This window comes from Streptomyces sp. NPDC041713, assembly GCF_055591085.1.
Genome location: NZ_JBVIZY010000002.1, coordinates 793165 through 848719, shown reverse-complemented (window position 1 = coordinate 848719; position 55555 = coordinate 793165). Strand labels below are relative to the sequence as shown.

57 protein-coding genes and 4 tRNA genes (1 of these 61 cut by a window edge) are annotated in these 55555 nt (G+C 70.9%); 41 read left to right on the top strand and 20 right to left on the bottom strand.

Translation table 11 applies throughout. The features are described 5' to 3' along the window. A protein-coding gene (gene recQ, locus ACZ6CV_RS08735; RefSeq protein ID WP_469250315.1) for a DNA helicase RecQ crosses the window boundary here: on the top strand, positions 1 to 702 show its 3' end. Its footprint begins 1407 nt before the window's first position; only the last 702 of its 2109 coding nucleotides appear in the window; its start codon lies off the left edge, out of view; its stop codon occupies positions 700 to 702. Positions 703 to 753: 51 nt separating this feature from the next. Here the strand turns inward: recQ and fahA are convergent, their stop codons facing one another. Next, positions 754 to 2067, bottom strand: coding sequence for a fumarylacetoacetase (gene fahA, locus ACZ6CV_RS08730; RefSeq protein ID WP_469250146.1), 1314 nt, complete (start codon positions 2065 to 2067; stop codon positions 754 to 756). A 289-nt stretch (positions 2068 to 2356) separates the two neighbouring features. On the opposite strand from fahA, the gene ACZ6CV_RS08725 reads away from it, so the two are divergent. Beyond that, positions 2357 to 3169 (top strand): HAD family hydrolase, encoded by an 813-nt coding sequence (locus ACZ6CV_RS08725; RefSeq protein ID WP_469250145.1) that lies wholly within the window; start codon positions 2357 to 2359, stop codon positions 3167 to 3169. 18 nt (positions 3170 to 3187) lie between these two features. Here ACZ6CV_RS08725 and ACZ6CV_RS08720 read toward each other — a convergent pair whose 3' ends face one another. Together ACZ6CV_RS08720 and ACZ6CV_RS08715 are read right to left on the bottom strand one after the other, a co-directional pair. Continuing rightward, the gene (locus ACZ6CV_RS08720; protein WP_469250144.1) at positions 3188 to 5176 is read right to left on the bottom strand and encodes a CocE/NonD family hydrolase; all 1989 of its coding nucleotides are present in this window, start codon (positions 5174 to 5176) and stop codon (positions 3188 to 3190) included. Between the two features lie 74 nt (positions 5177 to 5250). Continuing rightward, on the bottom strand, positions 5251 to 6765 hold the full coding sequence (locus ACZ6CV_RS08715; RefSeq protein ID WP_469250143.1) for a peptide MFS transporter: 1515 nt from the start codon (positions 6763 to 6765) through the stop codon (positions 5251 to 5253). Positions 6766 to 7157: 392 nt separating this feature from the next. Between ACZ6CV_RS08715 and ACZ6CV_RS08710 the strand changes: the two genes are divergently transcribed. From ACZ6CV_RS08710 to ACZ6CV_RS08695, 4 genes are all read left to right on the top strand, one after another. After that, positions 7158 to 8168: a polyprenyl synthetase family protein gene (locus tag ACZ6CV_RS08710; RefSeq protein WP_469250142.1), complete on the top strand. Its 1011-nt coding sequence runs from the start codon at positions 7158 to 7160 to the stop codon at positions 8166 to 8168. A 293-nt stretch (positions 8169 to 8461) separates the two neighbouring features. Continuing rightward, positions 8462 to 9736: a LolA family protein gene (locus tag ACZ6CV_RS08705; RefSeq protein WP_469250141.1), complete on the top strand. Its 1275-nt coding sequence runs from the start codon at positions 8462 to 8464 to the stop codon at positions 9734 to 9736. 139 nt (positions 9737 to 9875) lie between these two features. After that, on the top strand, positions 9876 to 10895 hold the full coding sequence (locus tag ACZ6CV_RS08700; RefSeq protein WP_469250140.1) for an ABC transporter ATP-binding protein: 1020 nt from the start codon (positions 9876 to 9878) through the stop codon (positions 10893 to 10895). Beyond that, positions 10882 to 11778: an ABC transporter permease gene (locus tag ACZ6CV_RS08695; protein WP_469250139.1), complete on the top strand. Its 897-nt coding sequence runs from the start codon at positions 10882 to 10884 to the stop codon at positions 11776 to 11778. Before ACZ6CV_RS08700 ends, ACZ6CV_RS08695 begins: the two co-directional genes overlap by 14 nt. A gap of 43 nt (positions 11779 to 11821) precedes the next feature. On the opposite strand, the gene ACZ6CV_RS08690 is transcribed toward ACZ6CV_RS08695, so the two are convergent. From ACZ6CV_RS08690 to ACZ6CV_RS08680, 3 genes are all read right to left on the bottom strand, one after another. After that, complete coding sequence (locus ACZ6CV_RS08690; RefSeq protein ID WP_469250138.1) at positions 11822 to 12418, bottom strand: flavodoxin family protein; 597 nt, start codon at positions 12416 to 12418, stop codon at positions 11822 to 11824. A gap of 187 nt (positions 12419 to 12605) precedes the next feature. After that, complete coding sequence (locus tag ACZ6CV_RS08685; protein WP_469250137.1) at positions 12606 to 12815, bottom strand: DUF397 domain-containing protein; 210 nt, start codon at positions 12813 to 12815, stop codon at positions 12606 to 12608. Next, positions 12812 to 13639, bottom strand: a complete 828-nt coding sequence (locus tag ACZ6CV_RS08680; protein WP_469250136.1) for a helix-turn-helix domain-containing protein — start codon at positions 13637 to 13639, stop codon at positions 12812 to 12814. The genes ACZ6CV_RS08685 and ACZ6CV_RS08680 overlap by 4 nt, the downstream gene beginning before the upstream one ends. A gap of 376 nt (positions 13640 to 14015) precedes the next feature. Between ACZ6CV_RS08680 and ACZ6CV_RS08675 the strand changes: the two genes are divergently transcribed. Beyond that, a complete protein-coding gene (locus tag ACZ6CV_RS08675) occupies positions 14016 to 14282 on the top strand; it encodes a DUF7848 domain-containing protein (protein WP_469250135.1) in 267 nt (88 codons plus the stop codon). 35 nt (positions 14283 to 14317) lie between these two features. After that, complete coding sequence (locus tag ACZ6CV_RS08670) at positions 14318 to 14653, top strand: hypothetical protein (protein ID WP_469250134.1); 336 nt, start codon at positions 14318 to 14320, stop codon at positions 14651 to 14653. A 20-nt stretch (positions 14654 to 14673) separates the two neighbouring features. On the opposite strand, the gene ACZ6CV_RS08665 is transcribed toward ACZ6CV_RS08670, so the two are convergent. The 3 genes from ACZ6CV_RS08665 to ACZ6CV_RS08655 form a co-directional block, all read right to left on the bottom strand. Next, on the bottom strand, positions 14674 to 15126 hold the full coding sequence (locus ACZ6CV_RS08665; RefSeq protein WP_469250133.1) for a VOC family protein: 453 nt from the start codon (positions 15124 to 15126) through the stop codon (positions 14674 to 14676). A 74-nt stretch (positions 15127 to 15200) separates the two neighbouring features. Continuing rightward, positions 15201 to 16193 (bottom strand): EamA family transporter RarD, encoded by a 993-nt coding sequence (gene rarD, locus ACZ6CV_RS08660; RefSeq protein WP_469250132.1) that lies wholly within the window; start codon positions 16191 to 16193, stop codon positions 15201 to 15203. 106 nt (positions 16194 to 16299) lie between these two features. Further along, positions 16300 to 17172, bottom strand: a complete 873-nt coding sequence (locus tag ACZ6CV_RS08655) for an SDR family oxidoreductase (protein WP_469250131.1) — start codon at positions 17170 to 17172, stop codon at positions 16300 to 16302. Positions 17173 to 17273: 101 nt separating this feature from the next. On the opposite strand from ACZ6CV_RS08655, the gene ACZ6CV_RS08650 reads away from it, so the two are divergent. Beyond that, the gene (locus tag ACZ6CV_RS08650; RefSeq protein ID WP_469250130.1) at positions 17274 to 17654 is read left to right on the top strand and encodes a winged helix-turn-helix transcriptional regulator; all 381 of its coding nucleotides are present in this window, start codon (positions 17274 to 17276) and stop codon (positions 17652 to 17654) included. A gap of 37 nt (positions 17655 to 17691) precedes the next feature. Here ACZ6CV_RS08650 and ACZ6CV_RS08645 read toward each other — a convergent pair whose 3' ends face one another. The 5 genes from ACZ6CV_RS08645 to ACZ6CV_RS08625 all read right to left on the bottom strand — a co-directional run bounded on the left by ACZ6CV_RS08645 (position 17692) and on the right by ACZ6CV_RS08625 (position 24784). Beyond that, complete coding sequence (locus ACZ6CV_RS08645; protein ID WP_469250129.1) at positions 17692 to 18783, bottom strand: 2-oxoacid:ferredoxin oxidoreductase subunit beta; 1092 nt, start codon at positions 18781 to 18783, stop codon at positions 17692 to 17694. Further along, positions 18776 to 20707 carry a 2-oxoacid:acceptor oxidoreductase subunit alpha gene (locus ACZ6CV_RS08640; RefSeq protein ID WP_469250128.1) on the bottom strand — a complete coding sequence of 644 codons (1932 nt, stop codon included), beginning with the start codon at positions 20705 to 20707 and terminating at the stop codon, positions 18776 to 18778. The genes ACZ6CV_RS08645 and ACZ6CV_RS08640 overlap by 8 nt, the downstream gene beginning before the upstream one ends. A gap of 312 nt (positions 20708 to 21019) precedes the next feature. Beyond that, positions 21020 to 21679, bottom strand: a complete 660-nt coding sequence (locus ACZ6CV_RS08635) for a response regulator transcription factor (protein WP_355804240.1) — start codon at positions 21677 to 21679, stop codon at positions 21020 to 21022. A gap of 292 nt (positions 21680 to 21971) precedes the next feature. After that, complete coding sequence (locus ACZ6CV_RS08630) at positions 21972 to 23354, bottom strand: sensor histidine kinase (RefSeq protein ID WP_469250127.1); 1383 nt, start codon at positions 23352 to 23354, stop codon at positions 21972 to 21974. A gap of 212 nt (positions 23355 to 23566) precedes the next feature. Beyond that, positions 23567 to 24784 (bottom strand): sensor histidine kinase, encoded by a 1218-nt coding sequence (locus tag ACZ6CV_RS08625; RefSeq protein ID WP_469250126.1) that lies wholly within the window; start codon positions 24782 to 24784, stop codon positions 23567 to 23569. Positions 24785 to 25067: 283 nt separating this feature from the next. Between ACZ6CV_RS08625 and ACZ6CV_RS08620 the strand changes: the two genes are divergently transcribed. The 14 genes from ACZ6CV_RS08620 to ACZ6CV_RS08555 all read left to right on the top strand — a co-directional run bounded on the left by ACZ6CV_RS08620 (position 25068) and on the right by ACZ6CV_RS08555 (position 37765). Further along, on the top strand, positions 25068 to 25457 hold the full coding sequence (locus tag ACZ6CV_RS08620) for an NADH-quinone oxidoreductase subunit A (protein ID WP_355803921.1): 390 nt from the start codon (positions 25068 to 25070) through the stop codon (positions 25455 to 25457). Further along, positions 25448 to 26113: an NADH-quinone oxidoreductase subunit B gene (locus ACZ6CV_RS08615; RefSeq protein WP_469250125.1), complete on the top strand. Its 666-nt coding sequence runs from the start codon at positions 25448 to 25450 to the stop codon at positions 26111 to 26113. Before ACZ6CV_RS08620 ends, ACZ6CV_RS08615 begins: the two co-directional genes overlap by 10 nt. Continuing rightward, complete coding sequence (locus tag ACZ6CV_RS08610; RefSeq protein ID WP_469250124.1) at positions 26110 to 27342, top strand: NADH-quinone oxidoreductase subunit C; 1233 nt, start codon at positions 26110 to 26112, stop codon at positions 27340 to 27342. Before ACZ6CV_RS08615 ends, ACZ6CV_RS08610 begins: the two co-directional genes overlap by 4 nt. Next, positions 27339 to 28307 (top strand): complex I subunit 1/NuoH family protein, encoded by a 969-nt coding sequence (locus ACZ6CV_RS08605; RefSeq protein ID WP_469250123.1) that lies wholly within the window; start codon positions 27339 to 27341, stop codon positions 28305 to 28307. The genes ACZ6CV_RS08610 and ACZ6CV_RS08605 overlap by 4 nt, the downstream gene beginning before the upstream one ends. Continuing rightward, entirely contained in the window at positions 28307 to 28912 is a 606-nt protein-coding gene (locus ACZ6CV_RS08600) for a NuoI/complex I 23 kDa subunit family protein (protein WP_469250122.1), read from the top strand. Before ACZ6CV_RS08605 ends, ACZ6CV_RS08600 begins: the two co-directional genes overlap by 1 nt. Continuing rightward, entirely contained in the window at positions 28909 to 29586 is a 678-nt protein-coding gene (locus ACZ6CV_RS08595) for an NADH-quinone oxidoreductase subunit J family protein (RefSeq protein WP_469250121.1), read from the top strand. Before ACZ6CV_RS08600 ends, ACZ6CV_RS08595 begins: the two co-directional genes overlap by 4 nt. Beyond that, positions 29586 to 29990 carry an NADH-quinone oxidoreductase subunit NuoK gene (nuoK, locus tag ACZ6CV_RS08590; protein WP_469250120.1) on the top strand — a complete coding sequence of 135 codons (405 nt, stop codon included), beginning with the start codon at positions 29586 to 29588 and terminating at the stop codon, positions 29988 to 29990. The genes ACZ6CV_RS08595 and nuoK overlap by 1 nt, the downstream gene beginning before the upstream one ends. After that, complete coding sequence (locus ACZ6CV_RS08585; protein WP_469250119.1) at positions 29987 to 31996, top strand: NADH-quinone oxidoreductase subunit 5 family protein; 2010 nt, start codon at positions 29987 to 29989, stop codon at positions 31994 to 31996. The genes nuoK and ACZ6CV_RS08585 overlap by 4 nt, the downstream gene beginning before the upstream one ends. 6 nt (positions 31997 to 32002) lie before the next feature. Further along, positions 32003 to 33697 carry an NADH-quinone oxidoreductase subunit M gene (locus tag ACZ6CV_RS08580; protein ID WP_469250118.1) on the top strand — a complete coding sequence of 565 codons (1695 nt, stop codon included), beginning with the start codon at positions 32003 to 32005 and terminating at the stop codon, positions 33695 to 33697. Further along, positions 33694 to 35235: an NADH-quinone oxidoreductase subunit N gene (locus tag ACZ6CV_RS08575; protein WP_469250117.1), complete on the top strand. Its 1542-nt coding sequence runs from the start codon at positions 33694 to 33696 to the stop codon at positions 35233 to 35235. Before ACZ6CV_RS08580 ends, ACZ6CV_RS08575 begins: the two co-directional genes overlap by 4 nt. Positions 35236 to 35457: 222 nt before the next feature. Next, entirely contained in the window at positions 35458 to 36321 is an 864-nt protein-coding gene (htpX, locus tag ACZ6CV_RS08570) for a zinc metalloprotease HtpX (protein WP_355803904.1), read from the top strand. Continuing rightward, a complete protein-coding gene (locus ACZ6CV_RS08565) occupies positions 36318 to 36713 on the top strand; it encodes a YccF domain-containing protein (RefSeq protein ID WP_362363367.1) in 396 nt (131 codons plus the stop codon). The genes htpX and ACZ6CV_RS08565 overlap by 4 nt, the downstream gene beginning before the upstream one ends. Positions 36714 to 36823: 110 nt before the next feature. Then, a complete protein-coding gene (locus ACZ6CV_RS08560; RefSeq protein ID WP_469250314.1) occupies positions 36824 to 37360 on the top strand; it encodes an SMI1/KNR4 family protein in 537 nt (178 codons plus the stop codon). A 138-nt stretch (positions 37361 to 37498) separates the two neighbouring features. Continuing rightward, positions 37499 to 37765, top strand: a complete 267-nt coding sequence (locus ACZ6CV_RS08555; RefSeq protein WP_355803898.1) for a GlsB/YeaQ/YmgE family stress response membrane protein — start codon at positions 37499 to 37501, stop codon at positions 37763 to 37765. A 130-nt stretch (positions 37766 to 37895) separates the two neighbouring features. Here the strand turns inward: ACZ6CV_RS08555 and ACZ6CV_RS08550 are convergent, their stop codons facing one another. Further along, entirely contained in the window at positions 37896 to 38384 is a 489-nt protein-coding gene (locus ACZ6CV_RS08550; RefSeq protein WP_469250116.1) for a YajQ family cyclic di-GMP-binding protein, read from the bottom strand. Between the two features lie 196 nt (positions 38385 to 38580). Between ACZ6CV_RS08550 and ACZ6CV_RS08545 the strand changes: the two genes are divergently transcribed. Continuing rightward, positions 38581 to 38662, top strand: a tRNA-Tyr gene (locus ACZ6CV_RS08545). A 240-nt stretch (positions 38663 to 38902) separates the two neighbouring features. Here ACZ6CV_RS08545 and ACZ6CV_RS08540 read toward each other — a convergent pair. Next, positions 38903 to 39181 carry a DUF4190 domain-containing protein gene (locus tag ACZ6CV_RS08540; protein ID WP_469250115.1) on the bottom strand — a complete coding sequence of 93 codons (279 nt, stop codon included), beginning with the start codon at positions 39179 to 39181 and terminating at the stop codon, positions 38903 to 38905. A gap of 267 nt (positions 39182 to 39448) precedes the next feature. Between ACZ6CV_RS08540 and ACZ6CV_RS08535 the strand changes: the two genes are divergently transcribed. Further along, complete coding sequence (locus tag ACZ6CV_RS08535) at positions 39449 to 39661, top strand: hypothetical protein (protein ID WP_355803892.1); 213 nt, start codon at positions 39449 to 39451, stop codon at positions 39659 to 39661. 192 nt (positions 39662 to 39853) lie between these two features. On the opposite strand, the gene ACZ6CV_RS08530 is transcribed toward ACZ6CV_RS08535, so the two are convergent. Next, entirely contained in the window at positions 39854 to 40510 is a 657-nt protein-coding gene (locus tag ACZ6CV_RS08530) for an SDR family oxidoreductase (RefSeq protein ID WP_469250114.1), read from the bottom strand. A gap of 250 nt (positions 40511 to 40760) precedes the next feature. Further along, on the bottom strand, positions 40761 to 42056 hold the full coding sequence (locus ACZ6CV_RS08525) for an amidohydrolase family protein (RefSeq protein WP_469250113.1): 1296 nt from the start codon (positions 42054 to 42056) through the stop codon (positions 40761 to 40763). A gap of 254 nt (positions 42057 to 42310) precedes the next feature. Between ACZ6CV_RS08525 and ACZ6CV_RS08520 the strand changes: the two genes are divergently transcribed. The 8 genes from ACZ6CV_RS08520 (at position 42311) to ACZ6CV_RS08485 (ending at position 47156) form a co-directional block, all read left to right on the top strand. Then, a tRNA-Thr gene (locus tag ACZ6CV_RS08520) sits at positions 42311 to 42383 on the top strand. 47 nt (positions 42384 to 42430) lie between these two features. Continuing rightward, positions 42431 to 42503 (top strand) — tRNA-Met (locus ACZ6CV_RS08515). Between the two features lie 89 nt (positions 42504 to 42592). Further along, the gene (rpmG, locus tag ACZ6CV_RS08510) at positions 42593 to 42757 is read left to right on the top strand and encodes a 50S ribosomal protein L33 (protein ID WP_004571794.1); all 165 of its coding nucleotides are present in this window, start codon (positions 42593 to 42595) and stop codon (positions 42755 to 42757) included. 93 nt (positions 42758 to 42850) lie between these two features. Next, the gene (locus tag ACZ6CV_RS08505) at positions 42851 to 43315 is read left to right on the top strand and encodes a MaoC family dehydratase N-terminal domain-containing protein (protein ID WP_362363386.1); all 465 of its coding nucleotides are present in this window, start codon (positions 42851 to 42853) and stop codon (positions 43313 to 43315) included. A 4-nt stretch (positions 43316 to 43319) separates the two neighbouring features. Then, positions 43320 to 43748 (top strand): MaoC family dehydratase, encoded by a 429-nt coding sequence (locus ACZ6CV_RS08500; RefSeq protein ID WP_469250112.1) that lies wholly within the window; start codon positions 43320 to 43322, stop codon positions 43746 to 43748. A 133-nt stretch (positions 43749 to 43881) separates the two neighbouring features. Further along, positions 43882 to 44430, top strand: a complete 549-nt coding sequence (locus ACZ6CV_RS08495; protein WP_469250313.1) for a TetR/AcrR family transcriptional regulator — start codon at positions 43882 to 43884, stop codon at positions 44428 to 44430. A 132-nt stretch (positions 44431 to 44562) separates the two neighbouring features. Continuing rightward, the gene (locus ACZ6CV_RS08490) at positions 44563 to 46023 is read left to right on the top strand and encodes a DHA2 family efflux MFS transporter permease subunit (protein WP_469250111.1); all 1461 of its coding nucleotides are present in this window, start codon (positions 44563 to 44565) and stop codon (positions 46021 to 46023) included. Next, complete coding sequence (locus ACZ6CV_RS08485) at positions 46020 to 47156, top strand: UDP-N-acetylmuramate dehydrogenase (RefSeq protein ID WP_469250312.1); 1137 nt, start codon at positions 46020 to 46022, stop codon at positions 47154 to 47156. The genes ACZ6CV_RS08490 and ACZ6CV_RS08485 overlap by 4 nt, the downstream gene beginning before the upstream one ends. Before the next feature lie 48 nt (positions 47157 to 47204). Here the strand turns inward: ACZ6CV_RS08485 and ACZ6CV_RS08480 are convergent, their stop codons facing one another. Beyond that, on the bottom strand, positions 47205 to 48224 hold the full coding sequence (locus ACZ6CV_RS08480; protein ID WP_469250110.1) for an adenosine deaminase: 1020 nt from the start codon (positions 48222 to 48224) through the stop codon (positions 47205 to 47207). 158 nt (positions 48225 to 48382) lie between these two features. Continuing rightward, positions 48383 to 49609 (bottom strand): pyridoxal phosphate-dependent aminotransferase, encoded by a 1227-nt coding sequence (locus tag ACZ6CV_RS08475; protein WP_469250109.1) that lies wholly within the window; start codon positions 49607 to 49609, stop codon positions 48383 to 48385. Between the two features lie 192 nt (positions 49610 to 49801). Between ACZ6CV_RS08475 and ACZ6CV_RS08470 the strand changes: the two genes are divergently transcribed. The 8 genes from ACZ6CV_RS08470 to rplJ all read left to right on the top strand — a co-directional run bounded on the left by ACZ6CV_RS08470 (position 49802) and on the right by rplJ (position 55547). Next, positions 49802 to 49874, top strand: a tRNA-Trp gene (locus tag ACZ6CV_RS08470). Between the two features lie 107 nt (positions 49875 to 49981). Further along, positions 49982 to 50260: a preprotein translocase subunit SecE gene (gene secE, locus ACZ6CV_RS08465; RefSeq protein ID WP_362363401.1), complete on the top strand. Its 279-nt coding sequence runs from the start codon at positions 49982 to 49984 to the stop codon at positions 50258 to 50260. 77 nt (positions 50261 to 50337) lie between these two features. After that, on the top strand, positions 50338 to 51291 hold the full coding sequence (gene nusG, locus ACZ6CV_RS08460) for a transcription termination/antitermination protein NusG (RefSeq protein ID WP_469250108.1): 954 nt from the start codon (positions 50338 to 50340) through the stop codon (positions 51289 to 51291). A gap of 177 nt (positions 51292 to 51468) precedes the next feature. Further along, on the top strand, positions 51469 to 51903 hold the full coding sequence (gene rplK / locus ACZ6CV_RS08455) for a 50S ribosomal protein L11 (protein WP_030782612.1): 435 nt from the start codon (positions 51469 to 51471) through the stop codon (positions 51901 to 51903). Between the two features lie 87 nt (positions 51904 to 51990). Beyond that, positions 51991 to 52713: a 50S ribosomal protein L1 gene (gene rplA, locus ACZ6CV_RS08450; RefSeq protein WP_150216780.1), complete on the top strand. Its 723-nt coding sequence runs from the start codon at positions 51991 to 51993 to the stop codon at positions 52711 to 52713. Between the two features lie 157 nt (positions 52714 to 52870). Further along, positions 52871 to 53767, top strand: a complete 897-nt coding sequence (locus ACZ6CV_RS08445; RefSeq protein ID WP_469250107.1) for an SCO4651 family lipoprotein — start codon at positions 52871 to 52873, stop codon at positions 53765 to 53767. Between the two features lie 109 nt (positions 53768 to 53876). After that, entirely contained in the window at positions 53877 to 54737 is an 861-nt protein-coding gene (locus tag ACZ6CV_RS08440; protein ID WP_469250106.1) for an SCO4651 family lipoprotein, read from the top strand. A 279-nt stretch (positions 54738 to 55016) separates the two neighbouring features. Then, complete coding sequence (rplJ, locus tag ACZ6CV_RS08435; RefSeq protein ID WP_150216777.1) at positions 55017 to 55547, top strand: 50S ribosomal protein L10; 531 nt, start codon at positions 55017 to 55019, stop codon at positions 55545 to 55547. Positions 55548 to 55555 lie beyond the last annotated feature (8 nt).

Here is a 55555-nt window from a genome sequence, read left to right as displayed (position 1 = left end):
GTCTTCGGCATCGGCGAGGAGCTGGCGGAGGGCGAATGGCGGGGCGTGGTGCGGCAGTTGCTGGCCCAGGGCCTGATCGCGGTCGAGGGGGAGTACGGCACGCTGGTGCTCACCGAGGAGAGCGGTTCCGTCCTGGCGCGGGAGCGTGAGGTGCGGCTGCGCAAGGAGCCGAAGCGGGCTTCGGCGGCGCGTGCCTCGAAGGGGGAGCGCAAGGCGAAGTCGGCGGCGGCGGTCGCCGAGCTGCCCCAGGACGCGGTGCCGCTCTTCGAGGCGCTGCGGGCCTGGCGCGCGGCGCAGGCGAAGGAGCAGGGCGTCCCGGCGTACGTGATCTTCCACGACGCGACGCTGCGCGAGATCGCGACGCTGCGGCCCACGTCCGTGGCGGACCTGGCGGGCATCAGCGGCGTGGGCGAGAAGAAGCGGGCGACGTACGGCGAGGGCGTGGTCGGGGTCGTGGCGGAGCTGGCGGGGACGGGGCCGGCGGGGCCGGCATCGGGCGCCGGGGGTGACGCGGCGCCGGGCACCACGGACGAGTCCGCCACCTCGGCTTCGACCCCGCCCCCGCCTCCGACCTCGACCCCGGCCCGCCCCGACCTCACTGCTGCTGCCGCAGCTGCCGCCGCCGCTCCCGCTCCCGTCCCCGCCCAGGCCCCGGTGGACGACGGGGGCTTGGACTGGGACATGGAGGAGCCCGACTGGTGAGCGCCGGAGGGGCAGTGGCTCGGGCACCCGCCGTGCCGCCGCCTCCTCCCGCTAGCGGGCCGCCACGACCCGTCCCGTCACCTCGCCGAGGCCCACCCTCGTGCCGTGCGGGCCGGGGGCCCAGGCCGAGAGGGTGACCTCGTCGCCGTCCTCGAGGAACGTCCGCTTGCCGTCGGGGAGTTCGAGGGGGTCGCGGCCGTTCCAGGTGATCTCGATCAGGGAGCCGTACTGGCCGGCCTCGGGGCCGCTGACCGTGCCCGAGCCGTAGAGGTCCCCCGTGCGCAGGGAGGCGCCGTTGACCGTCATGTGGGCGAGCTGCTGCGCTGCCGTCCAGTACACGGTGGAGAAGGGCGGCTCGGAGATGACCTTGCCGTTGAGGGTGACCGTGATGCGCAGGTCGTAGCCGCCGGGCTCGTCGGCCGCGGACTCCGCGGAGTCGTCCAGGTAGGGCAGGAGGGGGTGGGTGCGCTCCGGAGGGGCGATCCGCGCCGCGTCCAGCGCCTCGAGGGGGGTGATCCACGCGGAGACCGAGGTGGCGAAGGACTTGCCGAGGAACGGGCCGAGCGGCACGTACTCCCAGGCCTGGATGTCGCGCGCCGACCAGTCGTTGAGGAGGGTGAGCCCGAAGACGTGCTCGCGGAAGTCCGCGAGGGGGACGGGGGTTCCGTGCGTCGAGGGGGCGCCGACCACGAAGCCGACCTCCGCCTCGATGTCGAGCCGGACCGAGGGGCCGAAGACGGGGGCCGTGTCGGCGGGCGCCTTGCGCTGGCCCGACGGGCGGACGACGTCGGTCCCGGAGACGACGACCGTGCCGGAGCGGCCGTGGTAACCGATGGGCAGGTGCTTCCAGTTGGGCGTCAGCGGAGACGGTGCGTCCGGCCGGAAGATCTGTCCGAGGTGGGTGGCGTGGTGCTCGGAGGCGTAGAAGTCGACGTAGTCCGCGACCTCGAAGGGCAGGTGCAGGGTCACCTCGGAGAGGTGGTGCAGCAGGGGGCGGACGGCCTCGCGGTGGGCGGGCACCGTCACCCACGCGGTGAGCGCGCGCCGTACGTCGGACCAGGCGCGGCGGCCCGCGGAGAGCAGGGGGTTGAGCGTGGGCCGGGCGAGCAGCGAGACGTAGGGGGAGCCGAGCGCGGCGGCCGCGGCGCCGGCGTCCAGGACGTGACTGCCGAGCCGTACCCCGACCCTGCGCCGGTTGTCCGCCTCGCCGGCCAGGGAGAACACGCCGTAGGGAAGGTTGTGCGGACCGAAGGGGTCGCCCTCGGGCAGGCCGAAGGGATCGCCCTCGGGGTGACCGGTGGAGTCGCCTCGGGGGAGGTCGGTGGAGTCACCGGCGGCCGGGTCGAGCGGGGTCTGCTCGGACATGCGTACCTGCCTCGCTTTCCATAGGGGTGTGCCACACGTTACGTGGACGGGCCCCTGTTGCGGCAGTGTCCAAAGGGTGCGCAATGTCCGAATGGGCTTGCTGCGGCGGCCCATTCGGACGGCACACCGTGACGGCGCGTACCGCGTAGTCGGAATGAGGCATGCCGGAATCTAATCTTCCACTTTCCGGTGAACCGGCGGGCCCGCTGTCCCGTCCGGTCTCACCCGCCCGTATACGCACCTTGCCAAGCAGCTTCCCGCCGGGCCCAGGATCCGTATTCTCTGGATCATGTCCGCTCCCCTCGCATATGCACTCATCGCCACTGACCTGGACGGGACGCTGCTGCGCGGCGACGACACGGTCTCGGACCGGTCGCGGCGGGCGCTGGCCGCCGTGGGGGAGCAGGGCGCCCGGCACCTCGTGGTGACCGGCAGGCCCGCGCCGCGGGTGCGGCCCCTCTTCGACGCGCTCGGCTACGACGGCCTGGCCGTGTGCGGGCAGGGGGCGCAGCTGTACGACGCCGGGGCGGACCGGATGGTGTGGTCGGTGACGCTCGACCGTGAGCTCGGCGAGACCGCGCTCGGGAAGATCGAGGCCGAGGTCGGCGAGGTCTACGCGGCCGTCGACCAGGACGGCGTGGACGGCCTCACGCTCATCGAGCCGGGGTACGAGATGCCGCACCCCACCCTGCCCGCGGTGCGGGTGCCCCGCCGCGACGTGCTGTGGGAGGAGCCCATCAGCAAGGTGCTGCTGCGCCATCCGACGCTGGCGGACGACGAGTTGGCGGCCGTGGCGCGGGACGCGGTCGACTCGCTCGCCACGGTGACCATGTCGGGGCCCGGCACGGTGGAGCTCCAGCCGTGCGGGGTGACCAAGGCGACCGGGCTCGCGCTTGCCGCTGAACGGCTCGGTCTGACGGCCGCGGACACCCTCGCCTTCGGGGACATGCCGAATGACATCCCCATGTTCCTGTGGGCGGCGCACGGGGTGGCCATGGCCAACGCCCACGGTGAACTGAAGGCGGTGTCCGACGAGTTGGCCCTCTCGAACGAGGACGACGGCGTGGCCGTCGTCCTCGAACGCCTCCTGGGCCAGACCTAGGGCGGGCCCAGGCCCGCCCTAGCCCGCCGTCCGCCGGATCCGCTTCTCCCAGGTCCGGTGGAAGACGACCTCGCCGCCGTCCCGGCACACCACCTCGTTCGCGGTGATGAAGTCCGCCGCGTCGCAGGTGATCTCCGAGCGGGTCTCGACCGTGACGTCCCAGCCCAGTTCGGGCCGGTGCAGCCGGATCCGCCAGTCCGAGCGGGTGCGGGCGCTGAGCGGGTCGTCCTCCTGGATCGTGTACGTCTCCACGGCGTCCTCGGTGAATTCGAGGCCGTCCGGGTACACGCGCGTGCCGCCGTAGCGCGGGTCGACCTCCAGGCGCCACTCGCCCTTGGCGACGTCCCGTACCACCAGGCGTTCGGGCCGTTGCTCGTCCAGGGTGGCCGGGTACACGACGCCGAGCGGCGCCGACTGCTCGGCCGGCTCGAAGGTGATCGTCGGGTCCAGGTCGCCCTCGCGCACCGGCAGTTCCAGCGTGCTGCCCACCGGGTCGAGCGTGAAGCCCACCGAGTCGGCCTGCGGCCAGATCCACGGCCAGTACGCGGAGGAGACCGCGAGCCGGATGCGGTGGCCCGGCGGGAAGGTGTGGCCGATGCCGTTGAGCTGGAAGGTCACGTCCTCGGTGGCGCCGAGCGGCCAGGCGTCGGCGCGGTCCCGGCCGCCCCGGGACGAGAGGTTGAGCACGCCCCGGGTGACGAGGGTGGAGGAGCCGTCCGGCGCGACGTCGCAGACGCGGGCGATCGCCTGCCCGTACGGCACGTCCATGCGCAGCCGCAGCGTCACCTTGGGGCGCCCGAGGACCCGTACCTGTGCGGGGACCTCGAACTCGAAGCACGCCGACTTCGCGTCCTCGTCTCGCTGGTCGGGCGGCAGGTCCGCGTCGTTGCCGAAGGGGAAGTAGCGGCCCGCGTCCAGGCCGGTGTGCTGCGGGGAGTCGACGACGACCGGGGTGCCCTGGAGGGCGTACGCGACGGGGGTGACGTTCGGGGAGGGCCAGGACGGGTCGCCCACCCAGCCGCCGCTCAGCTCCGGGTAGACCGTGGCCGGCGGGTGCGAGTCGCTGATCCAGGAGCGCAGCTTCGGCTCGGCCATCACCCCGGTGTCGACGCCCTTGAGGTGCTGGTCCCACCAGCGCAGGGTCTCCTGGAGGAAGCCGATCGCGGGTCCGGGCGGCAGGCCGCGGTCCGGGTACTGGTGCGACCAGGGGCCGATCAACCCCCGTACGTCGCCCGGGAGATGCTCCACCAGGCGGAGCACCGTGTCGCGGTACGGGTCGTGCCAGCCGCCCACCGCGAGGACCGCCGCGCCGATCGCGGAGTAGTCCTCGCAGACGCTGCCGTGCCGCCAGTAGTCGTCGCGGGTCTGGTGGTCCAGCCAGGTGTGGATGAAGGGCTCGACGGCCTCCAGGCGGGTGAGCCACATGTCGCGCCACGCGTCGCCGACGAAGTACGGGTCCGGCGGCCGCGAGACGAACGCGAGCATGGTCGCCGCCCACGCGTGCATGTCGACGGCGAGCACGGAGCCGCCCATGTAGTGCACGTCGTTGTCGTAGCGGTCGTCCGCCGAGCAGACCGTGACGACCGCCTTGAGCGGCTCGGGGGCGAGCGCCGCGAGCTGCAGGGAGTTGAAGCCGCCCCAGGAGATGCCGAACATGCCGACCTTGCCGCTCGACCACTCCTGCGCGGCCAGCCAGTTCACCACCTCGACGCCGTCGGCGAGCTCCTGCGCGGAGTACTCGTCGGTGGGCAGCCCCTCGCTGTTGCCGTGCCCGCGCACGTCGACGCGGACGGAGGCGTAGCCGTGGCCCGCGTACCAGGGGTGGCGCTGCCAGTCGCGCGGCGCCGTCCAGTCGCTGAGGCGGTAGGGCAGGTATTCGAGGAGCACGGGGACGGGTTCGTCGGTGACCGGGCGCCACACGCGCGCGTAGAGCCTGGTCCCGTCGGCGAGGGGCACGTGGATGTCCTCGCGGGTCGTCTCGTACGGGAAGGAGTCTCGGATCTGCATGAGTGGAACCTCGGTGGACGGGGTGTCCCGGTGGTGGTCGGGTGGTCTCAGTGGTCGGTCGGGGTCGGGTGGTCTCAGTGGACGGGATGCATGGTGCGGCGCAGCCAGGGCGCGAGGATGATCACGGCGATGCCCGCGAGGACGGCGATGCCGCCGTTCACGCCGAAGTACGCCGGGTTGGAGACCTCCCCGTACACCTTCACGACCTGCGCCTGGACGCCGTTGGCCAGCGCGAGGGAGAGGAACCAGAGGGCCATGGTCTGGCTGGCGAAGGCCTTCGGGGCGAGCTTGGTCGTCGCCGACATGCCCGAGGTCTCCACGAGGATGTCGCCGAGGCCGAGGAGCAGGTACGAGCCGACGATCCACCAGACCGCCATCTTGTACGTGTCGTCGCCGTGCCCCGAGGTGGGCAGGACCATCAGCAGGAACGACAGGCCGCCCAGGATCACGCCGAACGCGATCTTGTTGGAGGCGTGCGGCTGGCGGTGGCCCATCCGGGCCCAGACCGCGGCGACGACGGGCGCGAGGGCGACCTCGAAGGCGCCGAGCGCGGAGGCGTACCAGCTGGCAGGAAAGTGGTAGCCGAAGATCGAGGTCTCGGCGTTGGTCGAGGCCAGCAGGATCATCGTCGAGTAGGCCTGGAAGAGGATGAAGTTGAAGACGACCGAGGCGAGGAAGAGCACCACGTACGGCTTCAGGCGCCCGCGCTCCTCGGCGCTCACGCGCGGGCTGCGGAACATCACCGCGAAGTAGACGACCGGGGCGATCACCGAGACGAGGGTGAGCAGGTCGACGAAGCGGTCCATGGTCAGCCAGCCGACCCCGGCGAGCAGCCCCGCGAGGGCGGCGAACACGACCAGGCCGACGACGATCAGGACGACCGCGCGGCGCATCGCCTCCCGCGGCAGCGCGAACTCGGCGGAGGCCTTGCGCCCGGCGAGGTGCCGGCGGCCGAGCACGTACTGGACCAGGCCGAACGTCATGCCGATCGCGGCGGCCGAGAAGCCCCAGTGCCAGCCCTTGTGGTCGCCGAGCCAGCCGGTGATCAGCGGGCCGGCGAAGGCGCCGATGTTGATGCCCATGTAGTAGAGCGCGAAGCCGGCGTCGCGGCGGTCGTCGTCGGTGCGGTAGAGCTTGCCGACCATCGAGGCGACGTTCGGCTTGAGCAGGCCGGTGCCGGCGCTGATCAGGCCGAGGCCCACCCAGGTCATCGTCGCCGTCGGCACGGCCATCGAGTAGTGGCCGCAGGCGATGAGGATGCCGCCCCAGAGGACCGCACGGTAGGAGCCGAGGATACGGTCGGCGAGCCAGCCGCCGGCCACGGAGACCAGATAGACCAGCGTGCCGTAGGCGGCCGAGACCGACGCGGCCGTCCCGGCGTCCATCCCCATCCCGTCGTGGGCGACGGAGTCGGCGAAGTAGAGGACCAGGATGGCCTGCATGCCGAGGAACGAGAACCGCTCCCAGACCTCCAGGCCCGACAGGGTGAGCAGGCCGCGGGGCTGCCCGAGGAAGGCGTGGTCGTCGCCCGGCGGTGGCTCGCCTTCCGGCTCGGCGGGCGGCTCGTGCGCGGCCGTGGTGCGGGACAAAAGGGCTTCTCCCGGTCGTTACGGTTCCTGTGGTTACAGGACGGTCTTCTCCCGGTCGTTACGGTTTCCGTGGGTACAGGACGGTCTTCTCGGTCTTATGGGTCGATCACGCCTTATGGGTCGATCACGTCTTATGGGCTGATCAAGAACATACCGGTGAGCCTCGTCCGCCGCGCGGCCTGGTCCGCCCGAGCGGTCGGCAGGTCTCGCGCGCCGCGCCGACCAGGGCGGTGGCGAGCGACGGGCGGGCAGGTGCTCGCCGTGATCGAAAGTCGACCGGATACGCTGACTTGAGTGATGGCAGCGACACATCGACAAACCCGTGTCATCGACGGAGATCCAATGATCGACCGAGTTGGCCATGTGATCGTCAGCAGACAGGAGAACCTCTCGTGACCGTCGTCGGGCCTTTCGGGCTGAGCGTGCGGGACCAGGCTCTCGAAGCCGATGTCCAGGTCGGGTTGGCGGCCGTCGAGGAGGGACTGCTCGAAGCCACCAAGAGCGAGGTCCCCTTCATCACCGAGGCCGCCCAGCACCTCGTCCGCGCCGGGGGCAAGCGTTTCCGTCCGCTGCTCGTGATGCTCGCCGCCCAGTTCGGCGACCCGGACGCGCCGGGCATCGTCCCCTCCGCCGTGGTCGTCGAGCTGACGCACCTCGCGACGCTGTACCACGACGACGTGATGGACGACGCCGAGGTGCGCCGCGGGGTCGAGAGCGCCAACCAGCGCTGGGGCAACTCCGTCGCCGTGCTGACCGGCGACTTCCTCTTCGCCCGTGCCTCGTACATCCTGGCCGACCTCGGCCCGGAGGCCGTCCGGATCCAGGCCGAGGCCTTCGAACGGCTGGTCACCGGCCAGATCCTGGAGACCGCGGGGCCCGCCGAGGGGCGCGACCCGGTCGACCACTACCTCGACGTGCTGCGCGGCAAGACCGGCTCGCTGGTCGCCGTGGCCTGCCGGTTCGGCGCGATGATGTCGGGCGCCGACGAGTCCGCGGTCAACGTCCTGACGCAGTACGGCGAGCGGCTCGGTGTCGCCTTCCAGCTCGCCGACGACGTCCTGGACATCGCCTCCGACTCGCACGAGTCGGGCAAGACGCCGGGCACCGACCTGCGCGAGGGCATCCCCACGCTGCCCGTGCTGCGGCTGCGCGAGCGGGCGGCGCGGCTCGGGCTCGCCGAGGACATCGCCCTGTGCGAGCTGCTCGACTCCGACCTCACGGACGACGCCCGGCACGCCGAGGCGCTCTCCCGGCTGCGCGAGCACCCCGCCCTGGAGCACGCCCGCCGGGACACCGTCTCCTACGCGGAGAGCGCGCGGGCCGCGCTGGGTCCGCTGCCGGAGGGCGACGCGAAGGCGTCCCTGATCGAGCTCTGCGACCTGGTGGTGCACCGGGCGGGCTGATTTGTCCCGCAGTGCGGACGCCGCGGCCATGTGACTCGTGTCACATGGCCGTCTTCTTTTGCGCTCCTCCTCCCGGCCCCCTACGGGACGGGGGGAGAGAACGCCGCCCCGTGTCATCCCAGAGCAGTACGTGGAGTTGCTCCCGGGGTCTGACGCTTCTCGGCGCCCGATTTGGTCGGATGGAGTCCACAGAGAACCCCCACTCCTGACCTGTTCGGGTGAGAATGGCGGCACGGGGTGGACGTAGGCACGTACAGGGAAGGCCGCCGCCGACCACGGAGGTAAGGCAGACAATGGCACCGTACGAACCGGAGAAGGACACCAGCGAGGCCGCGGACCTGCGCGTCGGCCGCCGCAAGGCGGCCCGCTACGCGGTCCCGATCGCTGTGGCGGGGGTGGCCGCGGCGACGATCGGGCTCGTACCGGCCCTGGCCACCTCGGGCGACCCGGACCTGCCGAAGGTCACCGCACAGGAACTCATCGAGAAGATCGCCGCGTCGGACACGCAGCAGCTGTCCGGCAACGTCAAGATCAGCACCGACCTCGGCCTGCCGTCGATCGGCGGCATGGCGGGCGGCTTCGGCGGCGGTGGCGGCGGGGCGGACCGGGGCGAGGACGGCGAGGGCAAGGGCTCCGCCGCCGACCCCAAGGGCAAGCTCATGGAGCTGGCGTCCGGCACCCACACGCTGCGGGTGGCGGCCGACGGCCCCGACCGGCAGAAGGTCTCCGTCCTGGAGGACGCCGCCGAGTACAGCGTGATCCACAACGGTGACGACATGTGGGCGTACGACAGTGCGTCGAACGAGGCGTACCACGCGAAGGGGGCGGGCAAGGGTGGCGCCGCCGAGCGGCACGGCAAGGGCGGCCGGGACGTCCCCGAGGGGATGCCGGCCACGCCCAAGGAGTTCGCCGAACAGGCCCTGAAGGCGGCCGACGGCACTACGTCCGTGACGGTCGACGGCACCGCGCAGGTCGCGGGCCGGGACGCGTACCGCCTGGTGATCAAGCCGAAGCAGGCCGGTTCGACGGTCGGCCGGATCACCGTCGCGGTGGACGAGAAGACCGGCACGCCGCTCAAGTTCACCCTCACCCCGGCCTCCGGCGGCGCGGCCGTCGTCGACGCGGGCTTCACGAAGGTCGACTTCGGCAAGCCGTCCGCGTCCACGTTCGACTTCACGCCGCCCAAGGGCGCGAAGGTCACCGAGGCCGACGAGCACGCCGCGCAGGGCCGCGACTTCAAGGAGAAGGCCGGCAAGGGCGGCACGGGCGGCAAGGAGTTCGGCGAGGGCGACCTCAACGGCATGAACGTCATCGGCAAGGGCTGGGGCTCCATCGCGGAGCTGAAGCTGCCGGGCGGCAAGGGCCTGCCGAAGGCCGGTTCGGGCGACGTCCCGCAGGACGCGCAGAAGCTGCTCGACTCGCTGGGCGACCAGGTCGAGGGCCACTTCGGCTCGGGCACGATCTTCTCGACCCGCCTGGTCAACGCCCTGATCACCGACGACGGCACGGTGTACGTCGGCGCGGTCACCAAGGACGCGCTGGTGAAGGCGGCCGACGCGGCGCACTAGCGGGCGCCGGACGACTCAGGGGTACGGCGGATGGAAGGTGCCGGCGCGGCACCTTCCATCCGTCTCGTGGGACGACTCGTGGGGTGACTCGTGGGACGAGGCGTGGAACGACTCGTGGGAACGACGGAGGGCGGGCAACGTGCCGGGCAGCAGCGGCGGTTCGACGGCGGTGAACGTCATCGAGACGCACGCGCTCACCAAGCGCTACGGAAAGCACCTCGCCGTCGACCGGCTCGACCTCGCCGTCCCACAGGGCAGCGTCTTCGGCTTCCTCGGGCCGAACGGCTCGGGCAAGACGACCACGATCCGCATGCTGATGGGCCTCATCGCGCCGACCTCCGGCCACGCGCAGGTCCTCGGCCACCCCATGCCGCGCGCCACCCGCACCGTGCTCCCGCACGTGGGCGCGCTGATCGAGGGCCCCGCCCTCTACGGCTTCCTCTCCGGCCGCGACAACCTGCTGCGGTACGACTCCGCGGACCCGGACGCCGACCCGCGCACCCGGCGGGCGCGGGCCGAGGCGGCCCTCGACCGGGTCGGGCTCACCGCGGCCGCCGGCAAGAAGGCGAAGGCGTACTCCCTCGGCATGAAGCAGCGGCTCGGCCTCGCCGCGGCGCTGCTCCAGCCGCGCAGGCTGCTCGTCCTGGACGAGCCGACGAACGGCCTCGACCCGCAGGGCATGCGTGAGATCCGCACCCTGGTACGGGAGTTGGCGGCGGAGGGTACGACGGTCTGCCTCTCCTCGCACCTGCTCGACGAGATCGAGCAGGTCTGCACGCACGTGGCCGTGATGACCCGGGGCCGGCTGATCACCCAGGGCCCGGTCGCCGACCTCGCGGCGGGAGCGCGCGGCCGGCTCGTCGTGACGACACCGGACACGGGCGACGCCGCCCGTGTCCTCAAGGAGCAGGGCGTGACGGATCTCGTGGTGACGGAGGACCGGGTGACGGGCGAACCGCCGGGCCGGGGCGCGGGCGACGCGGGCGGTGCGGGTGCGGGGGACGCAGGGGACGCGGACAGTCAGGCCGTGGACCTGGCCGACCTGAACGCCGCGCTGGTCGGGGCGGGCGTCCGCGTCCGCGGCTTCGGGCTCGAACGGGCCTCGCTGGAGGACGCGTTCGTGGCGCTGACGGGGGAGGGCTTCGATGTCGCGGGCTGACGTGGCGCAACCGGCCGGGCAGGGCGGCGTACGGGGGCCGCGGCGGATCTGGACCCTCGGCCTCTTCCGCAGCGAGCTCACCATCACCTTCCGCCGCTGGCGGACCCTCGCGCTGCTCGCGGTGCTCGCCGCCGTGCCGGTCCTCGTCGGCATCGCCGTCAAGATCGAGACCAGCGACGGCTCCACGATCGGCGGGGGCGGTGACGGGGGCGGGCCCGCCTTCATCGCACAGATCACCAACAACGGCCTGTTCCTGGTCTTCACCGCGCTCGCCGCGACGCTGCCGTTCTTCCTGCCGATGGCGATCGGCGTCGTCGCCGGTGACGCGGTCGCGGGCGAGGCGAGCGCGGGCACCCTGCGCTATCTCCTGGTCGCGCCCGCGGGTCGGACTCGGCTGCTCCTCGTCAAGTACGCGACCACGCTGACGTTCTGCCTGGTCGCGACCCTGGTCGTGGCCGTCTCCGCGCTCGCGACCGGCGCGCTGCTCTTCCCGCTGGGCGAGGTCACCACGATCTCGGGCACCCGGATGGGCTTCGGCGAAGGGCTGGTGCGGGCCCTGCTGATCGCGCTCGTCGTCGCCGTGTCACTGGTCGGTGTGGCGGCGCTCGGCCTGTTCGTCTCGACGCTCACCAGCAGCGGCATCGCGGCGATGGCGACGACGGTCGGCCTGCTGATCACGGTGCAGATCCTCGACCAGATCCCGCAGCTGCACGGCCTGCACCCGTACTTCTTCTCGCACTACTGGCTGTCCTTCGCCGACCTGATGCGCGAGCCGGTCTACTGGACCGACATCGTCAAGAACCTGCAGATGCAGGGGTTGTACGCGGCGGTGTTCGGCTCGGCGGCGTGGGCGCGGTTCGGGGCGAAGGACATCATGGCGTAGCCGCCGGGACCGTACGACCGGCCCACGCCCCGTCGTACGGGAACTACGCCTCGTCGTACGGGAAGCGGGCGACCGGCGCCTCCCGCGCGAAGAACGTCTTGGCGCGCGCCATGGCCTCGGTGTCCTCCAAGACCTGGCCCGGCCGGGTGCCGTTGCCGAGCAGGACGCCGCCGAAGCGCATCGGGAAGAACGCGGCCGTGTTGCGCAGCGTGCCGATGAGCGGCTCCGCCACCACCTCCTCGCGGTGCGCGAGCGCGGTGACGCCCCACAGGGTGCGGCCCGCGAGGGTCTCCTTGAAGGAGATCTCCGGCGTCTCCAGCCAGGCGTCCCAGTAGTCGAGGTAGCGCTTGACGGTGGCCGAGAGCGAGTACCAGTACAGCGGCGACGCGATGACGATGTCCGTCGCGCCGAGCGTGGCGTCCAGGAGGACCGCCTCATCGGTGCCGACGGGCCGCGCCCGCTCCCGCGGCCCCTCGCCCCCGTGCCGCCGGTCCTCGAAGTCGGGCAGCGACAGATCGGCGAGGTCCAGCCAGCGCTGCTCGACGTCCGGGGCCAGCTGCTCGGCGGCCTCGCGGGCCAGGATCTCGGTGTTGCCCTCCGGCCGGGCACTGCCGAGGACGAAGAGGAACGAGCGGGTCATGGGATCCCCCCTGGGAACGCGGACGTGCGTGGACGTACGTAGACAGGTGAGCGCCCACGTACGGGCAAGTGCTTGCACATGCACTATATGCACGCGCAACCACTTGCGTCCAGGGTGGCCCCACAGCAATGCCCCACCATGCCGGGCACGGTGGGGCAGTCTTGAAAGGGCGGGGCGGACCGGCTTGTCAGGCGGCCCCGAACGTCCCCACCTTGACGCCCGCCACGAAGGAAGCGAACGAGTCGGCGGGGAGGTCCAGGACCGGGCCGGCCGGGTTCTTGGAGTCACGGACGGGGACCACGCCGCGCGACGCGGCAAGGTTCGTGGCGACCTCGATGCACTGGCCGCCGTTGTCGCTGTACGAGGACGTGAACCACTGCGGGTCTTCGGTCGTCACTGGGTGCCCTTTCGTAACGTGGTGATCATGGCCACCGTCTCCGCCTGGGAGCGGGATTCTGCCTGTAGCTGATGGTAGGCCGTCAGTATGGGCAGTACGAACGTACTTTCCCGTTCCAGATGACCCCGCTGCGCCGACTCCGCGTAGGACATCAGGGAGCGATCCGGCAGTGTGAGGACGGTCACGGGCAGGTTGAACGGACGGCGGGCGCCCATGTCGAACGGGGCGACCTGGAGCACGGTGTTGGGAAGGTCGGCGAACTCCGTCAGCCTGTCCAACTGGGCGTTCATCACGGCGGGTTCGCCGATCGGGCGCCTGAGGCAGCTTTCGTCGAGCACGACGAACACCAGGGGTGAGGGTGTGCGGTCGAGCGTTGCTTGGCGCTCGGCGATCAGGGTGACGCGTTCCTCTGCTTGCTCGTCCGTGATCGCACGACGTTTGACGGCGCTCTGCGCGAGTACCGCTGCGTACTCCGGTGTCTGCAGCAGACCAGGGATCACGCCCACCTCGTAGAGCCGGATCTCGGCGGCCTGCGCCTCATGCTCGACGAACTGCGGGAACCCCTCAAGAAGGCCCGCGTTCCGCACCTTCCGGAAGGCGCGTTCGAACCGGTCGCCTCCGCCGAACGCGTTGTCCGCACTTCGCGCGAGACGCAGAGTTGGAAGTTTGCGACCAGTTTCGACCGCGGAAATGTGCGTACTGGAGTACCCCATCCGGTCGGCAAGCTCGTCCTGCGTCCACTCTCGTTCCTCCCGTGAGCTGCGCAGACGCGCGCCGAAGGCGGCCTGGGGTGAGCTGCCCGGGTCCAACTCCTTGCGGTTCAAAGGTGGTTCACCAACCTTTCGTTCACGCCTGACAAGTTGAAGGGTTCCCAATCGGTGGCCACGCTGAACGCAAGGTAGTGAAAGCGCTACGGAGAGGAGTGGCCGTGCCCGGCAGTGACGCTTCAGCGGAGCGGCAGGAAGCCCCGCCCCCGCCCGCCCCGCCCGCCCCGCCGGCCCTGTACGCACTCGTGCTGGACACCAGGTTGGACAGGCTCGGGGTGTTCTGCGGAGAGTGGGCCGGGTTCTGGTTCCTGCGTCCGGTGCGCGGGGGCAAGGAGTGGCGAACCGACCCCGTCGACGTGCGGCCGGCGAGTCAGCAACAACGACTTGCCGCCGGTACCGCGCATGCCAACGCCCGGAGTCGGGGTGAGTGCCTGTGAGCGCCGCGGTACGCCGTTTCGGGTTCGTCACCAAGACGTTCCGGCCTGATCTGGACGACGACGCGCCCCCGACCACCTACGGGCTTCGCTGCCTGACCCTCATGGAAGACGACACCGAGTGCGGCGCCGAGTCGAGCCGCAGCGAAGACGCCACCGATCCGCAGACGTGGGTGTTCGAGCACGTCCGCGACAACCCCGCACACACCAGCTTCGCCGAGATCATCGAACGCCCCTGGATCATGGTTCCGGGTGAGCGCGCATGACCGACGCGCGTCATGCCCGATGATCGGGCCCATGGATGCTGTCGTTCAGCCGCGAGGCCGACGGTCTGCTGCGGGTGGACCCGCTGGAAGTGACCATGCTTGGCATGCCCCGACGGAACCGGCGCCCGCCTGCCATCCGTCTCGCTCCCGGCCAGTGGCTGCAATGGCAGATCAATTTCCGGTTCGGCTGCTGTGACGGGTCCTGGTCCTACCAACTGGAGACGTTCAATATCAGCTATGGCTCCGCGCCACTCGAGGTGTTCCTGAGCTCCCCAAAACGCCGTGGACGAGCGTGGCGCGCTGCGCTGAACCCGGCGATGCCGCTCTGCGAGGCGTGCAGGAAGGGGCTTTGCCTCAGCTCGGCGCGCTGAAGCCGGCCCGCGTCCCCGCCTCAGTGGACGCAGAACTCGTTCCCCTCAGGGTCCGTCATGATCACCCACTCGCCGCCGGGCTCCTTGACGTGCCGCTGCACCGCCGCGCCCAGCGTGCCGAGACGGGCCACCTCGTCCTCGCGGTGGCCCGGTGCGCTGTGTACGTCGAGGTGCAGCCGGTTCTTGCCGGTCTTGGGTTCCGGGACGCGCTGGAAGAGGATGCGGCGGCCGAGCCCCGTGCCGCTCTGCTCGTCGTACGGGTCGTCGGGGTGCCGGACTGCGATGAGGTCGCGCCAGGCGCGGCGGCCGCGGAACTCGACGGTCGCGTCCTCCGGCGCCGCGCCGACGGCCAAGAGGCGCTCGATGAGCATGCTGTTGTCCTCGACCTCGTACCCCAACGTCTCGGCCCAGAAGGCGGCTTGGGCGTGCGGATCGGCGGCGTCGACGACGAGCTTCCAGTGCAGGGCGGTCATGGTAACCAGTTATAGCGGTTACCCGGTGCGGAGGTGCGGATTCGGCCCGGACTGAACGAAAGAGCCCGGCCCGCTCAGACCACCGGCTCCTGCGCCTCCCCGACCGCGGGCGCCGCCGCGGGCGCCTTCGCGGCCGCCTCCCGTGCCGCCGCGAGCCGCGCCGCGTTCCGCCGTGCCGTGCGCAGCGCGTCCCAGGTCAGCAGCGTGAGCGCCAGCCACACCAGGCCGAAGCCCGCCCACCGCTCGGGCGGCATCGCCTCGTGGAAGTAGAGGATCCCGAGCCCGAACTGGAAGACCGGCGCGAGGTACTGCAGCAGCCCCAGCGTGGACAGCGGCACCCGGATCGCCGCAGCCCCGAAGCAGACCAGGGGAGCGGCGGTCACCACGCCGGTGGCCGCGAGCAGCGCCGCGTGGCCGGCGCCGCGGGTGCCGAAGACGATGTCGCCCTGCGTGGTGAGCCACACCAGATAGCCGAGGGCGGGCAGGAACTGCACGGCGGTCTCCGCGGCGAGCGACTCCAGGCCGCCGAGGTTGACCTTCTTCTTGACCAGGCCGTACGTGGCGAAGGAGAAGGCGAGGGTGAGCGAGATCCACGGCGGCCTGCCGTACCCGAACGCGAGCACGAGGACGGCCGCGGCCCCGATGCCGACCGCCGCCCACTGCACGGGACGCAGCCGCTCGCCGAGGAGCAGGACGCCCATGGCGATGGTGACCAGCGGGTTGATGAAGTAGCCGAGGGAGGCCTCGACGACGTGCCCGGAGTTCACCGACCAGATGTAGACGCCCCAGTTGACGGTGATGACCGCCGCGGCGACCGCGACCAGGCCGAGCCGGCGCGGCTGCCGCAGCAGCTCGCGGGCCCAGTCCCAGCGCCGTACGAACAGCAGCGCGACGCCGACCACGACGAGGGACCAGACCATCCGGTGCGCGAGGATCTCGACGGCGCCGGCCGGCTTGAGGAGCGGCCAGAAGAGGGGGACGAGGCCCCACAGCCCGTAGGCGGCGAAGCCGTTCAGCAGTCCGACGCGCTGCTCGTTCCCCGACTTCTCGGCTGCTGAGCTCTCCACGGCCCCTCCAAGGTGCACGGCAGCCCCATGCTGCTCCCCCGAAGGTAGCGCCGGTGGCCGGGACCTGTCATGCCTGTTCCCCGGAGACGCTCATGACGGGCGGGGGTCAGCCCTTCGGCGCCGCCGAAACCGCCGCCGCCACCGCCTCCGCGATCCCCGTGGTGGGCCGCCCGATCAGCCGCGTCAGGTCCCCGCTCGTCCCCGCGAGGCGCCCCCGCGCGATGGCCGCGTCGACGTCGACGAGCACCGCCGCCAGTGCCTCCGGCAGCCCCGCACCGGTCAGCACCGCCAGGTGCTGCTCGGCCGGGACGTTCGCGTACGAGATCTCCTTGCCGCTCCGCGCCGCCACCACGGCGGCGTACTCGGCGAAGCTCCACGCGACGTCGCCGCTCAGCTCGTAGACCTTGCCCTCGTGGCCCGAGCCGGTCAGCACGGCGACGGCGGCCGCGGCGTAGTCGGCGCGCGCGGCGGAGGCGACCCGGCCCTCGCCCGCGGAGCCGACCACGGCGCCGTGCTCCAGGACCGGGGCGAGGTGCTCGGTGTAGTTCTCGTGGTACCAGCCGTTGCGCAGGAAGGTGTACGGCAGACCGGAGTCGAGGATCAGCTGCTCGGTCACCTTGTGCTCGGCCGCCAGGTCGAAGTCGGCGTCGGGGCCGCCGAGGACGCCGGTGTACGCGAGGAGCGCGACGCCCGCCTCGCGCGCCGCGTCGACGACCGCGCGGTGCTGCGGCACGCGCCGCCCGATCTCGCTGCCGGAGATCAGCAGGACGCGGTCGCCCGCGGCGAAGACGCCGCGCAGCGTGTCGGGCGCGTCGTAGTCGGCGATCCGCAGCTCGACGCCGCGCTCGGCGAGGTCCGCGGCCTTCTCCTTGTCGCGGACGACGGCCGCGATCTCCCCGGCCGGGACGCGGGCCGCGAGCAGCCCCTCGATGACGAGACGGCCGAGGTGTCCGGTGGCTCCGGTGACGACGATGCTCATGGCTGGGTGCTCCTGCTGGTGGGGGCGGAATGCGGTACGCCCACCACCGTAGGAACAACGCTAACTTTTCGTAAGTACCCACTTTCAAGTAAGGTACTTGCATGGCCGTAAGTACCCACCGCACCCGCGTCGAGGCGATGTGCCCCTACCGCCTCGTCCTCGAACACGTCACCAGCCGGTGGGGCGTCCTCGTCCTGATCGCGCTGGAACAGCGCTCGTACCGCTTCAGCGAGCTGCGGCGCGCGATCGACGAGACCAGCCGCGTCAGCGAGAAGTCGCTCACCCAGACCCTGCAGACCCTGGAGCGCGACGGCCTGGTGCACCGCGACGCCAAGCCGGTCATCCCGCCCCGCGTCGACTACTCCCTCACGGAGCTGGGCCGCGAGGCCGCCGAGCAGGTCAGGACCCTCGCGACGTGGACGGAGCGGCGCATGGCCGACGTGGAGCAGGCGCGCACGGCGTACGACGAAGCCCGGTCCTGAGAGGTCGGGACCGGGCTTCGAAGAGGCGTGGGCCGAACTAGCCGACGACCGTCCAGGTGTCCTTGCCCGCGAGCAGCGCGGCGAGGTCGCCCTTGCCGTCCCGTTCGATGGCGCTGTCGAGCTGGTCGGCCATGAGCGTGTCGTACACCGGGCGCTCGACGTCGCGCAGGACGCCGATCGGGGTGTGGTGCAGGGTGTCGGGGTCGGCGAGCCGGGAGAGCGCGAAGGCCGTGGTCGGCGACGTGGAGTGCGCGTCGTGGACCAGGATGTCCGCCTCGTTCTCCGGCGTGACCGCGACGACCGACAGGTCACCGGTCACCGCGTCACGCACGACGCCCTTCGACCCTTCGGCGCCGAAGCGGATCGGCTGCCCGTGCTCCAGGCGGATCACCGCCTCCTCGGCCTGCTGCTTGTCCTTGAGGACCTCGAAGGCGCCGTCGTTGAAGATGTTGCAGTTCTGGTAGATCTCCACCAGGGCGGTGCCGGGGTGCTCGGCCGCCGCGCGCAGCACCGAGGTGAGGTGCTTGCGGTCGGAGTCCACGGTCCGCGCCACGAACGACGCCTCCGCGCCGATGGCCAGCGACACCGGGTTGAAGGGGGCGTCCAGGGAACCCATCGGCGTCGACTTGGTGATCTTGCCGACCTCCGACGTGGGGCTGTACTGGCCCTTGGTGAGGCCGTAGATCCGGTTGTTGAACAGCAGGATCTTCAGGTTGACGTTGCGGCGCAGGGCGTGGATGAGGTGGTTGCCGCCGATGGACAGCGCGTCGCCGTCGCCGGTCACCACCCACACGCTCAGGTCGCGGCGCGAGGAGGCGAGGCCGGTGGCGATGGCCGGGGCGCGGCCGTGGATGGAGTGCATCCCGTAGGTGTTCATGTAGTACGGGAAGCGGGAGGAGCACCCGATGCCCGAGACGAAGACGATGTTCTCCTTCGCCAGGCCCAGTTCGGGCATGAAGCCCTGCACGGCGGCCAGCACGGCGTAGTCACCGCAGCCGGGGCACCAGCGCACCTCCTGGTCGGACTTGAAGTCCTTCATGGACTGCCGGCCCTCGGCCTTGGGCACCAGGGAGAGCGCCTCGACCGTGCTCCCGGCCCCTTCGGGCCCCGCCGTTTTCGTGTCAGCCATCGATGGTCTCCTTGAGAGCCGTGGCGAGCTGCTCGGCCTTGAACGGCATGCCGTTGACCTGGTTGTACGAGACGGCGTCCACCAGGTACTTCGCACGGATCAGCGTGGCGAGCTGACCGAGGTTCATCTCGGGGATCACCACCTTGTCGTAACGCGCGAGGACCTCGCCCAGATTCCGCGGGAACGGGTTGAGGTGGCGCAGATGGGCCTGCGCGACGGCCTCGCCCGCGGTGCGCAGCCGGCGGACCGCCGCGGTGATCGGCCCGTACGTCGAACCCCAGCCGAGGACCAGGGTGTCGGCGTCCCCGCCCGGGTCGTCGACCTCCAGGTCGGGGACCTCGATGCCGTCGACCTTGGCCTGCCGGGTGCGGACCATGAAGTCGTGGTTGGCCGGGTCGTAGGAGATGTTGCCCGTGCCGTCCTGCTTCTCGATGCCGCCGATGCGGTGTTCGAGGCCCGGCGTGCCCGGGATCGCCCACGGGCGGGCCAGCGTCTGCGGATCGCGCTTGTAGGGCCAGAACGTCTCGGTGCCGTCGGCCTCGGTGTGGTTGGGTCCGGAGGCGAACTGCACGCGCAGGTCCGGCAGTTCGTCGACCTCGGGGATGCGCCAGGGCTCCGAGCCGTTGGCCAGGTAGCCGTCGGAGAGCAGGAACACCGGCGTCCGGTAGGTCACCGCGATGCGGGCCGCCTCCAGCGCCGCGTCGAAACAGTCCGCGGGTGTCCGCGGTGCCACGATCGGCACCGGCGCCTCGCCGTTGCGCCCGTACATCGCCTGGAGCAGGTCGGCCTGCTCGGTCTTGGTCGGCAGGCCGGTGCTCGGGCCGCCGCGCTGGATGTCCACGACCAGCAGCGGCAGTTCGAGGCTGACGGCAAGGCCGATGGTCTCCGACTTGAGCGCCACACCGGGCCCCGAGGTCGTCGTCACCGCGAGCGACCCGCCGAACGCGGCGCCGAGCGCCGCACCGATGCCCGCGATCTCGTCCTCGGCCTGGAAGGTGCGCACGCCGAAGTTCTTGTGCTTCGACAGCTCGTGCAGGATGTCCGAGGCCGGTGTGATCGGGTAACTGCCCAGGTACAGCGGCAGATCCGCCTGCCGGCCCGCCGCGATCAGCCCGTACGACAGGGCGAGGTTGCCGGAGATGTTGCGGTAGGTGCCGGCCGTGAACGCCTCGGAGGCCGGGGCCACTTCGTAGGAGACCGCGAAGTCCTCGGTGGTCTCGCCGAAGTTCCAGCCCGCGTGGAACGCCGCGATGTTCGCCTCGGCGATCTCCGGGCGCTTGGCGAACTTCGTCCGCAGGAACTTCTCGGTCCCCTCGGTCGGCCGGTGGTACATCCAGGAGAGCAGGCCGAGCGCGAACATGTTCTTCGAGCGCCCCGCGTCCTTGCGCGAGAGGTCGAAGTCCTTCAGCGCCTCCACCGTCAGCGTGGTCAGCGGCACCGGGTGCACGCTGTAGCCGTCCAGGGAGCCGTCATCGAGGGGCGAGGTCGCGTAACCGACCTTCTGCATCGCGCGCTTGGAGAACTCGTCGGTGTTGACGATGACCTCCGCGCCGCGCGGCACGTCGCCGATGTTCGCCTTCAGCGCCGCCGGGTTCATCGCCACCAGGACGTTCGGCGCGTCACCCGGGGTCAGGATGTCGTGGTCGGCGAAGTGCAGCTGGAAGGAGGACACGCCCGGGAGCGTCCCGGCGGGCGCGCGGATCTCGGCGGGGAAGTTCGGCAGCGTCGACAGGTCGTTGCCGAAGGACGCCGTCTCCGAGGTGAAGCGGTCACCCGTGAGCTGCATCCCGTCACCGGAGTCACCCGCGAAACGGATGATCACCCGGTCCAGACGGCGTACGTCCTTGTCACCCGCAGGCTTGCGCTGCTCCCCGACGACTGCTCCGTCGGCCTGCTCGGCTTGGCTACTGACCTGGCTGGTCACTGAACTGGACCTCCTCGAGGCGACTGAGCGGAATCGCCGGGACGGCCGGCGTTCCCAAGGTCCACCCTACGTCTGTGAGGGGTGCCTTCCTGGGCTTGATCACATGGTGGATGTACTTCTGAGACACCGTGTCGCACCGGTTCGTCATGGTTCGCCCCGTCCCCCGACCCTCCCTGGATGACGCTCCCCGCTCATCCTTTGGTTGTAGGACCCGCTCCGGCCGACCACGGAAGTACGTGACGCTCCGTGGTCGTGCCTGCTCATGTTGTGGTGTGCGGCGGCCCGCAGGTCACCTGACAGGGTGTCAGGTGATTACGAGTTGAGGTAGGTGAGGACCGCGAGCACGCGACGGTGATCCCCGTCACTCTGGGACAGGCCGAGCTTCAGGAAGATGTTGCTCACGTGCTTCTCGACGGCGCCGTCGCTCACCACGAGCTGCCGGGCGACCGCCGAGTTCGTCCGCCCCTCCGCCATCAGGCCCAGCACCTCGCGCTCGCGCGGGGTCAGCCCCGCCAGCACGTCCTGCTTGCGGCTGCGGCCGAGCAGCTGCGCCACGACCTCCGGGTCGAGCGCCGTGCCGCCCTCCGCGACCCGCACCACCGCGTCGACGAACTCCCGCACCTCGGCGACCCGGTCCTTGAGCAGATAGCCCACGCCCCGGCTCGACCCGGCGAGCAACTCGGTGGCGTACTGCTCCTCGACGTACTGCGAAAGGACCAGGACCCCGAGCCCGGGGTGCTGCTGACGCAGGAACACCGCGGCGCGCACGCCCTCGTCGGTGTGGGTCGGCGGCATCCGCACGTCGGCGACGACCACGTCCGGCAGGGCGTCCTGCCCGGCGAGGTCGGTGATCGTCTTGATCAGCGCGTCGGCGTCCCCCACACCGGCCACCACGTCGTGCCCGCGGTCGGTCAGCAGCCGGGTCAGGCCCTCCCGGAGCAGCACTGAATCCTCGGCGATGACGACCCGCACTTTGTCCTCCACTTTTTGGCCCCCCGGCACTTTTTCTTCCCCCGACGCGCCGGTCCGCCCGGTCGGGCGGCGGCCGTGTCGGCCGCGCGTCCGGCACCTCAGTATCGCGCGATCCGCGGCGGCCCACCGGCCCGCTCACCGGAATCATCCGACCCGCTCACCGGAATCGTCCGCCCCCGCCCGCCGCGCCCCCCGGGCGGCACACAGCGCGCCGCCCCGGCTCGACGTACGAACCGGGGGCGGCGCGACGGCAACGGCGCAGGTCAGCCCCGATCGGGCCGGCCGGGACCGGTCAGCCCTTGCGCCACGGCAGCTCCGCGGTGACCGTCGTCGGACCGCCCGCGGGCGAGTCGAGCACCAGGATTCCGTCGACCGCGTCGAGCCGCTCGGCGAGGCCCGCGAGGCCGGAGCCCGCCGAGATGTCGGCGCCCCCGACGCCGTCGTCGGTGACCTGGAGCATCAGCCGGTCCTCGGCCCGCCACACGTCCACACTCGCCGCCTTCGCGCCGCTGTGCTTGCTGATGTTCTGCAGGAGTTCGGAGACGGTGAAGTACGCGATGCCCTCGATGGCCGCCGCCGGACGGCTGTCGAGGTCCACCTCCACCTGGACCCGCACCGTGCAGCGGGCGGCCAGCGCGGAGAGCGCCGCGTCCAGGCCGCGGTCGGTCAGGACGGCCGGGTGGATGCCGCGGGCCAGGTCGCGCAGCTCCTGCAGGGCCACCTTCACCTCGCCGTGCGCCTCGTCCACCATGCGCGCCGCGGCCTGGGGGTCCTCGGTGAGCTTCTCCTTGGCCAGGCCCAGATCCATGGCCAGGGCGACCAGGCGGGCCTGCGCGCCGTCGTGCAGGTCGCGTTCGATGCGGCGCAGGTCGGCGGCGGCGGTGTCCACGACGACACCGCGGTCCGACTCCAGCTCGACGACGCGGGTCGCGAGCCGCGACGGGCCGAGCAGCCCGGCCACCATGACGCGGTCCACCGTCGTCAGGGCCCGCAGGATCCACGGCGTCGCCAGCGTCACGAGGAGGCCGGTGCCGGCGACGACGGTGATCTCGAAGGGGTTGTCGAGATAGATCTGGTGGTGGTCGTCGCCGTAGAGCTGGATGCCGCCCTGCCCGCCGTACACCGGGAAGAGCCAGAACCACAGCGGGTACGTGAGCATCATCCAGCCGTACGTCCAGAAGACGATCGACACCGTGAACGAGAAGATCGCCCACGGCATCATCAGCAGCGAGTACAGCAGGTGCCGCCAGGACACGCCGCTCTTGAGGACGGCGCCCATGAGCGCCATCACGCCGCCGTTCTTGGGGCGCAGCGGCTCCGGCGGCGCGACGTCGAGGCCGAGCAGGCCGCGCGCCCGGGTCCGCTCCAGGGCGCCGATGCCGCGGCAGCCGGCCAGGCCCGCCGCGAGCACCGGGATGCCGATGAAGGTGATCAGCAGGCCCACGCCGAGCGAGAGCGAGACGACGGCGAAGACGAAGGCCGCGATGCCGATGGGCAGGCTCAGCATCGTGTAGCCGAACTCCCGCCAGGTGCGGGTCTCCAGGGGCGCGCGCAGCCCGGCGGGGAGCCGGTGCCGCCGCTCCTCGACGTCCGGTCCCGCTCCCGCTCCCGGGCCCGATCCCCGGACATCCGGCCGGTCCATGTGCGCGTACCCCTGTCCGTACTCCGTGGCCATCGCTGCCGTCCGTTTCTGCGTCTACGTCTGCGTCCGCGCTGCGTCCGCGCTGGGTCTGCTCTGCGTCTGCTCTGCGTCTGTGCCGGTGGCCGGTGGCCGGTGGCCGGGTGCCGCCGCCGCCCGAGCCGCTCTCCTGCCGGGTGATCCCAGCTTCGCCGTCGCGGCGCCCGCGGACCATGGAGCGCGTCGGCCTCTTCGACCGGGGGTTTTCCCTACCTGCCGGGACGGCTCGGCTCCGGGTCCCGCCACGGCAGCTCCGCCGTGATCCGGGTGGGCCCGCCCTCCGGCGAGTCGATCACGAAGAGCCCGTCCACCGCGCCGAGCCGGTCGGCGAGCCCCGCCATGCCCGTACCGCCGTCGAGCCGCGCGCCGCCACGCCCGTCGTCCCACACCTGGATGAGCAGCCGCTCGTCCGACCGCCAGACCTCGACGCCCGCGGCCTTCGCGCCGCTGTGCTTGCTGATGTTCTGCAGGAGTTCGGAGACGGTGAAGTACGCGATGCCCTCGATGGCCGCCGCCGGGCGCGTGGGCAGGTCGGCGGTGACCTTCACCGGGACCGTGCAGCGCGAGGCGACCGAGGAGAGCGCGGCGTTCAGGCCGCGGTCGGTGAGCACGGCGGGGTGGATGCCGCGGGCCAGGTCGCGCAGCTCCTGCAGGGCCAGCTTCACCTCGCCGTGCGCCTCGTCGACCATCGAGGCCGCGGTCTCGGGGTCCTCCAGGAGCTTCTCCTTGGCGAGGCCGAGCCCCATGGCGAGGGCGACGAGCCGGGCCTGCGCCCCGTCGTGCAGATCGCGTTCGATGCGGCGCAGATCGGCTGCGGCGGTGTCCACGACCACCCCGCGGTCCGACTCCAGTTCGGCGATGCGCCGCTCCAACTCGTCGGAGGGCGAAAGCAGCCCCCGCACCAGCGCACGGTCGACATGGGTGAGACCGCGGGCGACGAACGGCAGCACCGGCCAGAGCACGAAGAGCCCGACCATCGTCACGGCGAACGACAACACGCCCCAGGGCAGCCGGATGAACGCGTACAGCATGGTGCGCCAGCCCACCGGATCCTTCAGGCTCCACCACACCCGGCCGAGGAACCCCTGCCCGCCGTGGCCTGGCATCGGGCTCGGCTCGTCGACGTACAGGCCCAGCAGCCTGCGGGCCCGCGCCCGCTCGGTCCTGCCGAGGAAACGCGCGCCGACCAGCCCCACCGCGAGCACCGGCAGACCGATCACGGTGACCGTCAGGCCGACGCCCACGGACAGCACGAACACGGCGTAGACGAAGCCGACGATCCCCACCGGCAGGTTCACCAGGAGGTGGGCGATCTCCTTCCAGGTGTGCCGGTCGTACGCGAAGCGCGCGGGCGGCAACCGGTCGTCGTGCGGGGGCGCGGGAGCCAACCGGACGTCGTCGTGCGAGGGCGAGGTGCGTGCGGTCATATGCGCCAGGGTGCCCGGCCGGGCGCCGCTGCGCCATGAGGGCGACCGGCCTCGTGTCCGGGGGATAACCCCACCTCACCGGCGCGGAAGCGGTGGACTCCGCCCCGGCCGGGACACGACGCCGTGCCCTGACCGATGCGTGACGCTCTGCTTACCGAACCTTTAGCAGGCCCTAGACTCCCGTGCGTACAGATCGTCGAACGGTCCGGCCGAGGACGGCCCGGCCGAGGCGGTCAGGTCGAGAACGGCCAGCTCAAGGACGGTCGGGGAGTGAGGGGCTGACGTGCACGTGACGAGCGTCGCGGCAAGCTACTACCAGTCGTACTCCGTCGTCGGACTGCTCGCCGTCGTGGGCGTGCTGTTCGTCGCCGTGGCCTTCGGCGCGGGGCGGCTGCTGCGCCCCGTGGTGCCGACCCCCGAGAAACTCCTGACGTACGAGTGCGGCGTCGACCCGGTCGGCGAGGGCTGGGCCCACACCCAGGTCCGCTACTACGTCTACGCGTTCCTGTACGTCATCTTCGCCGTCGACTCGATCTTCCTCTTCCCCTGGGCGACGGTCTTCGCCGCGCCCGGCTACGGCGCGACGACGCTCGTGGAGATGTTCATCTTCCTCGGCTTCCTCGCCGTGGGCCTGCTGTACGCATACAAGAAGGGCGTCCTGACGTGGACGTGACCCCGGACACCGCGCACTCCGCGCCCTCCGCGCACTCCGAAGGACGGGCCGTGCCGCTCCCCGAGCCCAAGCGGCTCGGCGCGCTCGCCCGCCTCGCCCCCGAGCCGATGAAGGTGGTCCTCAACTGGGGCCGCCGGTACTCCCTCTGGGTCTTCAACTTCGGTCTCGCCTGCTGCGCCATCGAGTTCATCGCCGCGTCCATGGCGCGCCACGACTTCATCCGGCTCGGCGTCATCCCGTTCGCGCCCGGCCCGCGCCAGGCCGACCTGATGGTCGTCTCCGGCACGGTCACCGACAAGATGGCGCCCGCGGTGAAGCGGCTGTACGAGCAGATGCCCGAGCCGAAGTACGTCATCTCCTTCGGCGCCTGCTCCAACTGCGGCGGCCCGTACTGGGACTCGTACTCGGTGACCAAGGGCGTCGACCAGATCATCCCCGTCGACGTGTACGTCCCCGGCTGCCCGCCCCGCCCCGAAGCGCTGCTCCAGGGCATCCTCAAGCTCCAGGAGAAGATCGCCCGCGAGTCGCTGGGCGAGCGGTACGGGAACGGGGCGCGGCCGTCGACGGCCGCGCTGCGAAGTGGGTTGGTGCAGCCGCCCGCCTCGACGCCCGCACCGGCGCCGGGGGCGACCGTCGAGAAGGAGGGGGACCGGTGACCGGCTGGCTGCCGAGCCCCGTCGAGGAGCTCTTCGGCGCGGAGGCGACGGCCGACGAGTCGTACGACGTCCTCACCGTCGACGTCCCGCCCACCGCGTGGCTCACGGCCCTCGACACCGCCCGCACCACGCTGAGCTGCACGTACTTCGACTGGCTGAGCGCGGTCGACGAGCCGGGCACGGGCTTCCGGATCTGCGCCCATGTCGTGGCGCTTTCTCCGGTACGCCGACTCCTGCTCCGTACGACGGTCGCGCACGAGGCTCCCGTACTGGCCTCCGCCGTCGACGTCTACGCGGGCGCGGCCTGGCACGAGCGCGAGACGCACGAGATGTTCGGCGTGACGTTCGAGGGCCACCCCGGACTGACCCCGCTGCTCCTGCCCGAGAGCTTCGAGGGCCACCCGCTGCGCAAGGACTTCGTGCTGGCGGCCCGCGTCGCGAAGGCGTGGCCCGGCGCGAAGGAGCCGGGGGAGTCGGAGCACGGCGGCCCCAAGCGCCGCCAGATGCTGCCGCCGGGCGTGCCGGACCCCAACGAGTGGGGCCCGCTCAAGGGCCAACTGTCGGCGGCCCCGGCGCGTCCGGCCCGTCCGGCTCGGGGGGCGGGCCGCGCGGCGGCTGCGGCGGCACCTGGTGAACGCCCGCCCCGGCGCACCCGTACGGCCGGGCAGGGCTCGGCGAGCCAGGCGGCGGCGAGTCCCGCAGCGGCGGGCGCGGCGGAGGTGGGCCCGGCGGAGGCAGGGCAGCAGCCCGAGGCGCCGGCGCGGCCCCCGAGGCGCTCGCGCAGCGTGAGCCAGGGCTCGGCGTCGCAACGGGCGGCGTCTACGGAGTCATCGGAGTCATCGGAGTCATCGGAGTCACCGGAGGCGGGGACGGGGCGGGTGTCGGAGCCGCAGTCTCCGGATGCCCCGGAGTCGAAGGTTCCGGCTACCCCGGAGCCAACCCCGGAGGCTGAACCGAAGCCGGCGGCCCCGCGCGGCTCCGACGCCCCGTGGCACCACGCCCGCCCGGCGTTCGACGAGAAGGCCCCGGAGAGCACGGAGAAACCGGCGGAGCCACAGTCGGCCACAAAGCCGCAGCCGGCCACGAAGCCGCAGCCGGAACCCGAACACCCCGGCAAGCCGAAGGCCGCCCCCACCGAAACCCCCGAAAACGACGAGGGCCCCCAACCCACCGGCACCACCCGGAACCCGAACCCCGAAGACGGCGAACGCCCAGGAGGCACCGAGTGAACGACGCCCTCGACGTCGCCCTGCGCCTCGTCATCGTCTTCGCGGTGTTCCTGGTCCTGCCCCTGGTGATCGGCCAGACCGAGCACAAGGTCATGGCCCACATGCAGGGCCGCCTCGGCCCCATGCACGCGGGCGGCTTCCACGGCTGGGCCCAACTCGTCGCCGACGGCGTGAAGTTCGCCCAGAAGGAAGACGTCGTCCCGGCCGCCGCCGACCGCCGCGTCTTCCAACTGGCCCCCGCCGTCGCCCTGCTGCCCTACCTCCTCGTCCTGATCGCCGTCCCGATCGGCCCCGGCGAGGGCGCGGTCGGCGAGGTCGTCGACGCGGGCGTCTTCTTCGTCCTCGCCGTCATGGGCATCGGCGTGCTCGGCTCGCTCATGGCGGGCTGGGCCAGCGCCAACAAGTTCTCCCTCCTCGGCGGCCTCCGCACCGCCGCCCAGCTCCTCGCGTACGAACTCCCGATGCTGCTCGCCGCCGCCTCCGTCGCGATGGCGGCCGGCACGGTCTCGCTGCCCGGCGTCCTCGACGCCTTCGCGTGGTGGTGGCTGCCCTGGCAGATCGTCGGCGCCGTCGTCTTCTTCGTCGCCGGCCTCGCCGAACTCCAGCGCCCGCCCTTCGACATGCCGGTCGCCGACTCCGAGATCATCTTCGGCGCGTACACCGAGTACACGGGCCTGCGCTTCGCCCTCTTCCTCCTCGCCGAGTACGCCGGAATCGTCGTCCTGTGCGGTCTGACCACCGTCCTCTTCCTGGGCGGCTGGCACGGCCCGTGGGGCGCCGACGGTCTCGGCTGGGTCTGGACCCTGCTCAAGACCGCCGTCCTGGCCTTCGTCGTCATCTGGCTGCGCGTGTCCTACCCCCGTCTCCGCGAGGACCAGCTCCAGAAACTCGCCTGGACCCTCCTCGTCCCGCTCGCTCTCGCGCAGATCGCGCTCACCGGCATCGTGAAGGTGGCGATCAACTGATGCCCCCGATTCCAGGCAGCGGCCTCGCCAAGGGCCTCGCCGTCACCCTCCGCACGATGACGAAGAAGACCGTCACCGAGCAGTACCCGGAGCACCAGCCCGAACTCCCGCCCCGCACCCGCGGCGTCATCGGCCTCTTCGAGGAGAACTGCACGGTCTGCATGCTGTGCGCCCGCGAGTGCCCCGACTGGTGCATCTACATCGACTCCCACAAGGAGACGGTCCCGCCCGCCGCGCCCGGCGGCCGCGAGCGCAGCCGCAACGTCCTCGACCGCTTCGCCATCGACTTCGCCCTCTGCATGTACTGCGGCATCTGCATCGAGGTCTGCCCCTTCGACGCGCTGTTCTGGTCCCCGGAGTTCGAGTACGCCGAGACCGACATCCACGAACTCACCCACGAGCGCGACAAGCTCCGCGAGTGGATGTGGACCGTCCCGGCCCCGCCCGCCCTGGAACCCGGCGCCGAGGACCCCAAGGAACTCGCCGCCGCCCGCAAGGCAGCGGAGAAACTGGCCGCATCCGAATCCGCGCCCGCCCCTGCACCGGCGCCCGCGCCTGAGCAGCCGCCGGCCACCGGTTCCGGCAAGGAGGGCGGGGAGTCGTGACCACCGCTGCCGGAACGACCGGCTTCCTGTCCCCGACCGGCGTCGAGATCGCCTTCCTCCTCGTCGGACTCGTCACGCTCGGCGCGGCGGTCATCACCGTCACGACCAAGCAGCTCGTGCACGCCGCTCTGTGGCTGGTCGTGGCGCTCGGCGGACTCGCCGTCGAGTACCTGCTGCTGACCGCCGAGTTCATCGCCTGGGTCCAGGTCCTCATCTACGTCGGTTCCGTCGTCGTTCTCCTCCTCTTCGGACTGATGCTCACCAGGGCGCCCATCGGCCGCTCCCCGGACGCCGACTCGGGCAACCGGCCGGTCGCGTTCGCGGTGGCCCTCGTCGCCGCCGTCGCCCTGGTCTGGGTCGTCGTGGACGCGTTCCGCACCACGGTGATCGACCTGGACGGCGCCGCCCAGGGCTCCACCGACGTGACCGGCTCGATCCTCTTCCGGCACTGGGTGCTCCCCTTCGAGGCGCTCTCCGTCCTCCTCCTCGCCGCCCTCGTCGGCGCGATCGCCCTGTCCCGCAAGAACGCCGCGCCCACACCGGCCGCCCGCGCCACGGACCGGGCCAAGAACGCCGCCCAGGACCGGGACAAGAACCCCGCCCAGGACCGGGACAAGAACCCCGCCCAGGACCGGGACAAGAACCCCGCCCAGGACCGGGAGGAGAACCGCTGATGCACCTCCACCTCGCCTATCCCGCCGTCCTCGCCGTCCTCCTCTTCTGCGTCGGCCTGTACGGCGTGCTCGCCCGGCGCAACGCGATCCTGGTCCTGATGTCCGTCGAGCTGATGCTCAACGCCGTCAACCTCAACCTCGTCGCCTTCGACGTCTGGCTCCGCGACTCCCTCCACGCTGGCCAGGCCCTGACCCTCTTCACCATCGCCATCGCCGCCGCCGAGATCGGCATCGGCCTCGCCATCGTCCTGGCCGTCTACCGCAACCGCGGCAGCTCCGCCGTCGACGCCCTCCGCGACACCGCCGAGAGCCCGGACGAGCCCGACGACCCCGACGACGATGACGGCGCCACCGCCACCGCCCCCTCGGCCACGGCGGCGCAGAAGGCTGAGGCCACCCCGTGACCACGACCACCCTCGCCGTCCTCGTCCCCCTCCTGCCGTTCCTCGGCGCCGCCGCCGGCCTGCTCCTCGGCCGCCGCGCACCCGGTCTCGTCCGCCCCCTCGCGGTGCTGCCCACGCTGACGGCACTCGTGCTCGCCGTGCTCGTGGCGGTCCGGCAGGGCGGCGGCACCGGTGGCGGGCAGGCGTCCCTCGACGCCGCCACCGAGCTCACCCCGACCGGCTCGGTCCCCATCGAACTCGCCCTGCACATCGACGGCTTCGCCGCCCTCGTCGCCCTCCTCGTCGGCGTCGTCGCCTCGTGCGTGCAGATCTACTCGACGGGCTACCTCCGCGAGGACCCGCGCTACCCCTCGTACGCCGCGCTCGTCTCCCTCTTCACCTCCGCGATGCTGCTCGTCGTCTACTCCGGCGACCTGATGGTGCTCCTGGTCGGCTGGGAGGTCATGGGCATCTGCTCGTACTTCCTCGTCGGCCACTACTGGGAGACGCCCGAGGCGCGCGCCGCCTCCCTGAAGGCCTTCCTGGTCACCAAGCTCGGCGACGTCCCCTTCCTGATCGGCCTGTTCGCACTCGCCGGCGACACCGGCTCCTTCCGGATCACCACGATCCTCACGAAGGTCGCGGACGGCGGCCTCGACCACCCGACGCTGATCGCCCTGCTGCTGCTCGCGGGGGTGGCGGGCAAGTCCGCGCAGTTCCCGCTGCACACCTGGCTGCCCGACGCGATGGCCGGCCCCACGCCCGTCTCCGCGCTGATCCACGCCGCGACGATGGTCGCCGCCGGTGTCTACTTCGTGGCCCGGCTCCTTCCCGTCTTCGCCGCCTCCGCCGCGGCCCTGGTCGTCCTCGCCGTCATGGCCGCCGTCACGATGACCGGCTCGGCCCTCGCCGCGCTCGCCCAGGACGACATCAAGCGCGTCCTCGCGTACTCGACGATCGGTCAGCTCGGCTACCTGACCGGCGCCCTCGCCGTCGGCGACCGCGGCGCCGCCGTCTTCCACCTCCTCTCCCACGGCGCCTTCAAGGCGCTCCTGTTCCTCGCGGCGGGCGTGATCATCCACGCCGCCGGCACCAACTCACTCGCCGCCATGTCCCGCATGAAGGGACTGCGCGACCGTGTCCCCGACGCGTTCTGGACGATGACCGTGGCGCTCCTCGCGCTCGCCGCGATCCCGCCGTTCAGCGGCTTCTTCTCCAAGGAGGCGGTGCTCGGCGCCGCCGAGCACACGGCCACGGGCCACGCCGAGTCCGCGCCCGCCGCCGCGGGCTGGATCGTCCTCGTCGCCGGTCTGCTCACCGCCCTCCTCACCGCCGCCTACGCGACGCGTCTGTGGCTGCTCGTCTTCAACGGCAGGGGCGCCGACGCCCCCGACCACGGCCGGCAGCCCGTCACGATGACCGCCGTGCTGTGGGTGCTCGCCGTCCCCTCCCTCGCCTTCGGTCTCACCGTCGGTGTCCTGCCGGACTGGTTCGACGGCCACGCCCTCACCCCGACCCTGACCACCTCCGTCCTGGGCACCGGCCTCGCACTCGTCGGCGCCCTGGTCACCTACGGCGCCTGGCGGCACACCACCGCGCTCGCCGACCGGGTCCCGATGGGCGCGGTCGCCGCGGACACCGGAACCGACGGAGGCCTGGTCGAGGCGGAGGCCATCGCCACCCACGCCCCCGCGTACGGAGACGTCGCGTCGGCCCCCGACCCGGCGGACCCCAGCCGGCTGCTGCTCGGCCCGCTGCACCGGCACGCCGCCGTCGGTTTCCACCTCGACGCCGTCTACGCCGCCCTGTTCGTACGCCCCGTCCGGGCCGCCGCCACGCTCGTCCGCTTCCTCGACCGCGAGGTCGTCGACACGTACGTACGCGGCGCGGGCACGCTTCCCCGCTGGCTCGGCGCGGCCGTCCGCCGCGCGCAGACCGGCAATGTCCAGACCTATCTGAGCGCGCTGCTCGCCGGCACGGTCGTCCTGGCCGTCGCCGCGGTCCTCGTCGCCACCGCCGGAGCGTGAGCAGCCGTGATCGGTATCAGTGAGTCCGTGATGCAGTTTCTTCTGGCGTTGATCGTCATCGGCCCGCTCATCGGCGCCGTGGCCGCCCTGCTGCCCGCCCCGCCCGGACTGAAGGGGACGTCACCCGACCAGGCCGTGCTGCGCCACGGCGTGGTCGTGACCGGCGCGATCCTGCTCGCCGCGATCGTCCTCGCGCTCGGCTTCGACCACGACCAGCCGTCGAAGATGCAGGCCACGACCGATATCAGCTGGATCCCCGCACTCGACGTGCGCATCCACCTCGGCATCGACGGCATCTCGCTCCCCCTTCTGGTCCTGACCGCGCTGCTGACCTTCCTCTGCGCGCTCCACAGCTACTTCAAAATGCCGTCGGGCCCGTCCCCCAAGGCATTCGTGGCACTGATCCTCGTCCTCGAGTCCGGCACCCTCGCGACCTTCGCCGTCCTCGATCTGCTGCTGTTCTTCCTGGCGTTCGAGATGGTGCTCATCCCGATGTACTTCCTCATCGCCCGCTGGGGCGGTGAGCAACGGACGCGGGCCGCCTGGAAGTTCATCCTCTACACGCTGCTCGGATCCGTCGTGATGCTGCTGGGCCTCCTCGTCATCGGACTCGATTCAGGCACATTCGACATGGTGGCACTCGCCACTGACAACGGCCGGGGCCTGACCACATCCGTGCAGGTCATCGCGGTTCTGGCGATCGGGATCGGGCTCGCGGTCAAGACGCCGATGTGGCCGCTGCACAGCTGGCTGCCGGACGCCCACACCGCCGCGCCGACGGTCGGCTCGGTCCTGCTGGCCGGCGTGATGCTGAAGATGGGTACGTACGGGTTCGTCCGGATCGTCCTGCCCGTCGCGCCCGAGGGGATGCGGGAGTTCGCGCCGTACCTCGCCGCCTTCGCGGTCGTCGGCATCATCTACGGCTCCCTCGCCTGCCTCGCGCTGGCCAGGCGGGGCGCGAAGGGCGACCTCAAGCGCCTCATCGCGTACTCCTCGGTCGGCCACATGGGCTTCGTGCTCCTCGGCATCTCGACGATGAGCCCGACCGGCGTGAACGGCGCGCTGTTCGCCAACATCGCCCACGGCCTCATCACCGGCCTGCTGTTCTTCCTGGTCGGCGCGGTCAAGGACCGCACCGGCACGACCGACCTCGACACCCTCGCGCGGGAATCGGGCGCGGCGCTCTACGGCCGGGCCCCGCGCCTCGGCGGCCTCCTCGCCTTCGGCGCCGTCGCCTCGCTCGGGCTGCCGGGCCTCGCCGGCTTCTGGGGGGAAATGCTCGCGCTGTTCGGCGCGTTCGAGCCCGCCGACGACCTGAGCCGCCCCGCGTTCCTCACCTTCATGGCGTTCGCCGCCTTCGGCACCCTGCTCACCGCCGCGTACATGCTCATCGTCGTACGCCGGGTCTGCATGGGCCCGACGGCACGTCCGGCGGCCGCCCCCGACGAACCGGCACCCGCAGCGCTCTCCGACGAGCCGGCACCCGCGACGCCCTCCGCCGTCCCGGCGCCCGTCGACGAAGCCCGGGCGCCCACCACCGCCGCCCCCGCGCGCGCGGCGCTCGCCGACGTCCGCGGATACGAGTTCGCCGCCTGGACCCCGCTCGTCGCCCTCACCGTCCTCGCCGGACTCTGGCCCGCGGCTCTCCTCGGCCTGACCGACCCGGCCGTGCAGAAGCTCCTCACTGGAGGCAAGTCGTGACCGTGGCCGCCGAAAGCGCCGCAAGCCTCGTCCAGTCCGTCGACTGGCTCGCGATCGCGCCGCCGACCATCGCGGCGGTCGTCGCCCTCCTCGTACTCGTCGCCGACCTCTTCGTGGGAGCCGACAAGAAGGCGCTGCTCGGCTGGGTCTCCGTGGCGGGCCTGGCCGCGGCCGCGCTCAGCCTGCTGCCCCTCCTGGACGACGACCGCTCCACCTTCTGCCTGACCGGCGGCGGCACGCACGCGTGCAGCTACACCGCCGACCGCTTCACCCTCGTCATCCAGCTCCTCGTCCTCGGGGGCGCGCTGCTCGCCGCCCTGCTCTCGATGAGCACCCTCAAGGACTCCGGAGACGAACTGCCCGCGGGGGAGTACTGGTTCCTGCTGCTCTCCTCGGCGGCCGGCGCCGCCCTGCTGCCCGCGTCGCGCGACCTCGCGACGCTCGTCGTCGCCCTGGAGGTCGCCTCCCTGCCGGCGTTCGCCCTGGTCGGCCTCAAGCGGGGCGACAAGCGCTCCTCCGAAGCGGCCCTGAAGTTCTTCCTGTCCTCGGTCACCGCGACCGCGGTGACCCTCATGGGCGTCAGCTTCGTGTACGCGGCGACCGGCACCCTGCACCTCACGGAGATCGCCACCAAGCTGCAGAGCTCCGAGGTCCTCGACGGACAGCTGCACACCCTCGCCCAGACCGGCGTCGCCCTCACCCTGGTCGGCTTCGCCTTCAAGGTGGCCGCCGTCCCCTTCCACTTCTGGGTGCCCGACACCTACGTGGGCGCACCGCTGCCCGTCGCCGCGTACCTCTCCGTCGTCGGTAAGGCCGTCGGCTTCTCCGGCCTCATCCTCGTCACCGTCGTCGCCTTCCCCTCGTACGCGGACGTGTGGGGCCCGGCGCTCGCCGTCCTCGCCGCGCTCACCATGACCGCGGGCAACGTCGCCGCGCTGCGCCAGGTCACCACGCGCGCGTACAGCGCGGTCCGCCTCCTCGCCTGGTCCTCCGTGGGACAGGCCGGCTACCTCCTGGTGCCGATCGCCGCCGCCGGATACGCCGACAACGAGGCCGCCGCGGAGGAGGCCGTCGGCGCCACCGTCGCGTACGCCCTGATGTACGCCGCCGTGAACCTCGGAGCGTTCGCCGTGGCCGCCCTCGTCGGCCGCAGCAGGCGCCTGAACCGCGTCAGCGACTACCGCGGCCTCTATGCCCGCAGCCCGCTGGCCGCGCTGGTCCTGGGCTTCTTCCTGCTCTGCCTCGCGGGCCTGCCGCCCGGCATCGTCGGCCTCTTCGCGAAGGTCACCGTCTTCTCGGCGGCGGTCGACGCGGGCCTCGGCTGGCTCGCCGTGGTGATGGCCGCGAACGTCGTGATCGCGCTCTACTACTACCTCCAGTGGACCGCGCTCCTGTTCCGCGCCCCCGAGGGCGAGCCGGTCGAGCACCGCGCGCCGGCCCCCCTCACCGCGGCCATCGCCCTGACGGCGGCCCTCGGCGTCGCCCTCTCCGGAGCGCCCCAGCTGATCCTGCGCTTCTCGGACACCAGCCTGTTCTGAACCGGCCTGTTCTGAACCGGCCTGTTCTGAACCGGCCTGTTCTGAACCGGCCTGTTCCGAAGCGGCACCGGACCGCCCTCACCCGCGCGGCCTACATCGCTCGTACGTGCACAAGGGAACTAGTGCTCCCCGCCTGGCGTTGACCAGTACGGGAGGGTCCACTGAACAGTGGAAGCACCAGTCAGCAGAGGGTTCCCCCACGCACCACCAGGAGGGCGTACCGTGCACCGCCGGCACAACGGGTTGAAGACCGCCGTACTCCTCGGGGGACTGTCCGCGCTCATCCTTGTCATCGGCAGTTTCTTCGGGCGTACGGGGCTGATCGTCGCCCTCTTCGTGGCGCTCGGGACCAATGCGTACGCGTACTGGAACAGCGACAAGCTCGCCCTGCGCGCCATGCGGGCCCGCCCGGTGAGCGAGTTCGAGGCCCCCGAGCTGTACCGCATGGTCCGCGAGCTCTCCACCCAGGCCCGCCAGCCCATGCCGCGCCTGTACATCTCGCCCACCGAGGCGCCGAACGCGTTCGCGACGGGCCGCAATCCGCGCAATGCCGCGGTGTGCTGCACCGACGGCATCCTGCGCCTCCTCGACGAGCGCGAGCTGCGCGGCGTCATCGGCCACGAGCTGAGCCACGTCTACAACCGCGACATCCTGATCTCCTCGGTCGCGGGCGCCCTGGCCTCCGTGATTATGTTCCTGGTCAACTTCGCCTGGCTGATCCCGGTCGGCAGGTCGAACGACAACGACGGCCCCGGCATCTTCGGGATGCTCCTCATCATGCTGCTCGGCCCGCTCGCGGCCTCCATCATCCAGCTCGCGATCAGCCGCTCCAGGGAGTACGAGGCGGACGCGTCCGGCGCCCAACTCACCGGCGACCCCTTGGCGCTGGCGAGCGCGTTGCGCAAACTCGAAGCGGGTACGAAGCAGTTGCCGCTGCCCCCCGAGCCCCGGCTCGAGACGGCGAGCCACATGATGATCGCCAATCCGTTCCGTCCGGGGCAGGGGATGTCCAAGATGTTCTCCACGCACCCGCCGATGGCGGAGCGCATCGCCCGACTCGAACAGATGGCAGGTCGCCACCAGTGAAGACAATCCTCAACGTCATATGGCTCGTCCTCTGCGGCTTCTGGATGTTCCTGGCCTACCTCCTGGCGGGCGTGCTGCTGTGCGTCACGATCATCGGCATCCCGTTCGGCCTCGCCAGCTTCCGCATCGGCCGCTATGCCCTGTGGCCCTTCGGCTACACGACGGTCGAGCGCCGCGACTCCGGAGCCCCGTCCTGCGTCGGCAACGTACTGTGGCTGGTCCTCGCCGGCTGGTGGCTGGCGATCGGCCACATCGTGACGGGCTTCCTGCTCTGCGTCACGATCATCGGCATCCCCCTGGGCATCGCCAACTTCAAGCTGATCCCGGTCTCCCTGCTGCCGCTCGGCCGCGAGATCGTCCGCACGGACCAGCCGTTCGCCGCGCGCTACTAGGCCGGGCATGAGCCGGGCCTGACGCCCGCTCACAACCCCTCCGCGGGCTCGCCACCGGGATTGTCAGTGCCGTGGTCCACCATGAACTCATGACCGAGACCGACCAGTTGCTGGACCGCACCGAGCAGTTGCTGGACCGCGTCGCCGCGGCGGCGCGCGCCACCCGCCCCTGGGGCTGGGACTCCCTGCCCGCCCCCGTGGACGCGGGCACCCTGGCCCGGGCCGAGGTCTCCCTGGGCTTCCGCCTGCCGCCCCTGCTCGCCGCGCTCTACACCCGCGTGGGGGACGGCGGGTTCGGCCCGGAGTACGGCCTGCTGCCGCTCCTCGAAGGGAAGTCCTCCGGCGGTGAGCCGGCCGTCGTCGAGGAGTACCACGCGATGCGCGGCTCCGCCTGGGGATGGCCCGAGGGCGTGGTGCCGATATCCCACTGGGGCTGCGCGATGTACGCGTGCGTGGACTGCCGCACCGAGGAGGCCCAGGTCCTCCTCTTCGAGCCGAACGGCGGCGACCCGAGCCACGCCTGGTTCGTCGACTCCCCGGACCTCACGACGTGGCTCACGGCCTGGCTCGACGGCACGGGGTGGTACGAGGAGGACAACGACGACCCGGACCTGCCGGAGTGGCTGGACACCCGCACGCGCGCGTAACCCTTCTCGGCCCGCCCCTGACGCCCTGTGTGGTCTGCGCCGCACCCTGACGGTCACCGCAACCGCGCCCCCACGAGGTGACGTCCTTCAGGAGAACAGCGCACCAAGCTCACCGCGCGAGAAAGGGCAGGTCACCGCATGGGCATCATCAGCTGGATCGTTCTGGGACTCCTCGCCGGGGCCGCCGCCAAACTGCTGCTGCCCGGCCGTGACCCGGGCGGCTTCATCGGCACGACGGTCATCGGCATCGCGGGCGCCTTCATCGGCGGCTGGATCTCCGCCCGCTACCTGGACCGCCCGATACCCAACCACTTCTACGACGGCGCCACCTGGGCGGCGGCCATCGGCGGCTCACTCGTCCTCCTGGTGGCCTACCGCATCCTGTTCGGCCACTCGCGACGCTGAGACGCCGGGCCGGGCCGGACCGGGGCATACAGGGCAGACAGCAAGGGCGGGCACCCCATGTGGGGTGCCCGCCCTCCGTAGTCGTACGACGGCGAGGAACCGGCCGCCGGCGAACTACCGAACCACCGGACTACCGGTAGTTCACGAACTGCAGCGCGAAGTCGAAGTCCTGCCCCTTGAGCAGCGCCTGCACGGCCTGCAGGTCGTCACGGCTCTTCGAGCTGACCCGCAGCTCGTCGCCCTGGACCTGCGCCTTGACGCCCTTGGGGCCCTCGTCACGGATGATCTTGGCGACCTTCTTGGCGTTCTCCTGGGAGATGCCCTCCTCGATCGAGGCGAAGATCTTGTACTCCTTGCCGGACAGCTGCGGCTCGCCCGCGTCCAGCACCTTCAGCGAGATGCCGCGCTTGACCAGCTTGGACTGGAAGACGTCGAGGATCGCCTTGACCCGCTCCTCGCCGCTCGCCTCCATCAGGATCTTCTCGCCGGACCACGAGATCGAGGCACCCGTGCCCTTGAAGTCGTAGCGCTGGGAGATCTCCTTGGCGGCCTGGTTGAGGGCGTTGTCGACCTCCTGCCGCTCGACCTTCGAGACGATGTCGAAACTGGAGTCGGCCATGTCCTGTGGCTCCTTGTATCGGGGTATGCGTACTCAGCGGTTACACGGCCGACTGACGCTGGCCGCATCCGCAAAGCCTAGCCACCGCCTCCGCGCGGGGTGCCGCTCAATCGGGTGGCGGAGCACCCCCTGGCATCAGGTATCGTTTACGTCGTTGCCACGGAGCGCCGCGCAAGCGGGGCCAGGCAGCAAACCCGGCGGTGTGCCCGAGCGGCCAAAGGGAGCAGACTGTAAATCTGCCGGCTCAGCCTTCCCAGGTTCGAATCCTGGCGCCGCCACATGAAGGTAAACCCCCTCCGGTCTGCGGAAACGCAGACCGGAGGGGGTTTCTTCGTCTGGGTGGTCCCGGCGCCCTCTGATATGGATAAAGGGCTTCCCTGCTCGCCGTTTTCTCCGTCTCTCCGTTCCCTGATGGACGGATTGGCGATCTCGCAGGTGTCACAGGTTTCGCGGGTTCGCGGATTCATGGGAGTCGCGGGATTTCCGCCCCGCCGTCATCGTTTCCGATCGACCGCCGATCAACCGCCGACGTACCAGCTGAAGCCGCCGGACGCGACGACGGCCAGCAGGACGATGAACAGCACCACGTCGACGATGCCCAGGATCAGGCCCGCCTTCGCCATGCCCAGGCTGCCGGTCTTCTGGCGCAGGGCGATCGCGCCGAAGATGATCGCGAGCGGCCCGAGGACGAAGGACAGGAAGAACAGACCGAGGATGCCGCAGACGAGTCCGGCCACCGCGAGGCCGTTTGTCCGGGCGTTCGGGGAAGCTGCTGAACGGCCACCGTAAACCGACATGGCCACACTCCTTGGAGATCGAATTCCAGTATTGCGTGACGCACCTTCAAGTGCCCCGGAATTCAGGCCGTAGTCCGTCTGAAAGCTGCGTAGTTGAGCATTCATACGGCGGCGAGATCGGATCGTTCCGGAGGACCCAGCTCCGTTCAGCGAAGACGTGATCGGTGGAGACGTACGGCGGGGCGCGCTGCGGAGGCGTGCTGCGGGGCCGCGCGTCGCGAGGGTCGGCGCGCGCCACCCCGGAGCTCATGCGCGCAAAATGGGTGCATGACGTCCCGTCGCAGAAACTGCCCGGTGTGCCGCCGCGAGATCGCCGTCGTCGGCGGACGGTTCGCCCGCCACGACCCGCCGGGCCCGCGCGGCACCGGCGACCTCGTCTCCTGCCCGGGCTCCCGCACGCAGGCCCAACTCGGCGCGGCCCAGCCCGCCCTGGACGGCTACGTCGTCCCGGACCTCCCCGGCCAGCTCCCTCTGTTCTGAGCGAAGTCCTGGACCGCACAGGGCCCAAGGCGGCGTCCCAGGGCACCCCCGGGGGCCCCGCAGGACCCAAGGCGGCCGGGGGGCTCCTCCAGCCCTTCGAGAGGCCCTGAGTACCCCTCAGGCCGCCCTGACCGCCCCTCAGGAACTCCTGAGGAACTCCTCAGGACCCCCGCAGGCACCCCCGCGTCGCCCTCAGTTCCCCGCGACCGACTTGACCGCCACCGACACCGGCACGGATCCGCTGACCAGTTCCAGCGTCAGCCCGGCCGTCGCCGACGTCTCCACGAGCTCCGCGAGCACCGCGGCGACGTCGTCCCGCGGGATGGGCCCGCGCCCGGTCGACGCCTCCAGGCGTACGAGGCCGGTGCCCGCGTCGTCCGTCAGCATCCCGGGACGCAGGATCGTCCAGTCCAGGGCGGCACGCGCGCGTACGGACGCGTCGGCCTCGCCCTTGGCTCGCAGATAGGCGTCGAAGATCTCGTCGCCCTGGTGCCGCGGATCGGCGCCCATCGACGACACGACGACGTAACGCCGCACCCCGGCCAGCTCCGCCGCGTCCGCGAACAACACGGCCGCGTCCCGGTCCACGGTGCTCTTGCGGTCGACGCCGCTGCCCGGCCCCGCACCCGCCGCGAAGATGGCCGCGTCGGCGCCGCGCAGATGTCCGGCGACCTCGTCGACGGACGCCGACTCCAGGTCGCACAGCAGCGGTTCGGCGCCCGCCTCGCGCAGGTCGTCCTCCTGCCCGGAGTTGCGGATCAGCCCCGCGACCTCGTCACCACGCGCGGCGAGCAGACGCTCGAGCCGCAGCGCGATCTGACCATGACCACCAGCGATGACAATGCGCATACTCCCGACCGTACGACAGGGCGGACGGGAGCGCTCAACACGCGCGTGAGCACCAGGAAAACCACCGCAACGCACGCGCGCGTGAAGGGCCATCCGGGCCCACGGACCCCCGCCGACACGGACCCCCGCCGACACGGACTCCCGCCGACACGGGCCCCCGCAGACACGGACCCCACCGGCACGGACCCACCGGCACCGGCACGCACCCCCCGGCACGCACCTCACCCGCACACGGGAACACCCGCCCGCGTCACCCCGACGGTTCCTCCCCCTTGCCTCGCCCAGGCGGCGCCCCCGCCGCCCGCCCCTGCCGCGGCAGGTCCAGCGCCACCGCGGCAGCGGAGTCGCAGTACTCGCGCACCGCGCTGGTCCGCGCCACGACGCGCCCCCGATGCACCACGATCCGGCTGTACGCCAGCGACAGCGCGCCCGCGAGCCGGTCGCCGCGCACGGCGAGCAACTCGGCAGGAAAACCCGCCTCCACCCGCACCTCCGGCAGCCCCATGGCCGCCCGCGCCGCCCCGCTCACCGCGCCGTACGCGTCCTCGGGCCGCAGCCTGCACCGCGAGGCCAGCAGATACGCGGCCTCCAGCGGATCCCCGCGCCCCACCGGATTCGACACGTCCCGCATCGCCCCGCTGCCCGCGGCGACCCGCACCCCCGCCGCCCGCAACAGCCGCACCGGGGCCACCCCGTGCCGCTCCGCGCCCCCGCAGCCGCCCTGGGGGAGGCAGACCACCGTCACCGCGGCCGCGGCCAACTGCTCGGCGGTGCGCGCCGCCACGTCCGAGGGGAGCCGGCCGAGGCCGGCGCACGGGCCGATCGTCACGCCCGCACGCATGCCGCCGGCCATCGCCGCGAGGCGCCCGAGCCGCGCAGGGTCGTCACCGTCCGTGTGCAGATCCACCGGGCACCCGTGCTCCGCCGCGATCTCCAGGACCGCCTCCGCGTACCCCGTCGGATCGGGGTCGAGATCCGGACAGCCGCCCACTACGGAGGCGCCCATCTTCACCGCGTCCCGCAGCATGGAGAGCCCGTCGGCCCCGGCGACGCCGGTCAGCAGCCGCGGTACGGCGACGGCCGTCAGGTCCACCAGGCCCCGCAGCGAACGCCGCGCCTGCAGCACCGCCTCCATCGGGCCGAGCCCGTGGACGTCGCCGATCCGCACGTGCGAGCGCAGCGCCGTCGCGCCGTGCCCGAGCTGCAGCAGTGCGGCCTCCGTGGCCCTGCGCTGCACGTCAGGGACGTCGTACGAGACCGGACCCGGCGAGTCCGCCGACAGCACCGTGTCGCCGTGTCCATGCGGTTCCGCCGCCGCGGGCAGCAGCAGATAGCCGCTGAGGTCCACGCGCGCGGCGTGCGTGCTCAGGCTGCCGGCCGTGCCGACCGCCTCGATGCGCCCGCCACCCAGACGGACGTCCACGGTCCGGCCGTCGGTGAGCCGGGCGCCACAGAGCAGCAGGGCCCCGGAGTCGTCCGCGGGGCCGGAATCGGAGGGGCCGGACGCGCCTGAGGAGTGGGGCTGCTGCGGCTGGCTGTCGGGCATCGCGCTCCTGGGGCTCGGGGGCGGCTGCAGTCGGGGGAGGCGTCAAGATCACGCAGCGTGTGCCGAGCCTAGGACGGCGAAAGGCCTGCTTCGAGGAGGAGCGGAATAGTCGTACCGGTGTGGTGCGGGTGCGGTGCGCGTGCACGGATGAGGCGTTCACAGACTCCTGGGACGGGCCCGCCGATGCCCTCGGACAGCCCCGGCGAAACGGATTTGGGCGATCGGCGGGCAACCGTGTAATGTCTTCATCGCTCGCCCCAATAGCTCAGTCGGTAGAGCGTCTCCATGGTAAGGAGAAGGTCTGCGGTTCGATTCCGCATTGGGGCTCTGATGTTGAGTGATCCTCGCCTTCGGGCGGGGTGATCCGGCATCGCAGCGGTGTAGCTCAGTCGGTAGAGCAAGCGGCTCATAATCGCTGTGTCACCGGTTCAAGTCCGGTCACCGCTACTAACGGTAGCCGATTGTGGGGTCGGTCCTTCGATCGGCTACTCTTTTATGCGTTCATCCGTCCATCCGTCCGTCCAAGGAGCACTCACGTGGCTGCCACCGACGTCCGCCCGAAGATCACGCTGGCCTGCGTGGAGTGCAAGGAGCGGAACTACATCACCAAGAAGAACCGGCGTAACGACCCGGACCGTCTTGAGATGAAGAAGCACTGCCCGCGCTGCAACGCGCACACTGCGCACCGCGAAACGCGCTAAACACAGGCTCGTACACGAGGCCGTCCCCGTTTTCTGGGGGCGGCCTCGTGTCGTTATGTCGTTACGAAACCAACCGCAGGAGGTACCGGGCCCATGGCGCTCGACCAGTCCTTCGTGGGGCGGTCCTATCCCCCCACTGATCCTTATGAGGTCGGCCGGGAGAAGATCCGCGAGTTCGCCGAGGCGGTGGGGGACGCCAATCCCGCGTACACCGACCCGGAGGCCGCCAGGGCGCTCGGTCACCCGGACGTGATCGCGCCGCCTACTTTTGTGTTCGCGATCACGTTCAAGGCGGCCGGACAGGTCATCGAGGACCCCCAGCTCGGCCTCGACTACAGCCGGGTGGTGCACGGCGACCAGAAGTTCGCCTACGTCCGCCCGGTGCGCGCCGGTGACCGGCTCACCGTCAGCTCGACGATCGAGTCCATCAAGTCGCTCGCGGGCAACGACGTCCTGGACATCCGCGGCGAGGTCCACGACGAGGCCGGCGAGCACGTCGTGACCGCCTGGACCAAGCTCGTCGCGCGTGCGGCGGAGCCCGCGGCGAAGGAGGCCTGAGGCGATGACGACGACGATTTCCTACGACGACGTCGAGGTCGGCACCGAGCTGCCGGCCCAGTCCTTTCCTGTGACCCGTGACACGCTCGTGCGGTACGCGGGCGCTTCCGGTGACTTCAACCCGATCCACTGGAACGAGAAGTTCGCGGTCGAGGTCGGCCTGCCCGACGTCATCGCGCACGGCATGTTCACCATGGCCGAGGCGATCCGCGTGGTGACCGACTGGCTGGGCGACCCCGGAGCGGTCGTCGAGTACGGCGTGCGCTTCACCCGGCCCGTCATCGTGCCCAACGACGACAAGGGCGCCACGATCGAGGTCAGCGCCAAGGTCGCGGCCAAGCTGGACGACGGCCGCGTCCGGGTCGACCTCCTCGCGAAGAGCGCGGAACAGAAGGTCCTCGGCATGTCGCGCGCGGTCGTGCAGCTGGCCTGACCCGTCGGTTCTACGTAAGGGGCGCTCTCCGTTGGGGGCGCCCCTTACGCATGGAGGGGGCGGGCTACTGGGCTGCCGGGCACGACCCCTTGACCGCTTAGTGATTGGCCACTAACTTACTCGCATGGTCAGGATGAGCGCAGAGGAGCGGCGCGAGAGCGTCATCCGCGCGGCGATGGTCGAGTTCGCCCGCAGCGGCTTCAAGGGCACCTCCACCGAGGCGATCGCCAAGCGGGTGGGTGTCTCGCAGCCGTATCTCTTCCGGCTCTTCCCGGACAAGCGGGCCATCTTCCTCGCCGCCGCCGAGCGGTGCTGCCAGGAGACGACGGAGGTCTTCCGGGCCGCGGCCGACGGGCTGGAGGCGGAAGAGGCCGAGCACGCCATGGGGCGGGCCTATCAGGCGCTCATCGCGGACGACCCCGACAAGCTGCTCATGCAGATGCAGATGTACGTCGCCGCGGCCGCCGCGGAGGCGGCCGGTGACGCGGAGTTCGGCGCGACGCTGCGGTCCGCCTGGATGGAGATGTACGACACGGTGCATCTCGCGCGGGGGGCCGGGGTCGACGAGACGACCACGTTCCTGGCGTACGGGATGCTGATCAACGTCCTGGTGTCGTTGGGGTTCCAGCCCGACCACCGGGTGTGGACCGGCTTCTACGAGCCGGCTCAGCCCAAGCAATGAGGCGGGCGCCCTGCGTGTCACGGGGGTGCGCGCAGGGTTCTGTCTGTGCGCGCAGGGTTCTGTCCGCCACGGGGGGTGCGGTTTTTTGCGCCCACGAAAGTTAGTCATCAATAACTAACCTCAGGGGAAGCGATGTCACAGCAGATGGCACAGCAGACGCCACCGCGGACAGCACCGCGCGGGGGGATGGTCTGGGCCCTCGTCATCACCAGCGTCGCCGGATTCATGGCGGCGCTCGACAACCTCGTCGTCACCACGGCCCTGCCCTCCATCCGCGAGGACTTCGGCGGTGCGCTGCACGACCTCGAATGGACGGTGAGCGCCTACACCCTCACCTTCGCCGTGCTGCTGATGTTCGGCGCGGCCCTGGGGGACCGGTTCGGCCGCCGGCGGCTCTTCCTCGTCGGCCTCACGGTCTTCACCGGCGCCTCCGCCGGCGCGGCCCTCGCGTCGAACCTCGAAGCGCTCGTCGCCGCCCGCGCGGTGCAGGGCGTCGGCGCCGCCATCATGATGCCGCTCACGCTGACCCTGCTCACGGCGGCCGTCCCCGCGGCCAAACGCGGCATGGCGTACGGGATATGGGGCGCCGTCAACGGCCTCGCGGTCGCCAGCGGCCCGCTGATCGGCGGCAGCCTCACCGAGCACGTCTCCTGGCAGTGGATCTTCTGGCTGAACGTCCCGCTCGGCCTGGCCCTGCTGCCGCTGGCCCGCCTCCGCCTCACCGAGTCGTACGGCTCCGGGGCGCGCCTGGACGTCGCGGGCACCCTGCTCGCCAGCGGAGGACTCTTCGGCATCGTGTACGGCCTGATCCGCGGCCCGATCGACGGATGGACCAGCGCGGCCGTGCTGACCAGCCTGATCGCCGGCGCCGCGCTGCTCGCCGGATTCGTCCACCACGGCATCCGCGCCAAGGCGCCCATGCTGCCGATGCGACTCTTCCGCAGCCGTGCCTTCTCCGGCATCAACGCCGCGAGCCTGCTGATGTTCCTCGGCATGTTCGGCTCGATCTTCCTGCTCAGCCAGTACATGCAGGGCGTCCTCGGCTACTCGCCCACCGAGGCCGGGCTGCGCATGCTCCCCTGGACCGGCATGCCCATGCTCGTCTCGCCCCTCGCGGGCTATCTGTCCGACCGGATCGGCGGCCGCCCGGTCGTCGCAGCCGGACTCTTCCTGCAGGCCGTGGGTCTGGCCTGGTACGCCGTCGTGGTGGCGCCCGACGCCACGTACACCGCGCAGCTGCCCGCCCTGGTCGTCAGCGGCGTCGGCATGGCCCTGTACTTCGCGCCCGCCTCCAACCTGGTCATGTCCAGCGTCCTGCCGCACGAGCAGGGCATCGCCTCCGGCGCCAACAACGCGCTGCGCGAGGTGGGCGGCGCCCTCGGCATCGCCGTGATGTCGTCGATCTTCTCGGCGCAGGGCGGCTACACGTCCGGACAGAACTTCGTGGACGGCCTGCGGCCCGCGCTGTGGGTGGGCGCCGCGACGGTCGCCCTCGCCGCGGCGGCGGCGCTGTGCATCCCGGGCCGCCGGGCGTCGGCCGCGGGACCCGCCGGCCCCGCCGCGCAGTCCGAGGAGGAGCTGGTCGCCGTCTGAGCGGCCCGGCCCGTCCCGCACGCACCCGAGGACGGCCCCGCCCTGACCGGCGGGGCCGTTCTCGTACTCTTGAGCACGTGCTGGAACTCCACGATGCCCCGCTCGCCCCGCTGACCACCTTCCGGCTCGGCGGCCCCGCGACCCGTCTGATCACCGCGACGACCGACGCCGAGGTGATCGCCGCCGTCCGCGCGGCCGACGACTCCGGTACGCCACTGCTGATCATCGGCGGTGGCTCCAACCTGGTCATCGGCGACAAGGGCTTCGACGGCACCGCCCTGCGCATCGCCACCCGGGGCTTCGACCTGGACGGCACGCGGCTGGAGCTGGCCGCGGGGGAGACCTGGACCGACGCCGTGGCGCGGACCGTCGACGCCGGTCTCGCGGGCATCGAGTGCCTCGCCGGAATCCCCGGCTCCGCGGGTGCGACGCCGATCCAGAACGTGGGGGCGTACGGCCAGGAGGTCTCGTCGACGATCACCGAGGTGATCGCGTACGACCGGACGACGCGCGAGACGGTCACCCTCGCGAACGCCGAGTGCGACTTCTCGTACCGGCACAGCCGCTTCAAGGCCGACCCCGACCGGTTCGTGGTGCTGCGCGTCCGCTTCGAGCTGGAGGACGCGCAAGGGATGAGCGCCCCCCTCAAGTACCCCGAGACGGCCCGCACGCTCGGCGTCGAGGCCGGCGACCGGGTCCCCGCCGCGGTCGCCCGAGAGACCGTCCTGAAGCTGCGCGCGGGCAAGGGCATGGTGCTCGATCCCGAGGACCACGACAGCTGGTCGGCCGGGTCCTTCTTCACCAACCCCATCCTCACCGAGGAGGAGTTCACCGCCTTCCACGCGCGCGTGACGGACCGCCTCGGCCCCGACGTCGCGCCGCCGGCCTTCCCCACGGGCGACGGGCGGGTGAAGACCTCCGCCGCCTGGCTCATCGACCGGGCGGGCTTCACCAAGGGGTACGGAGAGGGCCGGGCCCGCATCTCCACCAAGCATACGCTCGCGCTCACCAACCGCGGCGGCGCGACCACCGAGGACCTTCTGGAGCTGGCCCGCGAGGTCGTCGCCGGCGTGCGGGACGCCTTCGGGGTCACCCTCGTCAACGAGCCGGTGACGGTGGGCGTCAGCCTGTAGTGCCCGGCTCCGGACGACGGTCCTGAAGACGATCGGCCGACCGGCCCGTCAGCCGACCAGCCACTCGTCCACCCCGGCCAGCAGCTTGTCCCGCACGTCCGCGGGCGCGGCCGAGCCGCGGATCGACTGCCGGGCCAGCTCGGCCAGCTCGGCGTCGGTGAAGGCGTGGTCCCTGCGCGCGATCTCGTACTGGGCGGCGAGCCGCGAACCGAAGAGCAGCGGGTCGTCCGCGCCGAGCGCTATCGGCACCCCGGCCTCGAAGAGCGTGCGCAGCGGCACGTCCTGGGGCTTCTCGTAGACCCCCAGGGCCACGTTGGACGCCGGGCACACCTCGCACGTCACGCCCCGGTCCGCGAGCCGCTTCAGCAGGCGCGGGTCCTCGGCGGCCCGCACCCCGTGCCCGATGCGCACCGCGTCCAGGTCGTCCAGGCAGTCCCGCACCGACGCCGGGCCGGTGAGCTCGCCGCCGTGCGGCGCCGCGAGCAGGCCGCCCTCGCGGGCGATGGCGAAGGCCCGGTCGAAGTCCCGCGCCATGCCGCGCCGTTCGTCGTTGGAGAGCCCGAAGCCGACGATCCCGCGGTCCGCGTACCGCACCGCGAGGCGGGCCAGCGTGCGGGCGTCCAGCGGGTGTTTCATGCGGTTGGCGGCGACCAGGACGCGCATCCCGAGGCCGGTCTCGCGCGAGGCGGTCCCGACGGCGTCCAGGATGACCTCCAGGGCGGGGATGAGACCGCCGAGGCGCGGCGCGTACGAGGTCGGGTCGACCTGGATCTCCAGCCACCCCGAGCCGTCCCGCAGATCCTCCTCCGCGGCCTCGCGCACCAGGCGCTGGATGTCCTCCGGCTCACGCAGACAGGAGCGCGCGGCGTCGTAGAGCCGCTGGAAGCGGAACCATCCGCGTTCGTCCGTGGCCCGCAGCTTCGGCGGCTCGGCGCCGGTCAGCGCCTCCGGGAGCCGCACTCCGTACTTGTCGGCGAGTTCGAGAAGGGTGGTGGGCCGCATCGACCCGGTGAAGTGCAGGTGCAGATGGGCCTTGGGCAGCTCTCTTACGTCTCGTACGCGCTCCATTGGAGGATCTTGCCGCACGCAGCTGTCGTCCCGGTAGCCGCTTTCCACCTTCGGGCCCTTCCCCGAACGAAGAAACGGGCCGCCCCTCCCGAAGGAGAGACGGCCCGCACGCGCGCGTGGAGCGCTGTTTCCGCGATCCCCGTGCCGATGCCCGGTGCTCAGTCGCGGGCGTCGGCGAGCAGCTTCTGGATCCGCGAGACGCCCTCGACGAGGTCCTCGTCCCCGAGCGCGTACGAAAGGCGCAGGTAGCCCGGCGTCCCGAAGGCCTCGCCCGGAACCACCGCGACCTCCGCATCCTCCAGGATCAGCGCGGCCAGCTCGACGGAGTCCTGCGGGCGCTTGCCGCGGATCTCCTTGCCGATGAGGCCCTTCACCGACGGGTACGCGTAGAAGGCACCCTCGGGCTCGGGGCAGACGACGCCCTGGATGTCGTTGAGCATCCGCACGATGGTCCTGCGGCGCCGGTCGAAGGCCTCGCGCATCGTGTCGACGGCCGCCAGGTCGCCGGAGACGGCCGCGAGCGCTGCGGCCTGGGCGACGTTGGAGACGTTGGACGTGGCGTGCGACTGCAGGTTCGTCGCGGCCTTCACGACGTCCTTCGGGCCGATGATCCACCCCACCCGCCAGCCGGTCATCGCGTACGTCTTGGCGACGCCGTTGACCACGACGCACTTGTCGCGCAGCTCGGGCAGGATCGCCGGCAGCGAGGTGAAGGCCGCGTCCCCGTAGACGAGGTGTTCGTAGATCTCGTCGGTCATGACCCACAGGCCGTTCTCGACGGCCCAGCGGCCGATCGCCTCCGCGTCGGCCTCGCTGTAGACGGCGCCCGTGGGGTTGGAGGGCGACACGAAGAGCACGACCTTCGTACGCTCCGTGCGCGCGGCCTCCAGCTGCTCGACGGAGACGCGGTAGCCCGTGGTCTCGTCGGCGACGACCGGGACCGGGACGCCGCCGGCCAGACGGATCGACTCCGGGTACGTCGTCCAGTAGGGGGCCGGGACGATGACCTCGTCGCCCGGGTCGAGGATCGCGGCGAACGCCTCGTAGATGGCCTGCTTGCCGCCGTTGGTCACCAGGATCTGCGAGGCGTCGACCTCGTACCCGGAGTCGCGCAGGGTCTTCGCGGCGATCGCGGCCTTGAGCTCGGGCAGGCCCCCGGCCGGCGTGTAGCGGTGGAACTTCGGGTTCTTGCAGGCCTCGACGGCCGCCTCGACGATGTAGTCCGGAGTGGGGAAGTCGGGCTCGCCCGCGCCGAAGCCGATCACGGGGCGGCCCGCGGCCTTGAGGGCCTTGGCCTTGGCGTCGACAGCGAGGGTCGCGGACTCGGAGATCGCGCCGATGCGCGCGGACACCCGGCGCTCGGTCGGAGAAGTTTCAGCGCTCATGGCCCCATCGTTCCAGACCCGGAAAGGCCTCCGCGCAGGGGTTTCCCGGCCCTCGGCGGGACCGCCGGATCCCTTTCTGTTCGACGGAGGGCCGCGGAGCACGTACACTCACTGCTCGTTGGCCCTCACCGGCCGCGCCCTCTCCAGGCACTCCGTGCACATGGGCGGATGCGGTAGGTTGGGGGAAATCAAAGGGTCGTAGCTCAATTGGTAGAGCACTGGTCTCCAAAACCAGCGGTTGGGGGTTCAAGTCCCTCCGGCCCTGCTACACACTCCTTCGCCAGGATGTGTGCGCATGTACGTACTGCATTGCACCGCCGTGCGGCTCAACCGGGCGCGGCACGGCCACGACCCGGAATCAGGTGAGGACGAGTGACGGACGCCGTGGGCTCCATCGACAAGCCTGATGCCGAGGCGCCGGAGTCCAAGAAGGCCCGCAAGGGCGGCAAGCGCGGCAAGAAGGGCCCCTTCGGCCGTCTCGCGCTCTTCTACCGCCAGATCATCGCGGAACTCCGCAAGGTCGTCTGGCCGACGCGCAGTCAGCTCACGACCTACACCAGCGTGGTGATCGTCTTCGTCGTCATCATGATCGGTCTCGTGACCGTGATTGACTATGGCTTCAGCCACGCTGTCAAGTACATCTTCGGCTGAGCCGAGAGCGAAGGGCGCCGTACCCGGCGCCCCTATTCGCGTGTTCCACCCCATGTATCCAGGAAGAAGCAGCCACCGTGTCTGACCCGAACCTGAACGACGCCATGGAGCCTCGCGGCGGGCAGGATGCCGAGTCCGTCGAGGACGAGCTCGCCATCGTCGAGGCGGCGGACGCCGAGGAGCCGGATCAGGCCGAGGCTGCCGACGCTGTCGCGGGCGAGCCCGCCGAAGAGGCCGCCATCCACCTGGAGGGCGACGCCGAGGCCGTCGCCGAGTCCGCCGAGGACGAGGCCGCCGTCGCCGAGGTCGCCGACGAGGAGATCTCCGTCGCCGACGAGGAGACCCCCGAGTCCGCCGAGGACGCCGAGGGCGCTGCCGACGTCGCGGAGGAGCCCGAGGAGGAGGCCGAGCCGGTCGACCCGATCGTGGCCCTGCGCGAGGAGCTCCGCACCCTCCCCGGCGAGTGGTACGTCATCCACACCTACGCCGGTTACGAGAACCGCGTGAAGACCAACCTCGAGCAGCGCGCCGTCTCGCTGAACGTCGAGGACTTCATCTTCCAGGCCGAGGTGCCGCAGGAAGAGGTCGCCCAGATCAAGAACGGCGAGCGCAAGACGATCCGTCAGAACAAGCTCCCCGGCTACGTGCTGGTGCGCATGGACCTGACGAACGAGTCCTGGGGCGTCGTCCGCAACACCCCCGGCGTCACCGGCTTCGTGGGCAACGCCTACGACCCGTACCCGCTGACCCTGGACGAGATCGTCAAGATGCTCGCGCCGGAGGCCGAGGAGAAGGCCGCCCGTGAGGCCGCCGAGGCCGAGGGCAAGCCTGCTCCGCAGCGCAAGGTCGAGGTCCAGGTCCTGGACTTCGAGGTCGGCGACTCGGTCACCGTCACCGACGGCCCGTTCGCGACGCTGCAGGCGACCATCAACGAGATCAACGCCGACTCGAAGAAGGTCAAGGGCCTCGTCGAGATCTTCGGCCGCGAGACCCCGGTCGAGCTCAGCTTCGACCAGATCCAGAAGAACTAGCCCTCCCGGGCCTCCTCTGGAACACACGCCTCCGAGCAGGTCAGACAGGCTGCCAAAGCCGGTCTGACCTGCTCGGTTTTTAGCCGCACGTCTATACCCGTTATCGTTGTGCGGTATGCCTCCATCCGGATGACCGGATGGCCGGCTGAAAACTCTCACTAGGACCCGGAGAGAGCAATGCCTCCCAAGAAGAAGAAGGTCACGGGGCTGATCAAGCTCCAGATCCAGGCTGGTGCCGCCAACCCGGCCCCGCCGGTCGGCCCCGCGCTGGGCCAGCACGGCGTCAACATCATGGAGTTCTGCAAGGCCTACAACGCCGCGACCGAGTCGCAGCGTGGCTGGGTGATCCCGGTGGAGATCACGGTCTACGAGGACCGTTCCTTCACCTTCATCACCAAGACGCCGCCGGCCGCCAAGATGATCCTCAAGGCCGCTGGTGTCGAGAAGGGCTCCGGCGAGCCCCACAAGACCAAGGTCGCCAAGGTCACCGAGGCGCAGATCCGTGAGATCGCGCAGACCAAGATGGAAGACCTCAACGCCAACGACCTGGACGCCGCGTCGAAGATCATCGCCGGCACCGCCCGTTCCATGGGCATCACGGTCGAGGGCTGAGCTTCCTCCCCGTCTGACCTTTCTCCGTGGTAGGGCCAAGCGCTGGTCCGAACCACAACTCCATACCTGAACAAACCAGGAGCAGAAGTGAAGCGCAGCAAGACTCTCCGCGCTGCGGACGCCAAGATCGACCGGGAGAAGCTGTACGCCCCGCTCGAGGCCGTCCGTCTCGCCAAGGAGACCTCCTCGACCAAGTTCGACGGCACCGTCGAGGTCGCCATGCGTCTGGGTGTCGACCCGCGCAAGGCCGACCAGATGGTCCGCGGCACCGTGAACCTCCCGCACGGCACCGGCAAGACCGCCCGGGTCCTGGTCTTCGCGACCGGTGACCGTGCTGCGGCCGCGGAAGCCGCTGGAGCCGACATCGTCGGCGCCGACGAGCTCATCGACGAGGTCGCGAAGGGCCGCCTGGACTTCGACGCCGTCGTCGCCACCCCGGACCTCATGGGCAAGGTCGGCCGCCTCGGCCGCGTGCTCGGTCCGCGTGGTCTGATGCCGAACCCGAAGACCGGCACCGTGACCCCCGACGTCGTGAAGGCTGTCAACGACATCAAGGGCGGCAAGATCGAGTTCCGCGTCGACAAGCACTCGAACCTGCACTTCATCATCGGCAAGGTGTCCTTCGACGACACCAAGCTGGTGGAGAACTACGCCGCGGCCCTGGAGGAGATCCTCCGTCTGAAGCCGTCGGCCGCCAAGGGTCGCTACATCAAGAAGGCCGCCCTCACCACCACGATGGGCCCCGGCATCCCGCTGGACTCGAACCGCACCCGCAACCTCCTCACCGAGGAGGACCCGGCCGCCGTCTGAAACTGACGGCAGCCGCGTCGCGTACGCGTTCTGTGGACGGGCCCCGCAACCTTTCGAGGTGCGGGGCCCGTCCTGTTTGTGTGCGGACCTTTCGGATACGCATGTCAGTGGTCTGCGTTAGCGTGCAGGCTCCATGAAGGCCAAGGGGTGGGAACACATGAACAGCACTACGACGCGCCGTGCCGGTCTCTCGATCGCGGTGGTGGCCGCGCTGACCGGGCTCGCGGCCTGCGGCTCGGACGGCTCTTCGGACACGGCGGACAAGGGCAAGGACAAGGGCGGCATCACCATGAGCCCCATAGCCGCCCTGCGTACCGTCGAGAAGTCCACCGACAAGGCGGACACCGCCAAGATCGACGGCTCGACCACCATGGGCTCGCTCTCCTCCATGGACATGAAGGGCGTGATGGGCTGGTCCGACGGCATCACCGGCAACGTCACGGTGACCTTCACCGGCGGCACGCAGGCCCAGCAGATGAAGCAGCTCGGCCAGTCGCAGCTCGACTACCGCTACCTGAAGAACGGCTTCTACGCGAACATGGGCGACCGTTTCGCGGATGAGGCGGGCGGCGGCAAGCACTGGCTCGAGTACGACTACGACACCCTGGCCGAGATGAGCGGCGCCGCGGGCGAGGCCTTCCAGGACCAGATGCAGAACACCACGCCGAACCAGTCGGTGAAGATGCTGCTGGCCTCCGGCGACGTCAAGCGCGTCGGCGAGGAGAGCGTCCGGGGGACGAAGGCGACCCACTACTCGGGCAAGGTCGACATGGCGGACTTCACCGCCAAGAGCTCGGACCTGGACGCGGACCAGAAGTCCGAGCTGAAGAAGCAGTTCGAGCAGCTCGGCATGGACACCGAGAAGATCGACATCTGGGTCAACGACGACGACCTGCTGGTCAAGAAGATCGAGAAGGCCGACACGAAGAACGGCCCCTTCTCGCAGACCGCCTACTACAGCGACTACGGCACCCCGCTCTCCGTGGAGAAGCCCCCGGCCTCGGACACCATGAGCTTCAAGGACCTGCTGAACAAGCAGCAGCCGGCCGCCTAGGCACGGCCGCGGACCCCACCGCCGAAGAACCCGGAGGAAGGCGCCGCTTTCCTTCGGGTAATCTCGGCGCACCGCAATAAGTGGATCAAATGTTCCTAGGGGTGGGGTCATGAGTATTTCCGTACGCAGGGGACGCAGAAGAACCGCGGCCGTCGCGATGGCGGCCCTGCTGCTCGCCGGCGGCGCCGTCGGCTGTGGGTCGGAGAAGTCCGACAAGGCCGGGGACGACATGTCGCCCGTGGCGGCCGTGAAGAAGGCCGCGAAGAAGACCGAGGACCTCACGTCGTTCACGTTCCGGATGCGGGGCAGCGTCCCCGAGGACGGGCGGGTCCGCGCCGACGCGTCGATGAGCACCAAGCCGCTCGCCATGCAGATGAAGATGTCCGCGCCCGACCAGGGCCCGGAGAAGATCGAGATCCGCTACGTCGACGGCGCGGCCTACATCGGGGCCGGCGAGATGGCCGCCAAGGAGATGGACGGCAAGAGCTGGCTCAAGTTCGACGCCAAGGCCATGGAGAAGCAGGCCGGCAAGGGTGCCGGCAGCTCCGTCTCCGCGCAGGCCGACAACAACCCGGCCGACCAGTCCTCGCTCATGACCGGCTCCAAGGACCTCAAGAAGGTCGGCAGCGAGACCGTCGAGGGCGTCGAGACCACCCGTTACACCGGCACCGTCTCGCTCGACCGGCTGCGCAAGCTCACCGCGGACAAGGGCGGGGACGCGGCCACCAGGAAGCGCCGCGAGAAGAGCATCAAGCAGTACGAGGACATGGGGCTGAAGAAGCTCACCATGGACATGTGGGTCGACGGCGAGGACCACACCAAGCAGTTCCGCGCCCGCGGCAAGGGCGACAAGGGTGCGCTCAACATGACGATCACCTTCCTCGACTACAACAAGCCGGTGCACGTCGAGGCGCCGCCGAAGGACAAGGTCATGGACCTGGGCCAGGAGATGAAGGGCCTCCAGGGCTGACGCCGAGGCCGGCGCCGGACCGGATTTGCCCCGCGCGGACCCGTTCGCGTACTCTTCCACAGAAGCCAAAGACCGCTGGTCGTTGCTGTGCTCCCGCAAGGAGTGCAGCGGCCGAAGGATCCGCTGAAACTGCGGACGACCCGCGCAGGTGACTGTGGAAGTGCTCCCGGACGGGATTCCGTTCGGTCGAGCTCATGCCCCGTGCGCCTGCGCCGGGGCGTTTTGTTTTGTCGGCCCCTTCTGAGCGGTCCTCATCACCCGGAAGGAGGCCGACGCTCTATGCCGACGCCCGACAAGGCTGCCGCGGTAGCCGAGCTCACGGACAAGTTCCGCAGCTCGAACGCCGCCGTGCTGACCGAGTACCGGGGTCTCACCGTGGCCCAGCTCAAGCAGCTGCGCCGTTCCCTCGGTGAAAACTCCGAGTACGCCGTGGTGAAGAACACGCTGACCAAGATCGCGGCCAACGAGGCCGGGATCAACACGCTGGACGACCTGTTCACGGGTCCGACGGCGGTTGCCTTCGTCACCGGTGACCCGGTGGAGTCGGCGAAGGGTCTTCGTGACTTCGCCAAGGACAACCCGAACCTCGTCATCAAGGGCGGTGTCCTTGACGGCAAGGCGCTGTCCGCCGACGAGTTCAAGAAGCTCGCGGACCTCGAGTCCCGCGAGGTTCTGCTCGCCAAGCTGGCGGGCGCCATGAAGGGCAAGCAGTCCCAGGCTGCCGCGCTCTTCCAGGCGCTTCCCTCGAAGTTCGTCCGCACCGCGGAGGCGCTTCGTGCCAAGAAGGCCGAGCAGGGCGGTGCCGAGTAATTCGGCTC

Coding starts and splice junctions, on each gene's coding strand:
- ACZ6CV_RS08555 (WP_355803898.1), top strand. CDS start 37,499: ATGGGCATCATCAGCTGGATCGTTCTGGGACTCCTCGCCGGGGCCGCC.
- ACZ6CV_RS08440 (WP_469250106.1), top strand. CDS start 53,877: ATGAGTATTTCCGTACGCAGGGGACGCAGAAGAACCGCGGCCGTCGCG.
- ACZ6CV_RS08475 (WP_469250109.1), bottom strand. CDS start 49,609: ATGAGCGCTGAAACTTCTCCGACCGAGCGCCGGGTGTCCGCGCGCATC.
- ACZ6CV_RS08625 (WP_469250126.1), bottom strand. CDS start 24,784: ATGACCGCACGCACCTCGCCCTCGCACGACGACGTCCGGTTGGCTCCC.
- ACZ6CV_RS08705 (WP_469250141.1), top strand. CDS start 8,462: ATGGCACCGTACGAACCGGAGAAGGACACCAGCGAGGCCGCGGACCTG.
- ACZ6CV_RS08630 (WP_469250127.1), bottom strand. CDS start 23,354: ATGGCCACGGAGTACGGACAGGGGTACGCGCACATGGACCGGCCGGAT.
- ACZ6CV_RS08650 (WP_469250130.1), top strand. CDS start 17,274: ATGGCCGTAAGTACCCACCGCACCCGCGTCGAGGCGATGTGCCCCTAC.
- rplJ (WP_150216777.1), top strand. CDS start 55,017: ATGCCGACGCCCGACAAGGCTGCCGCGGTAGCCGAGCTCACGGACAAG.
- rplK (WP_030782612.1), top strand. CDS start 51,469: ATGCCTCCCAAGAAGAAGAAGGTCACGGGGCTGATCAAGCTCCAGATC.
- ACZ6CV_RS08720 (WP_469250144.1), bottom strand. CDS start 5,176: ATGCAGATCCGAGACTCCTTCCCGTACGAGACGACCCGCGAGGACATC.
- ACZ6CV_RS08665 (WP_469250133.1), bottom strand. CDS start 15,126: ATGACCGCCCTGCACTGGAAGCTCGTCGTCGACGCCGCCGATCCGCAC.
- ACZ6CV_RS08690 (WP_469250138.1), bottom strand. CDS start 12,418: ATGACCCGCTCGTTCCTCTTCGTCCTCGGCAGTGCCCGGCCGGAGGGC.
- ACZ6CV_RS08725 (WP_469250145.1), top strand. CDS start 2,357: ATGTCCGCTCCCCTCGCATATGCACTCATCGCCACTGACCTGGACGGG.
- ACZ6CV_RS08480 (WP_469250110.1), bottom strand. CDS start 48,224: ATGGAGCGCGTACGAGACGTAAGAGAGCTGCCCAAGGCCCATCTGCAC.
- fahA (WP_469250146.1), bottom strand. CDS start 2,067: ATGTCCGAGCAGACCCCGCTCGACCCGGCCGCCGGTGACTCCACCGAC.
- ACZ6CV_RS08525 (WP_469250113.1), bottom strand. CDS start 42,056: ATGCCCGACAGCCAGCCGCAGCAGCCCCACTCCTCAGGCGCGTCCGGC.
- ACZ6CV_RS08445 (WP_469250107.1), top strand. CDS start 52,871: ATGAACAGCACTACGACGCGCCGTGCCGGTCTCTCGATCGCGGTGGTG.
- ACZ6CV_RS08600 (WP_469250122.1), top strand. CDS start 28,307: ATGCCCCCGATTCCAGGCAGCGGCCTCGCCAAGGGCCTCGCCGTCACC.
- nuoK (WP_469250120.1), top strand. CDS start 29,586: ATGCACCTCCACCTCGCCTATCCCGCCGTCCTCGCCGTCCTCCTCTTC.
- ACZ6CV_RS08550 (WP_469250116.1), bottom strand. CDS start 38,384: ATGGCCGACTCCAGTTTCGACATCGTCTCGAAGGTCGAGCGGCAGGAG.
- ACZ6CV_RS08500 (WP_469250112.1), top strand. CDS start 43,320: ATGACGACGACGATTTCCTACGACGACGTCGAGGTCGGCACCGAGCTG.
- ACZ6CV_RS08695 (WP_469250139.1), top strand. CDS start 10,882: ATGTCGCGGGCTGACGTGGCGCAACCGGCCGGGCAGGGCGGCGTACGG.
- ACZ6CV_RS08670 (WP_469250134.1), top strand. CDS start 14,318: ATGCTGTCGTTCAGCCGCGAGGCCGACGGTCTGCTGCGGGTGGACCCG.
- ACZ6CV_RS08535 (WP_355803892.1), top strand. CDS start 39,449: ATGACGTCCCGTCGCAGAAACTGCCCGGTGTGCCGCCGCGAGATCGCC.
- ACZ6CV_RS08495 (WP_469250313.1), top strand. CDS start 43,882: ATGAGCGCAGAGGAGCGGCGCGAGAGCGTCATCCGCGCGGCGATGGTC.
- ACZ6CV_RS08530 (WP_469250114.1), bottom strand. CDS start 40,510: ATGCGCATTGTCATCGCTGGTGGTCATGGTCAGATCGCGCTGCGGCTC.
- ACZ6CV_RS08505 (WP_362363386.1), top strand. CDS start 42,851: ATGGCGCTCGACCAGTCCTTCGTGGGGCGGTCCTATCCCCCCACTGAT.
- ACZ6CV_RS08645 (WP_469250129.1), bottom strand. CDS start 18,783: ATGGCTGACACGAAAACGGCGGGGCCCGAAGGGGCCGGGAGCACGGTC.
- ACZ6CV_RS08490 (WP_469250111.1), top strand. CDS start 44,563: ATGTCACAGCAGATGGCACAGCAGACGCCACCGCGGACAGCACCGCGC.
- ACZ6CV_RS08655 (WP_469250131.1), bottom strand. CDS start 17,172: ATGAGCATCGTCGTCACCGGAGCCACCGGACACCTCGGCCGTCTCGTC.
- ACZ6CV_RS08540 (WP_469250115.1), bottom strand. CDS start 39,181: ATGTCGGTTTACGGTGGCCGTTCAGCAGCTTCCCCGAACGCCCGGACA.